The sequence below is a fragment of the Bifidobacterium sp. A11 genome (assembly GCF_000499185.1).
In the GTDB taxonomy this organism is placed as follows: domain Bacteria; phylum Actinomycetota; class Actinomycetes; order Actinomycetales; family Bifidobacteriaceae; genus Bombiscardovia; species Bombiscardovia mizhiensis.
In genome coordinates, this window is sequence record NZ_AWUO01000001.1 from 519,045 (window position 1) to 576,715 (window position 57,671).

Consider the following 57,671-nt stretch of genomic DNA (forward strand, 5'->3'; position numbering starts at 1 on the left):
GGCATCACGGCGGTCGGCCAGACCCACTCGGTCCAGCAGCTCCAGAGCCTCCTGACGCGCCTGGTCCCGCTTGCGCTTCTGCACCAGGATGGGGGCCAGGGTCACGTTGTCCAGCACGGTTCTGTTGGGGAAGAGGTCGTAGCTCTGGAAGACCATGCCGATCCTGGTGCGCAGGTCAGAGCTGCGGGTACCTGACATCAGGCCGCCAGAACCTCCGCTGTGCTTGCCCAGGGGATGACCGGTCTCCACCACCTGACCATCCAGAAGAATCCGGCCACCCTGTATGGGCTCCAGTCCGGCTATGGTCCGCAGCAGGGTGGATTTGCCTGAGCCCGAGGGGCCCAGGACCACAAAGACCTTGCCCTTGGGCACCTGGAAGGAGATGTCATTGAGCACAGGGCTCTGCGCCTGCGGATACTGCTTGACCAGGTGCTCGACGGTCAGCACCGCCCCTTCCTCCTGGTCATCCTGTGGCTGATTCGCCGTCGTTTGCCCCTCAGTCATGGGCCCACCTCTTTTCCAGATGCCGGGCCACCAGGGACAGGGGCCAGCAGATGAAGAAATACATGAAGAAGATCACCCCGTAGATCCACAGGGTCGCCTGGGGGTAGGCGAAGCGGTTGGCATCGATGATCTGCTGGCCTACCTTGATGACCTCGATGACGCCCAACAGGGCGGCCAGAGAGGTGGTCTTGACGATCCTGGTGGCCAGGTTGACGCTTGCCGGCAGCAGTCGGCGCAGGGCCTGGGGAAGGATGATCCTGGAGAAGGTCTGCCATGAACTCAGTCCCAGCACGTAGGCCGACTCCACCTGGGTACGGGGAATGGACTCCAGGGCCCCGCGAACCAGGTCGCCCAGCTCGGCCCCACCCCAGAGCACGAAGACCAGCAGGCAGGCGCCGGTGGCATCCAGATTCAGGTTCCATGCCCTGGACAGCCCATAGAAGGCGATGAAGAGCAGGGCCAGCTGGGGCATGATGCGGATGAAGTCCAAATAGATCCTCATCAGGAAGCGGATCAGGCGGTTGCGCCGGGTCATCAGCCATCCGACTACCAACCCCAGGGGCAGGGAGAGCAGGACCGAGACGCCGGCTATCCAGACGGTCACCCAGAGCCCCTGGAAGAGCCTGGGCATGACCCCTGGCTGGAAGAGCACCTCAACGCCGTGCATAGTCGAACCTCCGCTCAAGAACGGTTCCGATGACGGAGATGGGCAGCAAGATGACCAGGTAGGTGACGATGAGCAGGGTCAGCGACTCGTAGGTGTCGTAGGAGGTGCCCATCAGGTCCTTGGTGACATACATGACATCGGCCAGAGCGATGGCCGAGACCACCGAGGACTCCTTGATCAGGAAGATGATGTTGGCTACCACTCCCGGTATGGCGCTGCTCAGGGCCTGGGGCAGCACGATCCTCGACAGCGTTTGCCCACGCGTGAATCCCAGGACGCGGGCTGACTCGATCTGCACCTGGGGCACGGCCTCGAACCCACCGCGCATGGCCTCGGCCATGTAGGAACCGCCCAGGAAGGCCAGCCCGACGATGGCGCAAGTCTGGGCGCTCCAGTTGACCCCGAGCTTGGGCAACCCAAAATAGAGAAAGTAGAGCTGAACCAGGAGCGGGGTGTTTCTTGACAGCTCGATATATACCCTTGCCAACTGCGAGAGCAGGGGGATCCTGAAGACCTCCAACCCGGCGCAGATCAGCCCGATCAGCATGGAGAACACCACGCCGAAGAAGGAGATGAAGACCGTTACATAGGCCGCATTGACGAAGAAGTGCAGATTCTGCGCCATGAAAGTCCAATTCATGCCCTCACCTCCCTACTTGCCCTCGTCCTGTTCATCGTCTCCTCTTCACTGCTTCTCGCCCGCTTCCCGCCACTGCGACATACAGTCGACAATCCTAGAGAACGCGAGACGTCTTTCTTTGCTTTTCGATATACGAATACCGGATACCGCGTTATCATCCGCTCTCACAGCGACCCGGACGGCGATTCATCATGAGACTGAAACCATCCAGCAACTGGACAGTGCGGGCGGGGTGGCCCTAGCCGGCAAAGACTGGCCGACACCTGCAGATCTTGCCTACCTGGCATCTACCAACCAAGTAGGCGCACACTGTATTTTCGATCAACCCTACTGCTCACCAAGCTAACAAAAAAGCCCGGTCCACATATCCGTGAACCGGGCTCCGAGTGCCTTGATCAGGCAAAAACCTTGGCGCTCTGTGCTGCCTTCCTGATCAGATCGGGGCGATACCCGCTCCACGTCTCCTGGTCAGTGACTACGATGGGGGTCTGCTTGAATCCCTGGGCGATGAACTGGTCGATCAAGGTCTGATCCTCGGTCAAATCCACCTGCTCGAATTCCAGCCCCTGCTTGGTCAACTGACGCTTGGTGGCATCACACTGGGGACAGTGCGCCTTGGTGTAGACCGTGATGGACATAATCGCCTCTCCCTTACATGTAGCCGTGATGTTCCAAGCTCTATAGCCCTCTTCTTGGAACCTGATGATTGCACTCTACACACTCCCAGGCGCGAGCACAATACCACCTGTAGTGGCGTGTCAGGCCGTCAACCCCAATATCTAGTAGCCTTTCAGGTCTTGTGGATCTAAGAGAGCATATATGTGAGCTATCTTACATACATGTTATTTAAGACCGAAAACTGCCTCAGAAGAGGGTCAGTTCATCGCTGTCAGCGCCCTTCATGGCCTCGTAGTCCAGAATCAGACACTCGAATCCCCTGTCCTCGGCAAGGACCCTGGCCTGGGGGGTGATGGTCTGGGCCGCAAAGATTCCACGGACAGGGGCCAGCAGGGGGTCTCGGTTGAGCAGGCGGCAGTAGCGGGTCAGCTGTTCCACACCGTCAATGCCGCCATGCCGCTTGATCTCGATGGCCACATGCCGCCCCTGGCCGTCCACGGCCATGATGTCCACCGGGCCGATGGGCGTGGGATACTCCCGGCGCACCAGGGTGGCTCCCGGGCCGATGCGGTCGATCTGTTCAGCCAGATAACGCTGCAGATGCGCTTCCACGCCGTCCTTGACCAAGCCCGGATCCGTCCCCAGGTCGTAGCTGTCGTCGGCATAGACCTGGTAGAGCCTGATGGTGAGCACATCGCTCGATTTTACGGCCGAAACACGCAGAACCTTATGGACAGGCCGAGTCTGGTCCTGATCCTGCTCCTGGGCGATCAGCGCATCGGGCGCAGCAGCTTCGGTTACCTCATCCGGTCCAATCCCGGCGACGGAATCAGCCTTGGTGCCCGCGCCCTCTTTGCCTGCCTCCTCGGGTTCGATCTCCCTGATGGTGCAGGGGGCGCACATCCAGTTCAGGGGCTTGTAGGAGCCCAGCTCCGAGAAGATCAGACAGCTCATGTCGGCCTTGATCAGCAGGACGCGCCTGGCCGGCGGCAGGCTGGCGTTGAGACGCCCGGAGTATTCGGCGGAGCAGTCGGCAACAATGATTCGCACAGATGCCAATATATCAGCCGCTGTTCCGGGCCAAGAAGAAAAAGCCCGGCCAATGCAAGAGCACCAGCCGGGCGGAAGAGGAAGGAAGTCAGGACTGCTGTCCCTGATCAGCGTCCTCCAGGTAGTGGTCCACGGCCACAGTCAGCTTGTTGCTGTCGAAGGAGGCGAATCCATTGTCCACATGGAAGGACTGACGACCGCCATCGGTGGCCTGAACCCGGATGTTGCCCTCCTGCAGCAGGGCCAGCACCGGTTCGTGGTCGGGCATGATGCCCATGGACCCCTGGGTGCCGGGCACGGTGACCGACCGCGCCTGACCTGACCAGATGGGCCTGTCCGCCGAGACGATGTTGACCTGCATGGAGGCCTTGCCCGTGTCCGCCATGATTACCGGTATTCCTTCTGCATATCGTGCCACTTGTGCTCAAGGTCGTCGATGCCGCCGATGCCGGAGAAGGCCTGCTCGGGCACGTCGTCGTATGCGCCGTCGCAGATGCGGGTGAAGGCCTCGATGGTCTCGTCCGCAGGCACGTAGGAACCCTTGCGGCCGGTGAACTTCTCGGCCACGTAGAAGTTCTGGCCCAGGAACTGCTCGATCTTGCGGGCGCGGTTGACGGTGGTCTTGTCCTCCTCGCCCAGCTCGTCGATGCCGATCAGGGCGATGATGTCCTGGAGCTCCTTGTTCCTCTGCAGGATGGCCTTGACCCGGTTGGCGCAGTCGTAATGTGCCTGCCCCACGTAGCGCGGATCCAGAATCCTGGAGGTGGATGCCAGCGGGTCCACAGCCGGATAGATGCCCTGGGAGGCGATGTCACGGCTGAGCTCGGTGGTGGCGTCCAAGTGGGCGAAAGTGGTCGCAGGTGCCGGGTCGGTGTAATCATCGGCCGGCACGTAGATGGCCTGCAGGGAGGTGATGGAGTGGCCCCTGGTGGAGGTGATCCGCTCCTGCAGGGCGCCCATTTCGTCGGCCAGGTTGGGCTGGTAGCCCACGGCCGAGGGCATGCGGCCCAGCAGGGTGGAGACCTCGGAACCGGCCTGGGTGAACCGGAAGATGTTGTCGATGAAGAGCAACACATCCTGATTCTCCACGTCGCGGAAGTACTCCGACATGGTCAGAGCAGTCAGGGGCACGCGCAGACGGGTCCCCGGAGGCTCGTCCATCTGGCCGAAGACCAGTGCGGTCTTCTCCAAGACGCCAGCCTCGTCCATCTCGCCGATCAGGTCGTTGCCCTCACGGGTACGCTCGCCCACGCCCGCGAAGACTGAGACGCCGCCGTGGTTCTGTGCCACGCGCTGGATCATCTCCTGGATGAGCACGGTCTTGCCCACGCCCGCGCCGCCGAACAGACCGATCTTGCCGCCCTCCACATAGGGGGTCAGCAGGTCGATGACCTTGATGCCGGTTTCGAACATCTGGGTCTTGGATTCCAGCTGATCGAAGGCAGGCGGGTTACGATGGATGGGCCACCGCTCGGTGACCTTGATCTGCTCACCCTCCTTCTTGTTGAGGATGTTGCCGGCCACATCGAAGACGTGCCCCTTGGTCACGTCGCCCACGGGCACCATGATGGGCCCGCCTGTATCGGTGACGGTGGCACCACGAACCAGGCCGTCGGTGGGCTTCAGGGCCACGGTGCGGACCGTGGAATCACCCAGGTGCTGCTCCACCTCCAGCATGATGGTGGTCAGCGACTCGCCCTCCGTGTTCGAGGACTTGCTCAGGTCCACGGTCAGGGCATTGTAGATGTCCGGCAGATGACCTGCCGGGAACTCCACATCGATGACCGAACCCTGGACTCGGGTGACGCGCCCCTTGGAGGCCGAATCCGGCTTGCGGCTCGCTGTGGTCGGCTGTTCTTGCTGTGCAACCATTGGCGTTCCTACTCTTCCTCTTTGTTGAGCGCATCGGCGCTGCCGACGATCTCGGTAAGTTCCTGCGTGATGGCCGCCTGACGGGTGGCATTGAGCTTGCGGGTCAGGTCGTCGATCAATCCCCTGGCATTGTCGGTGGCGGTGTGCATGGCGTTCTGCCTGCTGGCGGTCTCCGAGGCGGCCGAGGTCAACAAGCATTCATGGATGCGCGACTGAATGTACTTGGGCAGAACGGCATCCAGCACCTCCTGGGGGCTGGGCTCGAAGTCATACAGGGCCGCGTAGCGGTCGCCCTGACGTCCATGCTCGTCGTCCGGCACGGGGGCATCAATGGCCTCCTCGGGCTGCTCCTGGTCAGGCCTGATCAGCTCCAGGGGCAGCATGCGCAGCACCCGAACCTTCTGCACCACCATGTTGATGAATTCAGTGAAGACGATGTAGAGCTCGGAGACGCCTCCCTTGGCCGCTGGAGTCATATAGGTGTCCAGCAGTGCCTGGGAGATTTCCCTGGCTACATCCACACCGGGCCGATCGCTGTGGCCCTCCCAGGTCTTGACGATGCTGCGGTTGCGGTATCGGTAGTAGGAGACGCCGCGGCGACCGTAGACGAAGAGCTGAGGCTGTCGGCCCTGTTGGTCCAGGCGGGCCAGCAACGACTCCGTCTCGCGGATGACCGAGGAGGTATAGGCCCCGGCCATGCCACGGTCGGCTGTCAGCGCCAGCACGGCCACACGCGGATTCTTCTCGTCCTTCCTGACAATGGGATGGCGGATGTCGTCCGTGTGGGCCACCAGAGCCTGGACTGCATCGAAGATCGCATCGGAGTAAGGCTTCGCGTCCATGGCCACGGTCCTGGCCTTGGCGATGTGCGAGGAGGCTATCATCTCCTGGGCATTGAAAATCTTCTCCAATGCCGAAGTGGAGGCGATCCTTGACTTGAATGCGAGTTGTGAGGCCATGGTCTACCGCTTCCCGGCCTTGCCGCCGCTCTTGCCGTCGGCCACCAGCTTCTCCTGCTGGACGGCCACCGGTTGTTCCTGCTCCTGATCGGCCTGGTGGCCATCCAGAGTCTGGCCCTTGTGGGTCACGAAGGTCTTGGCGAACTCGTCCACGGCCTTGTCCAGGGCCTTTTCGGTATCGTCAGTGAAGTCCTCCGTGTCGCGGATGGTCTTGAGGATGTCCGTGTTGTGATCCAGATAGTCCAGAAGTCCGGACTCGAAGGGCAGCACGTCCTCCAGATCCAGATCATCCAGCTTGCCGTGGGTGCCGATCCAGACGGAAACAACCTGCTTCTCCATGGAGTAGGGCGTGAACTGGGGCTGCTTGAGCAGCTCGGTCAGCCTGGCGCCACGGGTCAGCTGGGCCTTGGAGGCCGCATCCAGATCCGAGGCGAACATGGCGAAGGACTGCAGAGAGCGGTACTGGGCCAGGGAGATCTTCAGGGTGGAGGAGACCTTCTTCAGAGCCTTGGTCTGTGCAGCGCCGCCCACGCGGGAGACGGAGATACCCACGTCCACGGCGGGACGCTGGTTGGCGTTGAAGAGGTCGGACTGCAGGAAGATCTGACCGTCGGTGATGGAGATCACGTTGGTCGGAATGTAGGCCGAGACGTCGTTGGCCTTGGTCTCGATGATGGGCAGACCGGTCATGGACCCGCCACCCAGATCATCAGAGAGCTTCGCGCAGCGCTCCAGCAGACGCGAATGCAGGTAGAAGACGTCGCCAGGATAGGCCTCACGCCCCGGCGGACGACGCAGCAGCAGGGAGATGGACCGGTAGGCCTCGGCCTGCTTGCTCAGGTCGTCAAAGACGATCAGGACGTGCTTGCCGCCGTACATCCAGTGCTGGCCGATGGCCGAACCGGTGTAGGGGGCTATGTACTTGAAACCTGCGGAATCGGAAGCCGGGGAGGCCACGATGGTGGTGTACTCCATGGCGCCGGCCTCTTCCAGGGAGGAACGGACCGAAGCGATGGTGGTGCCCTTCTGGCCGATGGCCACGTAGATGCACCGCACCTGCTTCTTGGGGTCTCCGGACTCCCAGTTGCGCTTCTGGTTGATGATGGTGTCGATGGCGATAGCCGTCTTGCCGGTCTGCCGGTCACCGATGATCAGCTGACGCTGACCGCGGCCGATAGGAGTCATGGCATCGATGGCCTTGATACCAGTGGCCAGGGGCTCGTCGACGGGATGTCTGTGCATGACATCGGGAGCCTGCGCCTCCAGGATTCTGCGGCCCTCGCTCTTGATTTCACCCAAGCCGTCGATGGGTTCGCCCAGGGGGTTGACTGTACGCCCCAGATAACCGTCGCCGACGGGCACCGAAAGCACCTCGCCGGTCCTGTGGACTTCCTGGCCCTCTTCGACACCTGCGAAGTCGCCCAGGATGACCACGCCGATCTCTCGGGCGTCCAGGTTGAAGGCCAGTCCCAGCGTGCCGTCCTCGAAGGTCAGCAGCTCGTTGGCCATGCAACCAGGCAGTCCCTCCACATGCGCAATGCCGTCACCGGCCGTACGGACATAGCCCACCTCCTGGGTGGGGGTGTCCGTCGGCTTGTAGGACTCGACGAACTGGTCGAGCGCCTTGCGCACCACGGCGGGATCAATGGTCATTTCTGCCATGATCACTCCTTATTTCTGTTCTTGTTCAAGTCTGTCGGTTCTCCGCTCATCCTGCCACGGCCATGCGCCGCTTCAGGTGCTTCAATTGCGTAGCCACCGTGCCGTCTGTAGAGACCGATCCATACTGGACCTTCATACCGCCCAGGACCGAGGGATCGACCACCGAGTTGATGTGGACCGGTTTACCAAGCTTGCGCCCGTAGACCTCCTGCAGGCGGCTGATCTGCTGGTCATTCATGGAGACCGCCGTGGTGACGGTGACCATGATCTGATCCATATGCTCAGAGAAGCGATCCACCAACCAAACGATGGTGTCAGGGAAGCGCCGCCCGCGCAGATCAATGGTGGCGTTCAGGGCCATCTGCTCGGTAACCGGATGCATATGCTGCCCATCCAGGAGCGCCCTGAGCAGGTCGGCTCGCGCCTTGGAATCACTGTACTCGTCGGAGAGCCGGAAGAGCACCAGAGGCATCCCGAGCAGGGCCGAATGGATCTCAGCCAGCTCGCCGGCCACCTGGTTGGTGATGCCCAGAGCATCGGCGTAATAAGCAGTGGCATCCACCGACATGTCCTCGGCCGCGTTGGCAATGTGCACCACACGGCTCCACTGATGATCAGTCAAATCATGGAGGATATCCACGGTCAGAGGATCAGCCTTGTCAGCCAGGATGGTGTCGATCACACGCCACTTGTCCTCAGCCGGACGGGAGGGGTCGGTCAGCGCACGCTCCAGGGGTCTGTTGGCATCGAGCAAGGTCACGAAGGTATAGAGCTCCATGGCCACGCGGAGGGCATCCTTTCCCTTGCTCTTGAGCAAGGGGGCATACTTGGCCCTGGTCTCCTTGTCGGAGCTCAGCGAAGTCTCTCCTCGCATGTCACCTCCCCTTTCGCGGAATCAACGTTCCCATCGTCCGCCAATCAGTCATCATGCCTGCCGCTTGTCCGAGGACTGTCCACCCTGGTCCGCGATGATCGAGTCGATCATGGAGGACTGCACGGCATCATCCTGAAGCTGCGAACCCAGGATTTTGCCGGCAAGAGCCGTAGCCAGCGTGCCCACCTCGCCCTTGAGCGAGACCAGCGCCTGCTGCTGTTGGGACTTGAGGGATCGTTGAGCGTTCTCGGTGATCTGGTTGGCCTCGGTTTCTGCCCGGGTCCTGGCATCCGCCACGATCCTGGAGGCCTCAGCGCGGGCGTCATCCCGGATCTGGGATGCCTCCACACGAGCCTTGCCCAGTTGGTCCTGATACTGCTTGCGGGCCTGATCCGCCTCTTCACGAGCCTTGGCGGCCTTCTGTATATTGCCCTCGATCTTGGCCGAGCGCTCATCAAAGATGGCCTGGAACTTGGGCATGAAGAACTTATAGAAGAAGACGGCCAGGATGACCAGGATGACCAGCGACCACACAATGTCATAGAGCTGGGGGATGAATAGCTGGATCCCCTTGCCTGCCGCTAGAGCGTACATTGGCTCCTCCTTTCCCTTATCGAAGCCGGATCATGCAGGAATCGCACGGCTCAGGCGATGAAGAGCGCCACGAAGCCCAGCAGGGCCAGCACCTCGATCAGAGCCAGACCGATGAACATGGTGGTCCGCAGCTGCCCGCTGATCTCAGGCTGGCGAGCCATGCTCTCGACGGTCTTGCCGACGGCGATGCCCAGACCCAATGCGGGGCCGAGAGCTGCGATGCCGTATCCCAGGATGCTCAGATTGCCGGAGACCTCAGCAAGTGTGATGATGTCCATTTATTTTCCTTTCCTCCACCGTTGCCGGTTCTTGGATTGTGGTTCGGCCCCGACCCCCGTCTACCGGACGGAACCGACGAATATGTGGGCTGCGACCGCCTGAAACGTCGACCGCGGCTTGTTCTTTTCGCTCAACCTTCTTCAGGGTAACTCATGGAGATGTAGACCGTGGTCAGGATGGCGAAGATGTATGCCTGAAGGGCCGCAACGAAGATTTCAAAGGCCGTCAGGGCGAAGCCCAGAACGAACCAACCTACGCCAGCGAAGGCCAAGAGCTTGTTGCTGGCCTCGATGATGTAAAACTGGGTGAAGGCCAGGCTGACCGCCACCAGCAGATGGCCGGCGATCATGTTGGCAAAGAGTCGAATGGTCAGAGAGGCCGGCTTGACGATGACCATCTCCAGCAGCTGGATGGGCGTCAGAATGATATAGAGAGGCCAAGGCACTCCAGCCGGGAAGAGCTCAGACTTGAAGTAGCCCCAGACGCCCTGCTCACGGAAGCCCGTCACCATGTACTGGCAGAAAGTCCAGATGGCGAAGACCAAGGGCATAGTGATGGTCGCTGTTGCCGCGATGTTCATGCCCGGTATGATGCCGCAGAGGTTGAAGACCAAGATGGTCAGGAAGATGGTCGTGATCATGGGCACGTAGCGCTTGCCCCGAATCTCGCCCAGGGTGTCGTAGACGACCGAGTCGCGGATGAACTCGATGACCCACTCAATGGCCCCCTGCCAGCGGGAGGGGATCAGTTTGGCCCTTGCGGCTGTGATTCCCAGCACCAGAAGGATGATGACCATGGCCACAAACCTGATCAGGATGATCCGGTTCATAGCGAAGGGCGTTCCCTGGAAAAGAATCTCAGGAGGCAGGAAATCTTCAATGGTGGGTAGCTCGCTCGGCTTGGCCATGGCCAGACTGAAAGCTTCACTTCCCATTGCCTCTAGCATCTATCGCCTCCTGAACGACACAGTGAACACTATAGCGCGTATGCGACTCATGGCTGCACCGTATGGGTAGTGTAGCCCACACCAAGAGCCACGGTAACCACAGATTCATCTAGTGTGTCACAGATAGTGGCCGCAGGTCGAATCCGAACCGCGGCGTGGGCAGGTTGATGACGAGTGTAATGCAATCGTCATCAACTCTTAACAGCGCCCGGAATGAGCCCATACCCGTCACCCGCTAGGGGACGATATCCGTCCGCGCGTGGGCATCCGGGAGCGTGTCTGATGGATCGGTCGGTACCCAGTCGGCCCGCCGTCCGCAGGGTCGGCACCTGATTCAGATCGTAGGGGGTGGTCTCGTAGACCCAGTTCAGCCAGTTTCGCCAGAGCAGGTTGGCATGGGCACGCCAGGAGAAGACCGGCTCCAATGTCGGATCGTCGTGAGGATAGTAGTTGACCGGGAAAGGCACCTGATCCAGGCCCTTGGCCATATCGCGTTGGTACTCGTGGGCCAGAGTGTCACGGTCGTATTCCCAGTGGCCCAGCACGAAGATCTCCGAGAAATCCTGGGTGCTGATAAGCCCTGAACCCGACTGGGGACCCCAAGTCAGCACCTGCAGATCAGGACAGGCCCGAACTTGGTCCTCGTCCATCCCGGCCCAGCGGGAGTGGGGCTGTAGGGCAATTTCGTCGAAACCATTGGTGATGAAGCAGTACTCATCCTGCAGATATTGGGGAAAGACCCCGAAGACCTTGCGATCCAGGTTGCGCTTGGCGATGCCGTGGCGGTAGTAGAGCCCAGCCATGGCCCCCCAGCACAGATACATAGTAGAGAAGACGTGGGTAGACGCCCAGTCCAAAATACGGGTCAGTTCCTCCCAGTAGTCGACCTGCTCAAAGTCCATCTGCTCCACCGGGGCGCCCGTTACGACCAGACCGTCATAACAGTTGTCCTTGAAGGAATCAAGATTCTCATAGAACTTGACCAGGTGATCCATGCTGGTGTGTGCGGCCTGATGGGTGGAAGTCTTCATAAAGTCAATCTCCACCTGAAGCGGCGACTTGGAGATCAACCGCAGCAGCTGGGTCTCGGTCTCCACCTTGGTAGGCATCAGGTTGAGGATGACCAGTCTGAGCGGACGCATCTCCTGGCGCTCCGCCTCGTGGCTTTCCAGGGCGAAGATGCGCTCCGAATCCAGGATGGATCTGGCCGGCAATCCGGTGGGGATGGTGATAGGCATGACTCCATTATGGCCCAGCGCAGGCCTGCCCACACACGGACTTGACAAGTGCGCTGGAATCCGTAACATAGATAACTGCTGCGTTGAACAGCCGACGCGGGGTGGAGCAGTTCGGTAGCTCGCTGGGCTCATAACCCAGAGGTCTCAGGTTCAAATCCTGACCCCGCTACCAAGCGAAACCTGGAATCAAAATAATTCCAGGTTTCGCTTTCTTGATTAGTACCTCAACAGGTGAAGAATCGACAATAGCAATGAATCATAACTCTATACACAAATTATAATTGTACAACATGCGGCGAACACAGACACCGGAGACCAAGGCATCACCATCACGGCCAAGGAGAATTACTTTTCCGGATGTTCGAGATAGAAAGATGGTACTTCCCATACGGCCTGTAATCGTGTGCATCACCATCAAAACCTATGACGTTACCGTCAAACGATATATTCTTCATATATCTTAAGTCAAATTTAGAGAACCAATATGGATCATCACCTTTTATATTCGACACGTTCATCGAAGCAGAAGAACTGTCCATTGTTAGAGTCACTTTTTGATTCTCACGTATCGTATCCTTCCCATTCGCAGTAAGCGTTAAATCACAAAGAATGAAGTAAGGGCTTCCGTTATAGGTGACTCCAGAGCCCGACTTTGTATTTAAATGAAATTTTTTGGCTACTTCTTTGATTAAGGTAAATCCATCCATAAATATTGGCCTCCGTACTATTGCTATAAATACAACTACTGATAGACTATTGAACCCTACAAAACCAACAATAGGTTACCTGTTATCTGCTCTCCAGTATCTCTCCCGCGCAGACGTCAGTCAAAATACAGCAAAAGCCAAGAGGTTTGCGCAACAGACGAATATCTATAGAGAAATTACATATAGAGAAATTACAAGAGTCTATTCATTGCATCGCGTGCATGATGCCTACGCCCAAAATAGGTGAGCTAAACATCCTCCTACAAGCAAACCTTCTGCAATAGACTTAGTACATGAATAATTCTAAATACGAACACAGAGTGGTGCTGTTCTTAGACATTCTTGGTTTCAAAAACATAGTTAATGAATCCGTTACGAATGATGAGGTAGCAGCACGGATACACACAGCATTACACCGAATACACTTAGAATATTCTGACCAAACAGGCTCGTTCGACGACGACACTAAGCTGACTTTTTTCTCTGATTCTTTATTTTTTACACAGAAATTCCATACAAACGATTCGAGCGATGTTTTTTTCTTCCTTAATACTGCTGCGTTCATAATGAACTCCTTTCTGGCATATGGCCTATTCCCACGCGGTGCCATCACACATGGAAAATGCCTTCATGAAAAAGTCCAAAACACCGATTCAAATGCAAGAATCGATACCAGCATTTGCTACGGCCCCGCAATTAACACCGCATACATTGCCGAAGAGACCAAAGCTATATGGCCCCGCATAATTGTTGATTCGGACGTATTGCTCAAAGGCATTCAAGACGATAAGGTCAATACATTTGAAGATTCAGCTAAAGATTTTGACGAACTCGTAAAAAATGACGGAAGAGTTTTTTACCTTGACACGCTTAAGCCCAATTATTTTGACACGGGCATGTTTATTCCGTTTATTGAGCAGGTACAGAAACACGTTATCCAGAATCTCAAAAAACAGACTGACAGCCATATCCGCGAAAAATACGAATTATTCGCCGACTACTTCAACTCAAAGGTGAAATTAAATTATAGAATAGGACGAGATTATTCTATTTCAGATTCACTAATTCACCCTGATAAAGAAAACTTCAACAGGGTAAAACGACTGTTTGAAGAAGTAAACAAAGATAAGTTTGTCTTCAACCCGTCAAGATCTAAATAAGCAGGCTAAGTTTCCTGGCTCCTGTATTTAAGACCTAATTCCGGCAATACGCTCCACATTGTGAATCTCTACCGGATGAATGAAACTTGAAATGGTCAGGTGCAACTCCTCAGCACCCGAGCTTCAACAGTTCTGGAGTAGGAAAGCTATAGAGCCCCCGTACTCCAGAACGCTTCAGCTCCTTGAGTGAGGTGGCCTTCCCGGAAACGACATGGTTCTATAAAACCTCTCCAGAAAGACCATACCTCTCTGCAGCCAAGCCTCCGACCTACACCCGGCTTATAACTCCCTAATAACCCACGTCAGTCAAGAGTTGGTTCGCAGGTAACCCGACTATCTGGAATCTCATCCAACAGGCACTTCAGCTCCTCTGGATTCTGAACCTTTGTTTTCCTTTATAAGCAGACCGCAGCAGATTAGAACTCCGGCAACCGCATCGCAAAAATCGGACAATGCTGAAGGTATTGCTTCAAAATCTGCCTCTGATCACGCATCCTCAGGCTCCTATCGCCTTCGACTTCTTTACTTCGTCGAACTTGGCCTTCATGGTCTCATTATTTCTGGTCAGCCTTCGTATAGTCACGTCCTGTGCCTTGTTGTTGGCCAGACGAAGCTGGTTCTCGGAACCTAGCAGAGCGTCCTTGATCTTGTTCAGGTGGTTGATGGATTTGTCAATCTCCTCTACCGCGTTTTTGAACTTTTTTGAGGCGATTTCGTAATTGCGACCAAAAGCATTCTTGAAAGAGTCCAACTCTTCCTCGAAATGAGTTATATCGATGTTCTGTTCCTTCACCTCTTCAAGTTCATTCTTGTATTGCAGAGAGTTCTTGGCAGCATCCCGGAGCAGGGTGATTATCGGAATGAAGAACTGTGGACGGATGACATACATTTTCGGGTAGCGATAAGAGACATCTACGATACCCGTGTTGTACAGGTCGCTGTCAGGCTCCAGCAGGGAGACCATGATGGCGTATTCACAGTCCTTTTCCCGCCTGTCCTTGTCGAGCTCCTTGAAAAAGTCCTCGTTCTTGTGCTTGGTGGAGGTGGTGTCCATCTCATTCTTCATCTCGAACATGATGGACACGATCTCCGTGCCGGAATCATCCTTGTCACGGAAGATGAAGTCGCCCTTGCTGCCCGTCCTGGCATCGTTGTCCTTCTCGAAGTAGGCATTGGGGAAGGCCGTGGACCGCAGCTTGTTGAACTCGACCTGGCAATGCTGCTCAAGCGTCTCCCCCACCATCTTGGTGGACAGCTTCGCCTTCAGGTCACGCAGCCGCTCAATCTGCTCGTCACGATCCTGGATCTGGACCTCATAGCGCTCCTTGAGCGATTTGGCCTCGATCTTGCTCTGCAGCTCCGCCTTGTCAAGGTTGCTCTTCAGCTCCGCTATCTCGGAATCCTTGTCCGCGACGACCTCCTGCAGCTGCGACTTCAGCTGCTCCTTGGAAAGCTTCTCCTCCGACTCCTTCTCCAGCTGCAGCCTCTCAAGCCTGCCCTTAAAATCGTCCCGTTCCTTCTCTACCGGACCCAGAGCCTGAGCAAGCTCCTGCTTCTTCTGCAACTCAAAGGCATCCAACTGATTCTGCAATTTGACGATCTCGGCATCTTTGTCCGCAGCTGCCTTCTGTAGCTCGCTCTTCGAATTAGCCTCTGCCAGATCAAGCGCCTGCTGCTTCTCCGACTCGGCCTTGTCCAGCTTGGCAGTCAGATCGTCTTTCTCCTTTTCGACCTTCCTCAAGGCTTCCGAAACGTCCAGTTCCTTGGCAGCCTGTTCGGATTCCAGCTTTGCCTGCAGCTCCTGTATCTGGGCATCCTTTGCGCTTTTGGTCTTCTGTAGCGTCTGCTCGGCCTGTGCCTGGTCCAGTTCACGGATCTTGCTATTCTCGCGTTCAGCCTGCTCAAGCCGTTCCTGAAGCTGCCTGTCAAAATCCTTGTCACGAACCTGCTTCAGAATATCGGCATATCCAGCTTCATCAATGGTGAATGCGGTTCCACATTTGGGGCAAATAATCTCGGGCATATACAAACCCTTTCTTTACGAACCTGTGTTTAAAACTACCTTTGCTCAAAGCAGTCTGCGCTGAAAACTGAGCACCTACTATACGTAATGAAAACTATATTTGATCTACTTCGATGCCGTCATAATGATTCAATAATCATGGGCCAGGTAATAATCTTGCGGATCGCACCACAGGGCCGGCGATAGTCTCCCGCTTGCCTTGCAGCCTCGAAAGCTGCTGCTACGATCGCCTCTTCAACGCCAACCGCCTCGGCAATCCACAACAGCGACGCAGCGTTCTCTAATTTGTTATAACAATTCTTTGCACTGTTATTCGGCTTCTGCCGGGAATAGGCACCCGATCCATGGGTCGTATTGTCTGCAAACCACTGCACCATATGCTGTTTTTCTGTTCTTGCATGCGTATCCGGCGAATTGTTTACCTCGCTAAGGTACCTATCGGAATACGGATAATGCGAGCGCTTGAAACGCAACAAAAGTGAAAAAGCAACGCAGCTCATATCATTTCTGCTTGTCACGCGAACCCTCTTCATTAAAGGTTAACTTCAACTTTTATGTCAATTGTATCAGCGGAAAATAATGACATATTCAGTTGGTACTTAGCCTGACCGCATTGCTCGCAACGCACCCATTTACTAAAGAACAAAACACGGAGATGACGTACATCAATAAACATCAGGCGTACCCTGTCATGGCGGTTATATCAGGTACCGATTTACCAATGACAAGACTCGGGACTTCTAGATTAAGAACTGACTGACTCCAAATCACTCACGGGAAATAACGCCACCGGTATCGACACATTCTGCGGAACTGAACACAAAAGCTGGGCATGCCATAAAAGTCTCATGTCTTTGACAAAGAGCGATAAGAAGACAATGCACCCCTACAAATATTACTGTTAGATCCATAAGCCAAAGAAGTAGACTTCCACCGACTTGAACTTGCTAGCATGATTGCATCTGCACCAAGGAAGGCCAAGGGGGCTTAAATGCAGTACACACAACTGGGCGAAACTGATATCAACATATCGAAGATCTGCGTGGGATGCATGAGCTTCGGCAAACCAGGAACCATGCACGACTGGACACTGGATGAGGAAGGAACTGACGCAGTCGTTGCTCACGCACTGGATCTGGGCATCACCTTTTTCGATACGGCCAACGGCTACTCGGACGGGACCAGTGAGGAATATCTGGGAAAGGCGCTTAGAAAGCATACAAGCCGCGACCGGGTGGTCATCGCCTCAAAGGTCTACTTCAACGAGGGACGGCTTTCATCCAAGGCCATCCATCGCGAGATCGATGGGACGCTCAAGCGACTGGGTACCGACTACTTGGACCTCTACATCATCCACAGGTTCGACTATGAAACGCCAATCGAGGAGACCATGGAAGCACTTAACGATCTGGTTCAGGCCGGCAAGGTGCGAGCGCTGGGCGCCTCGGCCATGTACGCTAGCCAGTTTCAGGACATGCAGAAAGTCGCCCATGACAACGGCTGGACCCCCTTCAGCGCCATGGAGAACCATTACAACCTGCTATACCGGGAGGATGAGAAGGACCTGATACCCTTCTGCAGAAAGACAAACGTCTCGCTCATGCCCTACAGCCCTCTGGCCGCTGGCCATCTGACACGGCCCACCTGGACCGCTGACACCCTGCGTAGCGCCACCGATAAGGTCTCGCGTGGCAAGTACGACCGGGCCGAAGACAACGACTTGGCCATCATTGACCGCGTGCAGAAAGTGGCAGAGCGGCACAACGTACCTATGGCCCGGGTAGCCATTGCCTGGCAGTGGGCCAAAGGCGTCGCCTCACCAATCATCGGCGCCACAAAGGCCAGGCACCTTGACGATGCCGCAGCTGCGTTAGATTTGGAACTCACACCGGAGGAGATCGCCTTCATGGAGGAACCCTACCTTCCGCATGAGACGGTGGGAGCCATCGACAGCAACCCGCCCCAGGGTGTGGTGCTACTGGACGCTAAGGAGAATTAACGCAACCCCCCTAGTCTGGATCATAGTTGCGTTGGATCTAATGACTTATGGTTTACTGCCAAATCATGTTTTTACTTCTGTGTCAGACTAGGGGAACAGCTTAAGGACAAGTCCTCCTGGACTCAGATCGGTCTATAGTCCGTCAGAACCCCCCGCATCCTCTAGATCCGCTGAATCATTTGAATTTTCGCTAATTTCTAGAACAGTCAGAGCATCAGAGGTCTCAACATCTTCAGAATCTACCGGCGTATTCAACGTTTCTGACGTCTGCGGATTCCCGGATGTCTGCGAATTGACCATGTCTAAATCCAGTACCTTTTTATAGTCACGATCCGCATCAGACTGTGAATAGCCAAAGTGAGCCTCATCCATAACGGAAATAAGGTGCATGCCCATAGGGCGCATAGTCGTCCAGGTAATCCCTCCCGACACCACTCCACCAATTATCGGCACAGCCTTGGAAACCCCTTTGGCAAAGACGTTTTTAGTCATTTTTACGGACATAGTCTTGGCTACCGATTTGACGATCGGATAGATCACTCCCTTTGTCAAGGCCTTCTGTGGCAGACGCTTCAAAGCGGATTTCCCCAGTTGCGTGGAGATCAAACGCACCGCCGAACTGGCACCAGCAGCGCCAAGCATGACACCGAGGTATAAAAGCAATTGATTCCCTATCAACTCATCATCTGGTAGGGCACCTTCCCAGAAATCCTCCTCTCCATACAGATAGGCGATCTCTTGGGCTGTTATAAAAGCAAAAGCGTAGAACTGGGCCGCATCTGTTGGAATTGTGGCAACCATGGTAATCCCTCCCGGCACTCCAGCCAAGAAAGATGCGCCAGTGGATTGTCCTGTTCTTTTCAGCACGATTTGCCGTGCCATCTTATAAAGAACCTTCCGATCGCAGCCGGCGGCCACCGGCCCCTTCTTTACTATGTCATCAATGACCTGCCGTGGAGCGTTGGCGAACTGCTCGCGCAGAAACCGCTCACGATTCACTTTCATCCCCGGAATTCGCACGGCCTGATTCAGCACCGCCATCAAGGCTTTCCCTCCATTTTTAGAGCCTTCGGTGTTTTCCTTCGCCATTGCTAATCCTCTCCGCCGCCATCCTTGGCTGATATTTCATGCAACCAATGGTATCCAAGAAACCAGACGATCACATTCATAACCGCTCTGATAACGTGCGTGATCAGGAAGGACATCAACGCTGAAGATTAGCTGCAAGATACAGAAAACTATCGTTTGCACGCAGCCGCAGCACTCAAACATGAAGCTGACAATCCATCAAGCAGCCGCCTGACTCAGTCATTGGTCATTGGATGCTTTAATACCAACAGCATGATCATTTGTTCAGTCAAACTTTCACTTGGCCCATTACTAACTTCTCAGGACGGGAATAACCTAAACTTCGCAGATATCTGGAAATGGTCAAAATAACTAAAATTCGCCTGGCGGACTGATGGCAAATCCACCTTGCATCCGGAACTGGTCGATATTTGCGCCGACTAGACCTGCTGCCCTGCGTCCGGTCGCGGCCGCCCCTGGTCTGCCGATCGGCCTAATGCGACCAATCGATAGACCAGGATACGTATGCCGAGTCTCCATACTCGTTCCAGGGTCACTGTCTCTTATGATTTTTGGCGGACACCTGCCTAACTAACTGGAAGATGAGAAGCCCAGTCATGACCGTTGCAACAGCGAGGGACAGGGGAAGCACCACCGCAGATCCAGTCTTAGGCAGCGCGACTTTCAGAGCGTTCCAATCATCACTGTTGGATTCGACAGATCGATCGGCACAGAGCCGGCGACCATCGACTACCACTCCGTGTGAATCCGCTCGCCCAGATGCCTTTTGGCCATTCTCCAGTTGAGGCAGGGAGGCCTGATCCTGCACTGGACAGGGCACCAGCGGACTGCCTACCACCCGAGCCCTGTCGGTGTGCCTACCTGATATGCCCGTCACTGTGGCATGCACGTCTACAGATTGGCCAGGTCGGAGCATCAGGGTCGACCAGTTGTCGGGATAGCGGATCCCGGTCACCCGTCCCTGACCGACGACCGTCTGATCCTCCAAATGGAGTTGCCGGGCGGGGAAGATGGCTCCGGTCCCATCGCTGGGATCGCGAGGAGAATCATTGGTGATCCGGAAGATAATGGCGACATCTTCATGAGTCCGGAGAGCCTGCTCTGGCTGATCCCGATCACCCTTGGGCATGCCGCCTGCCCGATCAAATTTCTCGATATGCAGGGCCGGGGTCATATCGGGCGTTCTAGTCCAGACTGTGTTGGAGACCAGGGTCTTGTCCTGATAGAACTCAGTGAATCGGTTCTCATGACGTTCCACGTTCTTCAGCCGCCTGCATTGCAGGTAGGTCCTCCAACCGACCGGGCGGTCACCTGAAGCGCTGACTAGGGCCAGATATCGCGATGTGGCCTCTACCTTGACCAAGCCTGCAGGGTCCGCGGTCATAGTAAACAAGGGATCGCCATGAATGTCTGCAGACATATCCGAACCAGCCATGATCTGTCCATGATGAATCAGGATGCTTCCATTCTCGTAAAGGTCCTGGGTTGCGTAGACGGCCCAATGGCCAGTGAACTGATCCACCTTGGGATCCAGCCGATCCTCAATCCGCCAGGTTTTCACTTGCGGGTAAGCCCTTCCGGCCGGCAGCAGACTGGAGTCCAGGCGATAGAGGAAGAGCCGATCGCGGTAGATGCTGCCGCCATGTGCGCTTTTCCCGCCTACGGCGACCACCACATCCTTGGTGGGATTGAGCAACTTGACCGGATTGGCAACCACGTTGGTCGCTTTATGCAGGTCGTTGACGATCTGGGTCGCTTGGTTACGTACTACGTGACCTGATTCTGCGCGGATGACCGTGTAAGGCAGGACCACATCGTAGGTGCGCCCCAGCAGTCCTTGGTCAATAGCCGGCTCTCTGAGGGAATTATGACCGCGATCAGCAGCATAGGCAGCCAGATCGGTAGGCTGGGGATCCCCTTTGAGGGTGACGCCAGTGGCAGGGACATAGGTATCCACGGTTTTGGCGAAGACCAGGACTACACCGTTTTCCACCTGGATATTGAAAGCCTTGGTGTAATCGCGGCCGTCGGAACCCAAAACCTCGATATGTTTGGAATTGATATCCAGGTGCCGAGCGTCGTAGGCATCCGTCATACCCAGCCGCCAGACAGGATAGGCGGTGTCTTTGCGACGGGCGTCCAGACTGATCCGGTAGACCCCTCGGTCGCCCACAAAAAGCACCTTGCCGTCGATGTTGACGCCCGAATCATGCGCACTGACATCGCTCTTTGAGGGATGGAAGTCGGCCGGTGGATTGCTCACCTGGTTGGAGGGGGTCAACGAGTTGTTCAGCGTCAGTACCCACTGATTGTCTACACGATGATCCGTTGGAGCCTTCGGATCAACCCTGCCTTCAAAACGCAGGCGGATCCTGGGGTGGCCCCCGGCACGCCACTGGCTGATCCGGGCGGGGTCGGTGATGGTCACCCGAAGGCTGTGCTCCTTGTCCTTCCACTTTGTAGCGTATCCGGTCTTGGCGATGACGTCGCCGCTCTGCAGATCAGTCACTTCAAGAGTCTGCTTGTCGGGCAAAAACCAGCGATCGTAGACATCCGTTAGGATGATTGATTTGACAGGATAGGCCAGGTTGTCGGACAGGCTGGGCTGGGTATCCAACTGATACTCCAGCCTCTGACCAGGAAAGACCACCTTGCCGTCAACACTGGCCTGCTCCCCGCCTTGGCCGGCCTCCGAAATGACATCCTTGCGCACCGGAGGCAGGTATCCACAGATGCCCGGCTTGTTGGTCTGTACGCTCTGCGTGTTGACAGTCTGGGAACCCGAGTTGGTCAGCGCCGCGCCCTGGCTGCCATGGCCGTTCGGGGCCTTGCAGAAAGTCAGTTCCTGGTCAGGTGTTCCGCCCAGATCCTTGCGAACCTTGGCTGCACCGCCACCGTTGGCAAAGCGAACCGTAAAGGGAACCAGCATGGTGACCTGCCTAGGATCCTCCATCCCCTTGAGACCCTTCAGCCATCCGCTTTTGGCCTGTACCCGCGCCCGAGTGCCGGTCGCGCTGATCTCGAAACGGTCGGTCACATCCCTGCCCTTGTCCACAATGTCCTGGATGCTGCTTCGACGGTAGTGCCCATCTGCATCGGCCTTGGCCTTGACCTCGAAGACGCGAATAGCCCGAGCGCCATCCTGATCAACCAGATAGTCGGCAGCGCTCCAGTCGTCAGTCAGGGCAAAAACCTTAGGAGCCTCAATCAGATGGGCTTCAACAGTGGCGTTGACCACCGACCCCACTCTGTCGCCGTCCAGAAAGGCATGTCCATCTGCACCGGTTTTGTTGATCCACTGAGGGTCGACGACTGCTTTCCAGAGCCCGGTGGCAGGATCGCGCAGAATCCAGGATTTGTCGGGTTTGGGCTTCCAGGTGGGAGTGCGGCGTTCAGGGGTCGACTGATCAACCTGACGGACGGTGCCCTTCCAACGGACTTTTCCACAGTCCAGGATGACCCCGATATCCGGCTGCTTGACAGTCACGTCCAGCTGCCATACCCATTGATGCTCCTCAGGCAGAGTCCCGCCCTTCCAGGTGGCTGTAGCCCTATTGCCGGGCGGTCTGCTTCCATCGGCCGTGTTGAAAGCGAATTTGCTGGTCAGATCCTCACCGCTGGTCAGGTCTTTGACCTTCTGCCCGGTGACACGGTACTGCTTGCCTTGAGGATCAAAGACATCGCTGAAGGTCAACTCGCGGCCGCCCCGACCGGTTCCTGTCTCGATGCGGGTGCGGTTGGTCATCCCATCCGCGCTGGTGCCAGGATCCACTTTCTTGTCGGGTGGATTCGGCGGCAGATCGGCCGGTTTGGGTTCATAGTCATTGAGCATGAAGACCACCAGGGAGATGCCGTGCTCGTTGCCGGCATACATATCAGCGAACTTGTCCAGGCTGTCTCCGGGCTGGTCCCAAAAAGGTTCGCCGGTCCGATAGGTCACCCCTCGATTGCTGAAGGTACGGTTGGCCACCTGGTTTCGCCAGTTGTCCATCCATATGCTGTGGATGGCCATGCTGACCCCATCGAAGACCCGCTGAGAGCCGCGGTAGCCCGTGACCACACCCACGCCGGTCACCCGGCAGTGGCTTTGTCCGGATTCGTCGGCATGGGCCTCGTTAAAGCGTGCCTGGCAGTTGCCGTTGGCCTCATCCAGAGCCTGGCGTTTGACCCGAGCAGTGGTGGCATTGCCGCCATCTACAATCCCCATTTTGGAGAAGGCCCTGTCGATGCTGCCTATCTCATAGCCACCGAAGGAGCCATGGTCGTCATCCTTGTAGGTCCAGCCCTGCCAAAACCGGCCATTGCCTTCAGCACCACCGCCGGAATGTCCTGATCCGCCGCCAGCCATGGCGGGGGCCGCCGGGCCTACAAGGATCGCCAGTGCAGCCAAGGCCGCCAGCAGACCCGTCCATCTGCGCTTGTTCATACTTGTCCTCACTCTTCGCCCACCCCATGAATCGAGTATGAGCGGCCGCCGAGCAGGCGTGAGCGTCAGCGAAGCACTGTGGTCGAATGTGCCCCGGGACGGTTATGCTGTGTATGAGACATTCCTATGCCGTCCAGACCGAAAAGGAGACAGGACAATGGCAGAGACATTCGACGTGTTGGTCGAGATTCCTCGGGGCTCCCGCAACAAGTATGAGATGGATCACGACAGCGGCCACATCAGGCTGGACCGCACCCTCTTCACCTCCATGGGCTACCCCGACGACTACGGCTACATCGACGGCACCCTTGGCGAGGACGGCGATCCCCTGGATGCCCTGGTCATGATTCCCGATTCGGTCTTCCCGGGCTGCATCGTCGAATGCCGCGCCGTGGGCCTCTACCACATGGTCGACGAGGCTGGCGGGGACGACAAGGTCCTCTGCGTGCCCGCTGACGTCCGCTACGATGCCATCAAGGACATCGACGACGTCTCCGACTTCCACAAGCAGGAGATCAAGCACTTCTTCGAGCAGTACAAGGCCCTGGAGCCAGGCAAGGAGGTCATGCCCGGCGACTACTGGACCAACGCGGAGGCCGCCGAGACCCAGATCAAGGCTGCACGCCAGCGCCTGGCCGAACAGCACTGACTTCTCAAGGCCAACTAGCGGTCACAACCACCCCGGCAAGGGCCCAATCGAGCGCCTGAACCGGGGTTTTGCATGCCCAAATCCTCCCAAAACGCGTCTGGCCGTCTACGATTGCCAATTGCGGGTGCGCGCAAGGGCAGGAGCGGCTATGACTTTCTATACGTACCAATATCTCAAGGGTGGGCAGACCAACTGGACCATGATCAGGATCATCGTGGTCGTCGTTCTGGCCTTGGCCTTTCTCTTCTTCCTATTCATGTACTCCCGCCACCGTTGGAACCATAAGTACAAGGATCTGTCCATCATCCTGGCCACCTTGCTTCTGCTGGCGGCGGCCATCCAGTACAGCGACTACACCAATCTGCGCACAGCCAGCCTGCAGAGCGGTCAGCTGACCACCGTCATCGACAAGTCCGCCGCCAAACTCAAGGTCAAGCCTGAGCGAATCAGTATCAACGACACCTCGCGCAACAACGACATGATCATCAAGACCCCCAAGGGCTACTACACCCTGGTATTCAACAGCTCCGGCTCCGAGTTCCTGCTGCAGCGCGCCGACCTGTACCACCCAGACATCACCGTGATCGGAGAGTGACCCATGGATATCAATTTCTACGTCAACGTGGCCCTGAAGCTGATCGTCGGGCTGCTCTTCATCACCCTGCTCATCAATGTGACCGGCAAGGGAAACCTAGCGCCCACCTCGCCCATGGACCAGCTGCAGAACTACGTCCTGGGCGGTATCATCGGCGGAGTCATCTACAGCGACAGCATCTCCATGGCCCAGTACATCGTCATCCTGCTGATATGGGCGGCGCTGATTCTCATCACCCGATACGCCAAGACCCATATCCACGCGGTAGGCAAGTACATCGACGGCGAACCGGTCACCATCATCAAAAACGGCAAGCTACTGGTCCAGAACTGCCTCAAGGTCAACCTGACGGCCAAGGAGGTGGACTTCAAGCTGCGCACCAAGGGCATCAACGACATCCGCGACGTCAAGCGGGGCATCGTCGAGCAGAACGGCAGCCTGACCATCATCTCCGAGGGTGACAAGGACGTGCGCTATCCGGTGGTCATGGACGGACGGGTCAATCCCGACGTGCTGGATACCATGGGACGGGACGAGGACTGGCTCAACGAGCAGCTGGCCAAGCAGGGCATAGACAAGGTCAGCGATGTATACATGGCCCGCTTCCAGAACGGCGAGTTCTACGCCGTCACCTACCAGGATCAGTAGTACTCGAAAACTGACTACATAATTCGCGAATCACTCGACATTCAGGTGTCATAAGCAATTGTTGCAATGTACACTGTAGTGTACACTTTCTTGCGGGGAATGGGACGCATCTTCTCGAAATAAGAGGGGAAAGCGACACCATGCCCTTATCCATCATTGAGGTACTGGAGATTGAGGAATTCAGCCGGTGGATTGATGAGTTGAAAGACACTCAGTCGGCGGCCCGCATCCTACACCGATGGGAACAAATAAAACGATCCGGACACCTTTTAGGCAACTGGAAGACTGTGGGAGAAGGCATATTTGAAATGCGTTTTCACAATGGTCCGGGTTACCGCACCTACTTCGGACTGAAGAACAAACAGGTCGTGTTGCTGCTTTGCGGCGGCAGCAAGACTCACCAGAAGAGGGACATAGACCGGGCAAAACATCTGTGGAAGTCATATCTGGAGAGCTGACGGCATCCAGATGGGCAACAAACGGACCACATTAAGGACAGAGTTGTGATGACGTTGAAGATCAGGGAATTCCATGCAGGCGACCATATACATACCGAGCAAACGGCCGTCCGTTACCTGCAGGTTGCCATGGAGGAGGCCGACAAGGCCGAAACCTCTCGGCAGGGGGCTGCCATCATCGCAGATGCACTCGGTGAGGTGGCACGAGCACAGAGGCATATGAGCGCCATCGCCTCTGATGCCGACCGATCCCGGTCGGGCATCTACAAGGCCCTGAGCAATCAGGGGGATCCGGCGCTGAGCACGGTCATCAGCGCCGTCCATGCGGCAGGGGGCAGTCTGACTGTGACCATGGCTCACTAAGGGGCCGATCGGATAGCCTGTCATGCTTGATTATCACAGCGCTGACAAGTAAAATCTATGTCCATATTGTTATGGCGTAGCATGTGAACGGCATTCAACGAATTCAAAGCCGACTCCAATCGGCAGTTCCGCGCTCGACGCTCCCGAGGCGTAGGCGGGTTTGAGGAGACCTGGTCGAGGCCCATCCCACCAGGGATGAACCCTTTCGAGGAATGCCGTGTTCTTGAGATTGTTGTTTATCGCTTTAGGTGTGTCTTCTGATGCCTTCGCTGTCTCCATCAGCAAGGGGCTGTCTGTGGACCGACTGCGGGCGCGCCACCATTGGCTGGTCGGACTTTGGTTCGGTGGATTCCAGACTCTGCTGCCCCTGCTAGGTTACTTCGCTGCTTCCATGCTGCAGGACTCCCTGGCCGCCGTGGATCACTGGATTGTCTTCGGCATCCTTTCAGCCATCGGGGTCAACATGATCCGAGAGGGCGTCTACGGCAAGGAGGAGGGAGCGGACGGCGAGGAGAATTTCTCCTGGCGGCAGATGCTTCCTGCGGCCATCGCCACCAGCATCGACTCATTCGGAGTGGGCGCGGGCCTGGCTCTACTGGGCATCAACATCTGGCTGTCCGCACTGGTCATCGGGCTGGTGACGGCCGCCGCCTCCATTCTGGGGCTGCGCATCGGATACGCGGTCGGGTCCCGCTGGCGCAAGCCTGCCAGAATCGCTGGCGGCATTATTCTGATTGTCATGGGCATCCAGATCCTTCTGGATCACCTGATGAATGCCTGACTCAGAACGTCGTCTGCAAGACCATGACGGACAGAGCCACGATGGATCCGGCCAAAAGAACCGACATCAGCGCCAGACCTACGGCCCCAAGCCGATCAGCTGCCTCCTGGGCCCAGCGATAGCCCGAGGTCATGAGCCCGACCAGCAGCAGCAAGGCCACCAGCACCACCAGGATCAGCATCAGGTCAGGTCGCAGGCCTCTGATCAGCTCTGGCAGGAAGACCCACCCCGAGGCAGCGACGGCGGTCACCCCGCCCATGGCGGTTGCGGAAATGCCCCGAATGACCATCCGCCTGTCCCGACGCAGCATCTGCCGAACAAACATGAACACGGCCAGGAGGGCCAGCAGGAATGCCGCAGTCGACAGCCAGGCCCAGAGGGCACCAGGCCCCTTTACGACCAGTGCCGGCACCAGAGCGACCAAGGTCAGCAGGCCGGACATGGCTCGGTCAGGACCGGGTCTGATGCCTTTGCCCACCAGGGGCCAAGAGGCCAACAGGACCAATGCCAGCACTAGGACCAAAACGGCCTGCACCCATCGAGCGACCCGAGGAGCGGCCAGCAAGCCCGTCGCCACGCCCGGCAGAATCAGGGCCGCCAGGGCCATCAGCTGCGTCAGGGCGGGCGCGCGCCCATCCCGGGTTTCTTTTACGGTCTGCGCCATGGGTCCTCCTGCCTGTCCCCGTCGGGGAGCCATACGTCACATCCTAGGGCAAGGCCATCCTGTGAACTCGGAGCCCCTGTGACGGGCCGATTGTACAATGATGACGACTGTTCAACGAATCCACCGCTATGGACGAACGGACAGGGAAGAAGGTACCCCCGTGACGGATCTGACCCTGATGACCTGCGCCGAGGACCCGGCATCGGTTCTGCCCGCCTTGGCCCTGCTCTCCCATCGAGTGCGCGTCCTGCCCCTGGATGCCGCATCCCTGGTAAGAATGCCCGAGGATACCGTGCTGCTGATCGATGCCAGCGACGACCTGGCCGAGGCCAAGACCCTCTGCAACCTGACCCGAGCCTCTGGTCTGTCCACACCCATCATCCTGATTCTGAGCGAGGGTGGCTTCACCGTGGTCAATGCCAGCTGGGGTGTAGCTGATGTGATCATTCAGTCCGCATCACCCGCCGAGGTCGAGGCCCGGTTGCGCTTGGTCTGTCAGCGCGTGACACCGACGCGCAAGCCGGATGCTCAGCCGGAAGAGGCGGAGGATCAGGTGCCCACTGGCCAGGTCCGCTCGGGTGACCTGGTTGTGGACACCGAAAGCTACACGGCCCGGATCCACGGCCGTCCCATCAACCTGGCCTACAAGGAGTTCGAGTTGCTCAAATACCTGGTTCAGCATCCAGGCAGGGTCTTCACCAGGGCACAGCTCCTCCAGGAGGTCTGGGGCTATGACTACTACGGCGGCACCAGAACGGTGGATGTACACGTGCGGCGGCTCAGGGCCAAGCTGGGCAGCGAGTACGAGCACCTGATCGGCACGGTCCGCAATGTGGGATACCGGTTCGACCCGCCCTCATCGGCGAGAACGGCCCAGGCTCCCAAGGCCACGACAGATGCAGGAAGCGAACCGGATACCGCCGAGCAAAATGACAGCCAGTCAGAACAATCCAAAGATGCCAAGAAGAAGAAAACCGATCATAGTGACTGATGCATCATCCAATCGAAAGCACCACCAAGGCAGGGAGAGCAAAGCCCAGCGCCTGACCCGCATGCACGAGGAATACCGCATCCTCTGCCAAGTCTTTCCTGAGGCGGTCTGCGCCCTGCACTTCCGCAACCCCTTTGAACTGCTGGTGGCCACGGTCCTGAGCGCCCAGACCACCGACAAGCGGGTCAACTCGGTGACCCCCGAACTCTTCGAGCGCTACCCCGACCCTGCAGCCATGGCCCAGGCCCAGCCGGCCGAGCTGGAGGCCATCATCCATCCGGTAGGCTTCTACCACGCCAAGGCCCGCCACCTGCTGGGGCTCTCCCTGATGCTGACCGAGGATTACGGGGGAAAGGTCCCTGAGACCATGGAGGAGCTGACCAGCCTACCTGGCGTGGGGCGCAAGACCGCCAACGTGGTCCTGGGCAACGCCTTCAACATTCCTGGATTCCCTGTGGACACCCACGTCACCCGGGTCACCGGCCGCCTGCGCTGGCGGACCGACTGGCGCAGCACCCATCCCGATCCGGTGAAGATCGAGCATGAGATCTGCGACTGCTTCCCGCCCGAGGACTGGACCAATCTATCGCACAGGCTGATCCTCCACGGCCGGGCCACCTGCCACGCCCGCAAGCCTGACTGCCTGCACTGCCCACTGGCCGAGACATGTCCCAGCGCCGAGCTCCTGGCCGGACCAGCCTCTCGATAGAATCAAAACCATGGCAAGCGGCAGACACAGACGAATCAGCTCCGGAATCATCTTCATCCTGGTACTGGCGGTCCTGACCGCGGGCACCTACATGGCCTGGCCGTTGTTGACTGGCCAGGGAGGCTGGCGGCTGCCCTGGAACCTTGGAGGCTCGGGCCAGGTAGTGCGCATCCGGGCCCGGCAGGCTCCGGTCTCCTTGGACATCCGCACCGAGCCCGGTCAGGCTACTGACCAGGCCCTGATGGGCAACGTCTACCAGACCCTGACCAGGCCCGACGCCCAAGGTCGACCGACTCCTGGACTAGCCCAGAACTGGGAGATCTCCGCCGATGGGCTGCTCTACACCTTTCATCTGCGCAATGATGCCCGCTTCGCCGACGGACGCCAGCTGACCTCAGAGGATGCCCTCTGGTCCCTGCGGCAGATCCTCGACCACCAGTATCAGGGCCACCAGGACCTGGATGGCCTGGCCAAGGTCACCAACCCGGATGATGACACCCTGGTGATCAGGCTGAAGAGCCCGGATGCCCATCTGCTGACCGCTCTGAGCGGTCAGGCCGGTATTGTCTACGATCGCCAGGCCCACGTCAACTACTCCACCCAATCGGCCGGATCAGGCCCATATCAAGTGGATGACTGGCAGCCGGGAACCAGCCTGACCCTGACCACCAACAAGTCCTACCGGGGCCCGGACAAGGCCGCCATCCACAAGGTCATCTTCAGCTATGCCGGCAGCCCCGAGCAGACCGTCAAAGATCTGAACCAGGGACGTCTGGACGCTGTAGTGGACATGGATCCGGCTACCGCCAAGCAGGCTGGCAAGGCTCCGACAGCAACACCCAGCACAAACAATGTGGTCCTGGCTTTCAACAACGGAGCATCCAGCCTGCTGTCCGACCAACATGTGCGCGAGGCCGTTCGCTACGCCCTGGACCGTCAGGCGCTGGCCGATCTGGAAGGCGGCGCAGCCAAGGCGCTAGGTGGACCACTCAACCCGCTCAGCCCAGGCTATGATCCCGGTCTGCAGGCCTTCCCATTCGATCGTGTCCAAGCGGCTCGCCGAGCCTCCTACTATGCCCAGTCCTACTATCACGGCGGCCTGCGCCTGGTCTATCCCCAGGAATTCGGCAGCCAGGTGGGCGATCTGATCAGCACGCAGCTGAAGGCGGTGGGCATCCCCACCCAGGTCTCCATGGTGGATCAGGCTGCATTCCGCGACCAGGTGCTCACCCGTCACGACTACGACATGGCCCTGCTGGTCATGGACAATGACGACATCGGCCGTTTCGCCGACCCCAACGCCACCATGCTCTTCGACAACACCGAGGTCCAGGAATCCTGGAAGCAGGTCAAGGCCAGCACCGACCAGAACACCTATGCCGAGCGGCTGCGGGCTTTCGCCCGACAGGTCAGCGACCTCTCCCCCAGCGACTGGCTTTATGAGCGCACACCCTTGGTCCTGAGCGCTCCCCGACTCCAGGGTATGCCCAGCTCGCTGTTGGACCGCTACCTGCCCCTGTGGAACCTGCATATCAAGGGTTAAGGAGACCGGGACTCCTTGTCACCATTCGTCCATAAAATGCTGGTATGTCTGCTGAACACCAAGGAATCGTCAATGCCCATCTGACCCCCCTGCCTGACAGGGTGGGCGTGGATGGCCTGGAGGAAAAGTGGTGCCACGACTGGGATGAGTCCGGCATCTACCGCTTCCGCAACACCCGCGAGCGCTCCGGCGTCTACTCCATCGACACCCCGCCGCCCACGGTTTCGGGGCATTTGCATGTGGGGCACGTCTTCTCATACACCCATACCGACGTAATCGCCCGGTTCAAGCGGATGCAGGGATACGACGTCTTCTACCCCATGGGCTGGGACGACAACGGCCTGCCCACCGAGCGGCGGGTCCAGAACTACTACGGGGTTCGCGTGGACACCTCGCTCAAGTACGATCCGAACTTCAAGCCTCCCTTCCACGGGACCAAGGGCAAGAAGATCAGTGCCAAGGATCAGGTGCCCGTCTCCCGGCAGAACTTCATCGAACTGTGTGAGGAACTGACCGCCGAGGACGAGAAGCTTTTCGAGCAGCTCTGGCGGTCGCTGGGCCTGTCGGTGGACTGGTCGCAGACTTACCACACCATCGGCGAACATCCCCGCCGGGTGGCGCAGAAGGCCTTCCTTCGGAATCTAGCCCGGGGCGAGGCCTACCAGAAGGAGGCCCCGGGACTCTGGGACGTGACCTTCCAGACCGCCGTGGCCCAGGCCGAACTGGAGTCGCGCGAGTATGACGGCTTCTACCACCGGGTGGCCTTCCGGTTTGCGGACGGCACGCCGATATATATCGAGACCACCAGGCCTGAGCTGCTGGCAGCCTGCGGCGCCCTGATCGCCCACCCGGACGACAAACGCTACCAGAAGTACTTCGGGCAGAAGGTCTACTCCCCCCTGTTCAAGGTCGAGGTACCCATTCTGGCCCACCCCGCCGCTGAGATGGACAAGGGCGCCGGCATCGCCATGTGCTGCACCTTCGGCGACGTGACCGACGTGCAGTGGTGGCGGGATCTGAACCTGCCCACCAGGTCCATCATCCAGCGCAACGGACGAATCGTCATGGACGTGCCGGATTGGATCACCGATGAAAGCGGACGGCGCATCTTCGAACAGACCGAAGGCAAGACCACCTTCTCAGCCCGCAAGATCATCGTGGACGCTCTGCGCGAGTCCGGCGATCTGGACGGCGAGCCCAAGCCCACCAAGCGCATGACCAACTTCTACGAGAAGGGCGACAAGCCCCTGGAGATCGTCACCTCCCGTCAGTGGTACCTGCGCAACGGCGGCACCGATCAGAAACTGAATCAGGAGCTGCTGGAGCGCGGCAAGGAGCTCAACTTCCATCCGGACTTCATGCGGGTGCGCTACAACAACTGGGTCGAAGGACTAAACGGCGACTGGCTGATCTCCCGGCAGCGCTTCTTCGGCGTCCCCTTCCCCCTCTGGTACCCGGTCAAGGAGAACGGCGAGACCGACTACGCCCATCCCATCACCCCGGCCGAGGACAGGCTCCCCATCGACCCCAGCAGCGATGTGCCCGAGGGCTTCGAGGAATCCCAGCGCGACCAGCCCGGCGGCTTCACGGCCGAGAAGGACATTATGGACACCTGGGCCACCAGCTCCCTGACCCCCCAGATCGTAACCCACTGGGCCGAACCAGGCGAGCAGGATCAGGCCCTCTTCAAGGCCACCTTCCCCATGGACCTGCGTCCCCAGGGACAGGACATCATTCGTACCTGGCTCTTCAGCTCCATGGACCGCGCTCATCTGGAGAACGGTTGCCTGCCCTGGAGCGACACCACCCTGTCGGGCTGGATCCTGGATCCGGACCACAAGAAGATGAGCAAGTCCAAGGGCAATGTGGTGGTGCCGGACGAACCCATCAAGAAGTATGGCGCCGATGCTGTGCGCTACTGGGCATCCTGCGCCCGGTTGGGCCTGGATGCCACCTACGATGAGGGGCAGATGAAAATCGGCCGCCGCCTGGCTGTCAAACTCCTCAACGCCGTCAAATTCGCCCTGGCCATCGGGCGTGAAGATGAGAATCATAAGGTCACCCAGGCAGCGGAGGCCACCTGGAACCCTGCCGACGTCACGGTTCCTCTGGATCGCGCAGTTCTGGCCGGCCTTGCCCAGGTGATCGACCAGGCCACCAAGGCTCTGGAATCATACGAGCACTCCAAGGCCCTGGAGGTGACTGAGTCCTTCTTCTGGGACTTCTGTGACAACTACATCGAGCTGGCCAAGAACCGGGCCTACGGAACTGCGGATGCCACCGGCAGGACCCCTGATGAGGCCCAGGTGCTCAGTGCCCGCACGACCCTGGGACTGGTCCTGGACGCTCTCGACCGTCTCCTGGCCCCCTTCCTGCCCTTCGCCACCGAGGAAGCATGGCAATGGATGCACCAGGGAGACGGATCGGTTCACAGGGCCTCCTGGCCTCGTTCGGAAGACTATAGAGCGGCTGCCCAGGACCAGGATCCGGCTCTATTGGCCTGGGCAGGCACGGCTTTGGCTTCACTGCGGCGGATCAAGTCCGAGGCCAAGGTCTCCATGAAAACACCCATCCTCTCCGCCTCCTTGAGCGTTGCGCCGGAGGGACTGGAAGCCGTCAAGACTGCCCTGGACGACATAGCCGAAGCGGGCAGAGTCATAGGAGATCTGGATCTAGTCGAGGAGACCACCCAGCCCGAGGCGGCAGGAGTCGACGAGGATGAGTCGGGCATCCGGGTGACAGCCAGCCAGCTGGGCGAGCCCCCGGCCAAGAAGCCTCGCAAGTAGGCTCCACAATTCCCCAATGCAACCGAGGCGGTTCAGCCATAGGCACCGCCTCGGTTTTCTTATCCGTGTCACTGGCGACAAGGGCAATCTGCAATGCCAGTCAAGCCATCGTCGTTCATGCAAAAAGTACAGCTTCCATAATCAACAGCATGCTTTTCGCAATGAATTTGCCCTGCAACACCCTGATTACGACATCAAGAACCGCCCAAAGATTGTAATGCTACAGTAAAAGTTATAGAGGGACTTTATTTTAGTGTGCGTCGACGCAGATTTTGGGGCCACAACCTGGGGAATCGGCACGCTTGGGGAGGAAGAGTCGAATGGGGAATGCTCATGGCATCCGCAGACTGGTGACGTTGACAGCCATGATTGGGCTGGCGCTGATCGGAGCATCAACAGGCGCATACGCAACCACCGGCGACATGACACCGGCATCTGCCACAGAATCGCCCTCGCCCAATCCTGACAGCAGCGCAAGTCCATTGCTCCGGGCAGGCAGCGAGGCACAGGCTGGAGCCGCTGCCCCGACCGTCTCACCGTCACCGTTGGCCAGTAACAATCCTTCACCATTCAAGGCCGTCCAACCATTCAACAGCAAAAGGGCGGACAGACCGTTCAGGGACAGCTCACCGAGAGACAAGTCACCCCAGACCAGGGATTCATCCTCATATACCCTCACTTTCGAGCCTGACGGGGGCTCGCTGGTATCCGGCTCGCCAGCCCTGAGCCAAACAGTAACCTCAGGTCATCTGGCATCCCCTCCTACCGTCACCAAATCAGGCTACCTGTTTGACGGATGGTTCCTCAAAGGCTCCGATGTGGCCTATGACTTCGGCAAGCCGGTCACCAGCACGCAGTCGCTGACGGCCCGTTGGTCGTCGGTCAACGACGCCCAGTGGGCAACAGCCGACGTCAGCGGTGGCGACACCGGGGGCTCTGCAATCACCCTGACTCCCCCCAAGCCCAGAGGAGTGAGATTTGCACAGGTCAGCGCCGGCCACGACCACACCCTGGCCGTAGGTTCGGACGGCCACGTCTACGCCTGGGGCGACAACAGCAAGGGCGAGCTTGGCGACAGCACCACAATCAACAAAAACACGCCGGTGCGGATCACTGAAAACGAGGCCATCAAGGGAAAGACCTTCATATCCGTCAGCGCGGGAACCACATTCTCCATGGCCCTAGCCTCGGACGGCACCGTCTACACCTGGGGCGACAACAGTCGCGGCGAACTCGGCAACGGGTCCACCACGAATTCTTCAGTACCGGTAAAGGCGAATCTTAATGCCACCATCACCGCCATCAGCGCCGGATACTGGCATGCCATGGCCCTGTCCTCAAGCGGGACGATCTACACATGGGGAGACAATCAATACGGCCAGCTCGGCAACGGGCGCACGGGCGTCAACGTCAACTCTTCACCAGCAGCGGTCTCTTCATCCGGCGTCACCTTCACCACCATCAGTGCCGGATACGATTTTCAAACGGCGCTGGACAGCCAAGGACATGCCTACGCCTGGGGACGCAACCAGGGCGGCCAGCTCAGCATCGGCACCATGGACGGCACCAGCAGTGGTTCCAATGTCTACACTCCATCGCGCATTTACGGCGACTCGACCGGCAACCCAGACAGCACTGTCTACACCGACATCGATGCAGGGTACCTGCACGTCCTGGCACTGAGCAATACAGGCAAGGTGTACTACTGGGGTTATCCCCTGACCAAGGGCAATGACGCCAATGCCGACAGCGTCCACTCCTTCTATCCCAGCCTAGTAAGTTTGCCCACGGAAGCGGCGACGCCTGTTTCAGCCAGCGCCGGGGACTACTCCTCTGCGGTGGTCGACTCTGCGGGCAGCCTGTATATGTTCGGCAGCAATTCCAGCGGCCAGCTGGGCGACGGCACCACAAAGCCCAAATCAACTATGACCAAGGTGAGCTTGACAGGCGTCACGGTCACTGCATTCGATGTCTGTCGGCACAGCCTGGCCATTGGTTCGGACGGGCTCCCCTACAGCTGGGGGGAAGCGAAAAACGGCAAGCTGGGACAAGGCAGCAAGGGACCTCAAAGCGGTTCGCAGACCACGCCTGCAGCGGTCGGCCCGCCCCAGATAGATCTGGCCAAGGTGACCTTCGGCAGGACGGATGTAGCCAAGACCGACACCAACAGCCCGATTAACCGAACCTCAGCAGGCGACGACACCTGGAGTTCAAATACCCCATGGACGGTCACTACCCCGCACCACACTTACGGAACCACCAAGATCAGGATCAACGATGGTCAATGGTCCATTGGCGGTGCTGCACAGCAGGGGCAAAGCATCGGCAACTATACATTCACACCCACTGCCCAGAAGGTCACTTTTGATTCGGACGGAGGCTCATCAGCCTCGGACCAGTTCGTCACCGCAGGCAAGCAGGCTTCGCGTCCCACCGTCACCAAGGAAGGTTTCCTCTTCGACGGCTGGTTCATCAAGGAGGCAGACGGCAGCTCCAATGTGGCCTACGACTTCAGCAGTCCTGTCACCGAGCCGGTGAATCTGAAAGCGCATTGGTCTTCGTCAGACATGAAATGGAAGACCTCGGATGCCCTCCATGGCGACGACACCGGGGGTTCCAAAATCACCCTGACTCCCCCCAAGCCCAGAGCAGTGAGGTTTGCCCAGGCCAGCGCCGGGCGCTACCACACCCTGGCTGTGGGTTCTGACGGACACGTCTACGCCTGGGGAAATCAGGCCAGCGGTGCACTTGGGAACAGCAAAAGCTCAGGCACGGCGGCGACACCTGTGCGGATTACCGAAAATGATGCCATAAAAGGAAAAATCTTCATAGCCGTCAGCGCCGGCGATGCTTATTCCATGGCCCTGGCATCGGACGGCACGGTCTACACCTGGGGCAACAACGGTAAGGGACAACTCGGCAACGGCACTACCGATAATTCCAACGAACCAGTAAAGGCACAGACAGGCGATGCCAAAATCACCGCAATCAGCGCGGGACGGGCATACGCCATGGCCCTGGCCTCGGACGGTACAGTCTACACTTGGGGCAACAACGCTAAAGGCCAGCTCGGCAACGGCAGCTCAGACGGTGGCAGCCATCCCTCCCCCACCAAGGTCGCGGCGCTGTCCAACATAACCGCCATCAGCGCAGGGTTCGCCACAGGCACAGCCCTGGACAGTCAAGGCCACGCCTGGACTTGGGGCCAGAACGACAAGGGGCAGCTTGGCAACGGCGCCCCTAATGACAGTCCGACTCCGACACGTGTCCAAGACCTGGGCACCGGACAGCCTGATACCCGGTTCTATATCGCCATTAGCGCGGGCTATCAACACGTGTTGGCACTGGATACGGATCATGACCTCTATGGATGGGGTTCCGGCACCGCCATCGGCTCCACTACAGATACCAACGTCAGCACGAGAGGATCCACCGCGATCAGTTTCGGAGACGAGCCCGTCAACATCACCGCCATCAGCGCAGGCGACGATGGATCGGAAGCCATAGACGACAGCGGAAGGATCTATACCTGGGGCAAGGAGGGCTACGGCCAGCTGGGCAACGGCGTGAACGACAATACGGCATGGCAGACCAATCCGAAAGCCATCACCCTGGCCCAGTCGGTAAAGGCTTCCGCAGTGTCCACCTCCAGCCATCACCAGACAGCCGTCGGGTCTGACGGATTGCTCTACACCTGGGGATACAGCTACTACAACCAGCTCGGACGAACCGGGGCAACCTCAGTGCCTGGCACCACACAGTCGCCGCAGATCACCCTGATTAAGGTCATCTTCGGCACCATGGCCAGCAGCACCAAGCCAGCCACGAACCTGACCCAGACAGGCAAAGACACCTGGGATGCAAACCAGGATTGGACCTTTGTTACGCCCGCGTACCCGTACGGCCCCTCCAGTTTCACCATCACATGGACTATTGCCGACGATACCGGAGACTCAAGGCAGACACAGCAATTCGACTACACCTTCGATCGGACCAAGAAGCGCATAACGCTTGACCCTGAGGGAGGTACTGGAGCTGCATGGACAAGCAAAGACATCGAGGAAGGCGAATTGGTACCCCGACAGACCGTGGCCAAGACGGGCTTCCTCTTTGACGGGTGGTTCGTCAAAGCGGATGACGGCAGTTCCAATGTGGCCTACGATTTCGGCAAGCCGGTCACGGACCCGTTGACCCTGGTCGCGCACTGGACGCCTTCGGCTCCAACTACTGTCGACCCAACCGTCAGTCCATCCACTGGCGGATACCAGGTCACCATCACTCCGCCCTCGCAGCGCGGCATCCGCTTCGCCCAGGTCAGCACAGGCAAAAACCATACCCTGGCTGTCGGCAGTGACGGCAACGCCTACGCCTGGGGAAACAACAGCACGGGACAGCTCGGCAACGGTAGCAAGGACAGCAGCAAGACGCCCGTCCAAGTGAAGAAGCCATCCGGTGCAGGTACCGATTTCGCCTACACCCAGGTAAGCGCAGGATATGGATTCTCGTTGGCCCTCGGCAGTGACGGCAATGCATACGCCTGGGGAGACAACAGCAGGGGGCAGCTTGGCAAGGGCGCTGCAGGCGGCCCCAATACGACGCCCGTCCAAGTGAAGAAGCCATCCGGTGCAGGTACTGACTTCGCCTACACCCAGGTAAGCGCAGGAGGCTATCATTCCCTGGCCGTCGGCAAGGATCATCAGGCCTATGCCTGGGGGGACAGGAGCAACGGCGGACAGGTAGGCGACGGCAACACGACCGGGAACGCCCCTGCTCCTGTAGCCGTCAACGCAAGCGCCACCAGCCCTGGGTTCCAAGTCAGACAGGTCAGTGCGGGTTATCAGCACTCTCTGATCATCGGCATAAGCGGGCAAACCTACGCCTGGGGATACGGCGACAGCGGCAGACTGGGCAACAATGCCAAAGTCTCACAGGCCACTCCTGTGTCGGTGTCGTCACCCATGCAATATGAGGACGGATCGATAGGATTCTTCGCCACCCAGGTCAGCGCGGGAGGCTCGCACTCCCTGGCCATTGGCAGAGACGGCAAAGCCTACGCCTGGGGTGCGAATACCGACGGGCGACTGGGCACCGGAGACACCAATGATGCCGCAATACCAACCCTGGTGGCCGATCCCGACGGAGGCAGCGATGGATTCAAACCCACCGAGATCAGCGCCGGAGGATGGTTCTGCGCAGGAATCGACGACAAAGGACGAATCTACACCTGGGGAAACAACGGTCAAAACGCCCTGGGCAATGTCTCCGTCACGGGATCCATCAGCGCATCCCCCGTTCTGGTGAACAAGGACGGCAGCACCATACAGATCAGTGCAGGCGAGCGCCAAGTCCTGGCCATCGACTCCAACGACATGGCCTATGGTTGGGGCGACAACAGCAGCAGACAGCTAGGAACCAATTTGGACAGCACTTCCGTCAAGGCAGCCACCTTGGTCTGCCCGCCGCAATTGACCATCAGCTCGGTCACAGTCGGCACGGATCCGGATACTGCCGCAGTTCTTGAACTGACCCGGAGCGGCACAGCCGACGCATGGGGATCATGGAATACCTGGACCTTCTATACCCCAGCGTTCAAGGCGGGCCGGACAACAGTCAACATCACCTGGAATGTGGGCCAAGGCAACCCTCAAACCGAGAATCTGCCCTTTACATACAAGGATATTCTGCCTCTGACCGGTAGCCAGGGTCTGCTCATCGTGCTGCTTGTCGGACTTTTCATAACGGTGACTGTCCTGGCAGCAAGACAGCATTACTTGGAAATGGCTCGTCAGACTCTAACCAGCACTCGCTGATACCTTGTGGCCGACGGCATAGGAATTGATCCGAGCCGTCGGCCATGACCATACGATGGATTTCCTCAGTGTAAGTTGGCCTGATCGGCCAGCCGTTCGTGGTCGCGCTTGGCGGCATCGGCCACCAGATGCAGATAGGCCTCGGCCAGATCCGGGTCCAGCCCGTAATCATCAGCCTTGTCTCGCAAGGCAGTTATCTGTGTGCTCTCCCGGCGCATATCCGCCGAGGCGAATCCTGCCTGAGCCTTGAGCAGCCCAATGCGGTGGGTCACCCTGAACCGTTCGGCCAGCATGGCGACAACGGCGGCATCGATGGTGTCCACATCGGCACGCAGTTCCTCCACCTGGCGGGCAGCCTGGGCCTGTGGACCCCCGCTCTGCACCTGGTCATCGATCACTGTTTCCATCTTCGCATCGCTCATAAATTACCAGTCTAATCAAACGCCATAGGTGACTACGACAAGCCCTGCCACCACTGTGACACTGGTGTTATTGTAGTGGATGGGATTATTGACTCTTGGGGAGAGAGTCTCGTTCGCCTACACCTGCCTATACAAGTGCCGGACGCATGGGGGAGGATGCCTTCACATGAAGATGGTACGTAGTCGTCGCGTCACACTGCTCGTCAGCCTATGCTGCGTCTTGGTCGCCTGCAGCATGCTCGGCCTGCAATTCGGTCAAGCAGCGCCGGAATCCAATGAGACCGCAGTCGCAACTCAGGGAACTGGAGCAATTGGTACTGGAACCAACACTCCCGGACAGATTCCTTCGGTTGCTCCCGGTCCTTCATCGTCGCCGTCTGGCATGCCCACCCTGTCCAATGGCTCTGGTGCGGCGGCAACAGGACAATCAGCGCCTGCCGCCAGCACATCACCCACCTCGCCGTCCTCGCCTTCGCCCGGCACAGCAGGTTCCTCGGAGCCGACCTCAACTGCCTCTGCCCCATCGAATACCACCAGCCACACAGTCACTTTCGACTACAACATGCAGTCCGCAACTCCGACAACTTCGACTGTAGCTGATGGCGCCCAGGTTGCGCGCCCCAGTCCTGAACCCACCCGCCGAGGATTCATTCTCGAAGGATGGTTCGCAGGCAAGGTAGCCTATGACTTCTCCGCTCCTGTGCATGCGGACCTGACCCTGAAAGCCAAGTGGGCCCGCGCCGACCAGACCTGGACCATGCAACCGCAAGAGGGACCAGAATCAGGAGGCACCGGGGTGACCCTGACCCCACCCCCGCCCTCCGGTGTCCGTTTCAGCCAGGTTAGTGCAGGCACCCGGTTCTCCCTGGCTTTGGGATCGGATGGCAACGTCTACGCCTGGGGCTTTAACCGTGCTGGTCAGCTAGGCGATGGCACCATTGTCAACCGGTCGACGCCCATAAGGGTGCCCCGGCCCGAAGAAGCCCGCAATGACAAGGATTTTCGGTTTGTCAGTGTCAACGCTAGTCGGTTCTTCAGCATGGCCCTGGACAACCATGGCACCCTCTGGTCCTGGGGATACAACTATCTGAAGACCTTGGGCAACCCGAATGTGGCTGACAGCGGCATGCATAACTATTCGGAATACCTGGTCAAGGTGATGCTGCCTGAAGGAGCGCCGGCCGGATTCACCTACAAGGCCGTCACCGGCAGTCACAATCACACCCTGGCCATAGGATCGGATGGCAACGTTTATGGCTGGGGAACCTGCAGTGAAGGAGAAACCGGCCGCCATAAGTGCGACGGCATATGCGACTCCACGCCCAGCCTCATCCAGGGATTCGATAAGAACCACAAAATCATAGCTGTGCAGGCAGGAATGAACTACTCAACAGCTCTCGACGACGCTGGCACGGTATGGTCATGGGGAAGCAACCTTTACCACCAGTTGGATCCATCCGCCGGCGCGGTCGTAGGAAACTATACGCCGATCAAGATCAACGGCCTTGATAAGGTCCATGTGGTGGCCATCGCAGACGGCTCCGAAAACACTCTGGCCCTGGATGACCAGGGAAGGGTCTGGACCTGGGGAATGAACGAAAACGGCCAGATCGGCAACGGGTCAAGCGCCAGCAAGACCGAGGTGTTCAAAGACCCCGTCCAGGTCAGCTTCCCCCAGGGGACCAGAATTACCGCCATCGCTAGTGGCCACCATTACGGTTCCAATCACGCCATAGCTCTGGATTCAGATGGCAATATCTGGACCTGGGGCGACAACACCTACGGACAAATGGGCGACGGCAAGACCTCTGCAGCAGACAGCCCCCAGACCACTCCGGAACGCTTGGAAGATCCAAAGCTTGCCGGTCGGCACTGGATCAGCATCAGCGCTGGCGAGGATTTTAATCTGGCTATCGGCGACGACGGCCAGACCTACAGCTGGGGACGTGACGACGACGGCCAGCTGGGTCAAGGCACCAGCGGCGATAACTTTCATAACCGGCCCTCCGCGGTCGCCTTCCCCTGGCCGGCAAAACTGACCGGACTCCAATTCGACACAACGGATATCACCACCGGAATGAAGGCGCAAAAGGACGGGACCTGGACGGCTACCACCCCACCGCACGCACCAGGGCTGGTGGATGTGGCCCTGACATGGACCTTGAACGACCAAGAACAGACCGAGATCCACCTGCCCTTCCGTTACCTATCGGGCGGGGTGACCGTAACCTTCCAGTCGGAGAGCGATTCACCAGCGCCACCCAGCCAGAGTCTGGAAGCGGGAGAGCGGGCAGTCCGCCCCAGCGCTGACCCGACCAAGGCCGGCTATCGCTTCGATGGCTGGTTCCTAGGCAAGACCGCTTACGACTTCTCCAAGCCAGTCACCAGCTCCATGACGCTCAAGGCCCACTGGAGCCCTGAGAGTCAGAACTGGACCATGACACCAGACCATGGAACCGAGGTGGGCGGAACGAAGGTCACCCTGACACCGCCAGCCCTGCGAGGAATTCGCTTCAGCCAGGTCAGTGCCGGTTCCCACTGGTCCCTGGCCCTGGGATCCGACGGGAAGGCCTACGCCTGGGGCAAGAACGACAGCGGCCAGCTGGGCAACGCGAACATCTCCAAGGGCAGCACCAGCACCATGCCGGTCCGAGTGGACATGCCCGAGAAGGCGGAAGCCAACTTCGTCTTCACCCAGGTCAGCGCGGGCCGGGATTATGGCCTTGCTCTGGGTTCCGATGGAAAGGTCTACGCCTGGGGCAACAACGACATTGGCCAGCTGGGCGACTCCACCCTGAATGCCCAGGGCCGGCCCCATCCGGTACCTGGTCTGCCGGATAAGATCCGGTCCATCAGTGCCGGCGGTGGACATGCCTTGGCTCTGGATTCCCAGGGACGAGTCTGGTCCTGGGGCGCCAACCAATACGGCCAGCTAGGCTTGGATAATGCCGGCGGCGATACCGTCTCGCCAGACGGGCGAACCAGCCCTGCTATGGTGACCGGAATCCCGGCTACCACAACGGCAATAAGTGCCGGAAGCCGGTATTCGCTAGCCATGACCGTGGATGGACAAGTCTACGCCTGGGGCACCAATGATTCCGGCCAGCTGGGCGATCCCTCCCTACCAGTGATCGCTGACGGCGCCAACCCCACGCCGTCTGTCGTTCAAGGATTGACGGGCGAGATGAGCGCCATCAGCGCCGGAGACCACCAAGCGCTGGCCCTGGACTCCCAAGGACGCATCTGGACCTGGGGACAGGTCAAGGGCGAGAACAAGAAAACCCCTGCCCTATTGACCCTTCCCGACGGACTGCCGACGGGGTTTGCCATCACGCAGATCAGCGCCGGCACCGGAGCATCCTCCGCACTGGGCTCCGATGGACAGATCCTGACCTGGAGCAATGCCGCAGAAGGCTCAGACCCAACATCCTTGGCCAAACCCAAAGATGCGCCTACAGATTTCACCTTTACTGCCGTCAGCACGGGCGACCCGAGCTCACTAGCCCTAGGCTCCGACGGCCTGGCCTACGGATGGGGTGCCGACGATGCCGGCCAGCTGGGCGACGACCAATCCGGACCGGACCTGAACAGCAAGACGCCACAGGCTGTTGTGATCAGAAGCCAAGTTAAGACGGTCACCTTCGCCGGACTGACTACAGAGGGAACCCCGCAATACCAGAACGGCACCTGGTCTGCAGTCACTCCGCGCTACAGGCCCGGGCAGGTGGATACCGTTATCCAATGGAGCCTGGTAGGCGTGAATCAAAAGGATCAGACCCTGCCCTACACTTACGACCAGTTGGCCATTCTGCCCCTGACCGGCAGCACGGGTGTGATCCTGCTGATCATAGCTGGCCTGTTGGGCATGGGAGCCGCCATGGCTGCCAGATTCCATCGTCGGGAGAACAGGCTGGCAGCATGACTACTGCTGGAAGGCGAAAACCAGGTTCGATCATTCCTGAAATGAGCAGGTCATAGATAGTTCCGCTGCAAATCACGGATCCTCTCGTACTCCTGATGAGCCTTTATCGAGGATTCGATATGCGCCACTTCAGGAGTGGCCACCTCCCAGTATGCGTCGGCTGCATCGTCACGTTCTACCGGCGCCACCTTCGCATAGATGGCGGTGATTTGATCGCTGGCGAGCGCCTTTTGCAAAGCCTGTCGCAGTTGATCTGCATCCTCGACGGTATAGGTCTTGACTCCGTACCCTTCCAGAATCTTAGGGAAATCAACCTGCAGCGGCTCCTTAAGATTCTGTCGACCGTCATCTCCCCGGTAGTAATACTTGGTCTCAAACCCCTGAGAGCCCACCTGCATGGACAATGAATGAATCGATCCATAACCGCCGTTGTCCAAGAGCAACAGAATAATTTTCTCCCGCTCCTGAATCGCCGTCAGCACATCCTGGTGGTACATGATGAAGGAGGCATCACCGATGAAAGAGAAGATCTCCCTGCTCGGATCAGCCATTCGCATGCCCAGAGCCGCAGGAATCTCATAACCCATGCAGGAATAACCGTATTCGACCGAGTAGCCAAGCGGGCTACCCGCCTTCCAGAGCTTCTGAAGATCGCTGGGCATGGATCCAGCAGCGTTCACGACCACATCCTGGGGACGGGCGAATTCGTTGACGATGCCGATGACCTCCTTCTGCCCCAGCCCCTCGGTGCCCGGAATATGCTGAACCATGCGGTCCACTGCCTGCCGTTGCTCGTCCGCCTTGGCCATGGCCTCACGTCGATAATCCTCGTCCACCTGCCAATCGCCCAGAACCTCCTGCAGTTCGCTGAGCGTCTCCCGTGCATCGCCAATGACCGGAATGGCCGCCTCCTTATGTGCGTCGAAAGATAGCACATTGATATTGACGAAGTGCACCTGCGGGTTCTGGAACATCGTGTTGGATGCCGAAGTGAAATCCGTATAGCGTGTGCCGATGCCGATGATCAGGTCTGCAGTGTGGGCCAGACGGTTGGCAAAACGCAGTCCGAGAGCACCCATAGGGCCCGAGTTCATCGGATGGTCATAGGGTAGGGCTCCTTTGCCTGCCTGGGTGCTTCCGACAGGAATTCCAGTCTTCTCTGCGAATTCAGCCAAGACCTTACTGGCCGACGAATACACGACGCCCCCGCCAGCGATGATCAGCGGGCGCTTCGAAACCTTGATGGCCTCGGCAGCCTGGGCCAGAGAGTCCTTGTCCGGTCTGGTTCTAGGAATTCGCCAAACCCTTTCCCGGAAGAGATCGAGGTCGAAATCATAAGCTTCGGCCTGCACATCCTGGGGCAGACAAAGCGTCACAGCGCCAGTAGTGGCCGGGTTGGTCAGAGTCTCCATGGCTCTCATCAGGGAGGCGGACAGCTGCTCTGGCCGATCGATTCGATCCCAGTACCGACTGACGGCTTTAAAAGAGTCGTTGGCAGAAATATCGTTGGACTGTTCATTCTCGATCTGCTGCAGAACCGAACCTGTACGTCGGGTCGAGAAATAGTCGCTGGGAAGCAAGAGGACCGGCAGGCGATTGACCGTCGCAGTGCCAGCCGCAGTAATCATATTCGCCGCACCAGGGCCTATCGAGGTAGTGACGGCCATGGCTCCCATTCTGTTCATCTGACGGGCATAGCCGACGGCTATATGTGCCATGCCCTGCTCGTTCTTCCCCTGGATAAAACGGAACCGGTCGATCTCCTCCAAGAGCGCTTGTCCAACCCCGGCTACATTGCCATGGCCCAGAATGCCCAGAGCACCGCCGAAGAAGGTGGACACCTGCCCATCCCTTTCCACTTTCTGAACCTCCAGAAAGCGAACGACGGCCTGTCCAACAGTCAGCCTGACTGTATTATCAGTCTTGCTCGTCCCTATCATTTCCTCGCACCTTTCCTATTAGCCGCCGTGACCCTCTCAAACTTGGGGTAATGCAAACCCCGCACTGTCCGCCATGGACTAGGCCTGCGGGGAACCGTCACCGCTTGCCCTAGTTCGCTAGGGTTAACGGTCCATAGGTCAATCATGGTCGTCGACGGCCACGCCCTTGGCAGCCACGGCATAAGAGCAAGTGATTTCATAACTATCCTGCATTTTTTGTATATCGTCCCAACACTCCGTAATGCCATGCAATTCTTTCAGCATCAGACAGCCACTGACGCGGAAATGATCGCCAGCCTAGAGAGGAGGTTGAACCAGAATGGGGCGTTCTTAGAAAATGACTTGGAATCTTATAAATACTTGCAGACCTGTCAGGATCACTCCAGGAAACTGCATAGCGGTGACTTACAACTGAGAACAACCAATGTCTGGAGACAGAGTCGTGCCAGACAATATCAGCTGAAAGGAATGGCCATGTCGTCATTTGAAACGCTGGCTAAAGCCGAGAGCCCCGCTGAGCTATCCAGACGCCGCACCCATTACACCCGGCTGATGGTATGCCTGGGACTGTGCGCAGGGGGGCTGTATGGATACACGCTGACAGCCTTATCCGGCGCACTGATAACCATGAACATAGGATCAGGCCAGCTGGGTCGTCCCACCGACTTCGAACAAGGGCTCATCACCTCGGCAATGCTGCTGAGCGCAGCAGTGGGCGCCTTTGCCGGCGGAAACCTAAACAACCGCCTAGGGCCGAAAAAGATGATCCTGACCGGTGCAGTACTGGCAATTCCCGGTGCCGCAATCTGCGCTCTAACGCCCAGTATTCTCATCCTCTGCCTGGGCAGGGTCATTCTCGGCCTGGCGATCGGCTTCACATCGACCATCGTCCCCATTTATCTGGGGGAGATGACCAGAGCTGCCAACAGGGGGCGCATAGTCTCGGTCAATTCAGTCATGATCGTGGTCGGACAGCTCCTGGCCGTATCAGTCAATGCCATCTTGACACAGATGGGCATCGGCTGGAGGGCCATGCTATGGGCGGCCGTCGTTCCAGGCATCCTGCTCCTGCTGATAGCCTTCGTCATCAAGGACAGCCCGGATTACCTGATTCGGCACGGTCTGCAGGATCAGGCCATCCAGCTCCTGGCGGAGACCCGCGACCTTCCTGAAGCCGAACAGACCTTCAAATCACTTTCCCAGGCCCACGAAAACAGCAGTCAAACCGCCGCCCAGAAGAATTCCGACAGCAGTTTTTCGACACCATGGCTGCGGAGGGTGCTGATTATAGGCATCGGTCTGGCCCTGATCAACCAGCTCAGCGGGCAGAATATGGTCAATTACTACGCGCCCACTATTTTCACCAAGACCCTGGGCTTCGCACCATCCATGTCCATACTGGCCACGGTACCTGTCATTTTGGTCTCCGCCATCGCTGCCACAATAGGCGGCCTGGGATTCATCGACAGCATCAACCGGCGAACCATTCTGACTGTTGGCCTGACCGGCACGATTATTTTCCTGGTCGCCATTGGCATCAGCTATCGCTTTATCGATCCCTCAAGCAGTTCCCGCACTGCCTCCTGGGTCATGATCGCCATGATGATGATCTATCTGGTGTTTGTGCAAGGCATGGTAGCGCCGGTCACATGGCTCTTGATGGCGGAGGTCTTTCCCATCAGCGTCCGCGGCAAGGGCATGGGATACGCCAACATAGCGCTCAATTTGGCCAACTTCCTCTTGTCGCTGATCTTCCCGCTCTTGCTCAACGGCCTGGGAGGCTCGGGAACCTACCTGCTGTTCGCCCTTATCAACATCGGATGCCTGGTGTTTGCGGTCACCATGATTCCTGAGACCAGAGGGAAGAGTCTGGAGGAGATTGAGGCCGAAGAGCGCGCCCTGGGGCAGCGGAAGTCAAAGAATTGAATAAAGGAGACAAGATGACTCAATGGGTATATCCAAACGGCAGCGCGGCCAAAGGCGATTGGGAGGTGAGTCTGGGAGCCTCAGACTCGCAACCCGTCCCAGGTTGGCAATACACCGGCATCAGGGTCGCCAACCCCCGGAAAAACCAGGTTCTTACCCTGCCTGCAGCAGATGAGGAACGCCTGGTTGTCCCCCTCTGCCAAGGATTCGATGTCAGGACACCGGATGGTCTTTATCATCTGCGCGGACGCCAAAACGTCTTCACGGCACCGACAGATGTCGTTTACGTAGGCACCGGAACGCCCTTGGAGATATATGCCCCATCGGGTGGACGGGTCGCCGTCGCATCAGCGCCTGCCGGCAGACACTACCCTGACCAGCTGGTCCGGGCGGAAGACAACGAAACCGTCCTCCGGGGCAATGGGCCCACCTCCAGGCAGGCCCGAAACTTCGGCATGATGAACAACATCGAAGCCGAGCGGCTGCTGGTATGCGAGGTCATCACTCCCAGCGGGAGCTGGTCCTCCTACCCCGTCCACAAACATGACCAGAACAATGACCATGAGACCGCTCTTGAGGAAATCTACTACTTCCAGATGAGGGCGCTGCCGGGTGCCCCCGACCAGGCCCAGCCCTTGGCCTACCAGGGAGCCAGCACAGCCGACGAACGGCCTCTGAATATTATGACCGAAGTGCATCCCGGCGATACAGTGCTCATCCCCTACGGCTGGCATGGCCCCTCCATCGCCGCCCCCGGATATGACCTTTACTATCTGAATGTGATGGGCGGCGGCGGACAGCGCGACTGGAAGGTTACCATCCGCGAAGATCAGACTTGGATCAATCAAGCACTGCAGAGTCAGCCCCGCAATGAGCGGCTGCCCATGACCGACTAAAGCGGCCCGGATCGCGGCTTTTTCTTGCAAGAGAACAACTCCAACCACCAATAAGGAGAACACCATATGGACATCACCGGCGCTGTGCTGAGGACGATGGGTACGCCAGCCCCTTATGCGCGGACCAGACCGCTGTCTATCGAACACCTTGAGCTGGATCCTCCCCAACAGGACGAGATATTGGTCAAGGTCACCGCTTCCGGCATCTGCCACTCGGACCTATCGGTCGTCAATGGCAGCAGACCAAGACCCATGCCGATGCTGCTGGGCCATGAGACTACAGGCATCGTGCAAGCCTTAGGACCTGGGGTTGAGGACTTGAAGGTCGGACAGCACGTCACCCTGGCCTTTCTGCCTCGCTGCGGCAAGTGTGCCAACTGCCTGACCGGAGGCCGGCTGCCCTGTACTCCTGGCTCGCAGGCCAACCAGGCCGGCACCCTGATGAACGGCGGCATTCGCATCCACAAGGGCCCGGAACGGATATACCACCACGTAGGCGTCTCCGGCTTCGCCACCTATGCCGTCGTCGACCGACGCTCAGCAGTGCCCGTCCCAGAGGAACTTCCCCCTGCCATAGCAGCGGTCCTGGGTTGCGCCGTCCTCACTGGCGGGGGCGCCGTACTCAACGCCGCCGACCCCCAGGATGGTCAGGATGTCATGGTGGTCGGACTGGGCGGAGTCGGCATGAGTGCCCTGCTGACGGCTGCAGCACTGGGCCGAGGCCGTGTCATAGGGGTGGACCGCAACAAGGATAAGTTCGACGATGCCTTGGGCATGGGAGCCACCGATGTCTACACGGTTGACGAAGCCCTAAGCAAGGGCATCAAAGCGCCGATCGTCATCGAGGCAGCCGGTGCGCCAGGGGTTCTGGATCAGGCCTTCGAACTGACAGACATTGGTGGCAAAACCATCACGGTAGGGTTCCCTGATCCCTCCGTCAGAGCGTCGCTGTCATCCAGCGTCATCACCGGTGAGGCACGAACCGTCATCGGCAGCTACCTTGGATCGGCTGTTCCCGCTCAAGACATACCCAGATATGCCCGGCTATGGCTGGACGGCAAGCTGCCAGTAGAAAAACTCATCAGCAATCACATCAGGCTTGACGACATCAACGAAGCCATGGACGACCTTGACAGGGGCCAGGCCCTGCGGCAAATCATTGAATTCGACTCATGAGCCAAGACACAAACCGTACTAGCACCGCCTACGCCTTGATGAGAAAGGACACACAGTGAAGTGGACAAAGGAAATCGACACAGTGCTGCCAGAGGCACCCAACAGCCTGTTTATCAATGGGCAATGGAGGAAATCCCGGACGGGAAGAACATTCGCCGTTGACAACCCATCAACCGGCGAACGCCTGTTCGAACTAGCTGATGCAGGGGCTGAGGATGCCATAGATGCCCTGGATGCTGCAAGCTCCAGCGCCGAAAGCTGGGCAGCCTCCACACCCGTCGAGCGCCGGAACCTGCTCGACAGCAGCTATGAGGCGGTCATGGACAACAAGAAGCTCTTTGCCGAGCTCATGACCAAGGAAATGGGCAAGACATACAAGGAAGCCTTAGGCGAGGTCGATTATGGGGCCGGCTTCCTCAAGTGGTTTGCTGAAGAGGCCATGCGCTCATATGGACGGACCTTCCACCTGCCCGACGGCCGCAAGGGCCTGGTGACCCACGATCCCGTGGGCCCCTGCTATCTGGTGACGCCCTGGAACTTCCCCCTGGCTATGGCCACACGGAAAATCGGCCCGGCGCTGGCAGCCGGTGACACCATGATCGTCAAGCCCGCCGGTTTGACGCCACTGACGACACTGGCCATGGTCGAGGTCCTCCGCCAAGCCGGCGTACCCGATGGAGTAGTCAACGTCATTACTTCAGAGCACTCCCCCGAAATATCCGATGCGCTCTTCGCCGACCGCCGACTGCGGAAGATCAGTTTCACAGGCTCCACCACGGTTGGCAAGACCCTGATGAAGCAGGCCGCCGACCAGGTTCTGCGCACATCCATGGAGCTGGGCGGCAACGCCCCCTTCCTGGTCTTCGACGATGCAGACATCGATCAGGCAGTCCAAGGGGTCATGATGGCCAAGTTCCGCAACAACGGCCAGGCCTGCACCTCCGCCAACAGAATTCTCGTCCAAGACGGCATAGCCGATGAATTCGTCGACAAGCTTCAGCGTGCGGTCAGCGCTCTGAAAGTCGGGGACGGCATGGACCCCTCCACGGATATCGGGCCGCTTATCAACAAGAAGGCAGTAAACCGCATGGAGCGCATCGTCAAAGATGCCGTAGATGCCGGGGCCGACCTGCTGGCTGGCGGCCATCGCTCCGATCTCGGCGAGTGCTTCTTCCAGCCCACCCTTCTGAACCACGTGCCGCGGGAGTGTGAAGTCTTCCGCGAGGAGATTTTCGGCCCTGTGCTGCCTATCTCCCGCTTCAGCAGCGACGAAGAAGGGATGAATGCAGCCAATGACACCATCTATGGTCTGGCCGCCTATGCCTACACCAGCTCGATCAAGCGCAGCGAGTGGGTCCAGGGCCATGCTCAAGCCGGCGTGCTGGCCATCAACTCCGGTGTCCTCTCCGACGCCTCAGTGCCTTTCGGAGGTGTCAAGCAGTCCGGTATGGGCCGTGAGGGCGGCAGCGAAGGCATCTACGAGTATCTGACCACCAAGTACACGCTCCTTATCCCCTGATCGTCTGCAAGACTGACCATCTTCCTTCCACAGAAGCGAGCGCCAACCATCAATGTTTTGGCTGGTGCTCGTTTCTTGTTGTTTCGCAAACGCGCACATCTGATATCAGTATTTATAGAAAACACCTCTCCCCCTCATTCGGATGCCCAAGCTTCCTTAGGCTTAAAGCAGTCAGATCCGCCGCCGATAACGATGTCGGAGCATTGGATACGGCATCATGCCAACTTGGAGGAACACTCATGTCCACCACCTATAGGGAGATCAGCCGAAACCTCGACATAGAGAAGCTGGCCGCCAATCGGCCGCGATACTCCAGACTCATGATCGCTCTGGGCATTTTCGGAGGCGGCCTGTATGGCTACACGACCGTGGTCCTATCGGGGGCCCTGGTCACCATGAACTTTCACGGACTGGGACTCAGCGCCTTCCAACAGGGAGTTCTGACAGCAGGGCTCCTCCTGGGCGCCGCCGTGGGATCCTTCCTGGGAGGCTCGTTGGCCGACCGTTACGGCCGGAAGAAAATGATCATTACCGGTTCCTGCATCTCGCTGCTGGCCTGCGCGGCTTGCGCACTGGCGAGCGACTTCTCCTTCTTCCTCATTGCCAGAATCTCAGTCGGACTGGGTGTTGGATTCACCTCCTGCGTGGTTCCCATGGCCATCGGCGAGCTGGCTTCGGCAGACAAACGTGGCCGACTGGTGTCTGTCAACTCGGTGATGATCAATATCGCTCAGCTCCTGGCTACCTGTGTCAACGCCGTTTTGGCCAAGGTCGCCGACTGGCATGCCATGCTCTGGGCCAGTGTGGTGCCCGCGCTTTGCCTGGTCGTCATCGCCTTTCTTATTCATGACACACCCAACTACTTCATTCGCCATGGCATGGACGATCAGGCCGTGCGCGTCCTGCTTTCTACACGCGACGAACAGGAAGCCCAGCAGACCTATGAATCCATGCAGGCCAGTCTCACCTCCTCCAGCCAAGACGACTCCCGGCATGCCAAGAAGGAGAGCTTCTCCACGCCTTGGCTCCGCCGGGTGCTCATTGTCGGCATCGGCCTGGCCGTCATGCAGCAGTTCTCCGGAGTCAACGCCATCAACTTCTTTGCCCCCACCATCTTCTCGACCACGCTGGGATTCGGCTCCACCGATTCAGTCATCGCCATGGTGCCGGTCATGCTGGTCTCGGCCATAGCTGCCGTAGTATTCGGCCTGATTCTGATCGACAAGATCGATCGCAGAACCGACTTGCTGATAGGCACGGCCGGCGTGACCGTATTCTTGACCGCTATCGGCATCTGCTACCTCTTCATTCATGGGGGCAACACCAGCAAGGCTATGTCCTGGACCTTGATCGCCATCATGATGATTTACCTGCTCTTCGCCCAAGGAAGCATGGCACCCGTCACCTGGCTGATGATCGCCGAAATCTTCCCTACTGCAGTCAGGGGCCAAGGGATGGCATATGCCAATATCGCCGTCAACACCTCCAGCTTCATACTGACCTTGATTTTCCCGGTCATGCTCGAAAAACTCGGCGGCGCGGGCTCCTTCTTCGTCTTCGCATTGATCAACGCGGGCGCCTTCCTTTTCACCAAGGCCCTGGTTCCGGAGACACGCGGCAAAACCTTGGCGCAGATAGAAACGGAAGCCCGACAACGCGTCAAGTGATGCCAAAGACAACGACAGGAACTGCAAAACAACTATCAGGAGGGGTGACATGGCTCTCATCAGCATGAATCAGACCGTGACCATGTACGGCAACGTACGAACCGATATACGTCTGGCCAAGGAGGCAGGCTACGACGGCATTGATCTGCAGACGCCCAAACTCTATCGTTACCTGGACAAAGGGTTCACTACAAAGAGCCTGCTGCCTCTGCTTGACGGACTCGCAGTCAGCGACATCGGATCGATACAGGACATCGAGCGGGAGGGATCCGCTGCCAGGGATCTAATGGACGAGGTGCGACGCATGTGCCAGATAGCCTCTGAACTGGGAGCCCAGTACATTCAACTGTGCACAGGACCCGGACGGTGGGAGGTGGTCGAGGACTATGCTGCGGGCAGGCTGGCCGATGATGACCCCCGATACCGAGGCTTCCTAGGCCGTGATGAGGCAGAGATGATCCGCGTTACCGCCCAAAACGTCCAAGAGGCTGCAGACATCGCAGCCGACTTCAATCTGGGCATCTACCTGGAGCCCTTGGCCTGGGCTCCGTTGAACCGCTGCAGGCAGATATTGGAGGTCATCGATCAGGCTTCCAGACCCAACATCGGTTTGGCTGTGGACACCTGGCAGTTCTATTCGGCTGGGGACACGCCTGACGACGTCCGTGCTTTGCCGGCAGATCTGATCAAGGCCGTTCACGTCTCTGACGGACTGGCTCTGACTGCCGGCAAGGATGTAGCCAACATGGGCATCTACCGCAACACCATGATCGGAGGCGGCGTCATCCCCCTGCAGGAATGGCTGGATGCGGTGAAATCCACTGGTTTCGACGGCTGGTACTGCCCTGAGATCTTCTCCGACAGGGCCAGCGAAGAGGATATGGCGACCATGGCCACCCTCACCCGGCAGACCATAGCCAGCTTGCTCTACTGAAACTGCAACTAAACAGCCCGGCCCCGGTAAGATCTTCAGCATTCCAGATCTTACCGGACCGGGCTGTTCTCTATGAGATCATCCGTCTATGGGATATCATCAGCGTGCGGCAATCAGACCAACTGCCTACTGATGATGTCCTGAACACCTTCCTCGGTCAGATTGCACATCTTGGGGAAAAGCGTTTTGAAATGTTGGCTCTGGCAGTGGGCTTCGTGGCTGTCAGGAGTGGGCCAGAACTCGATGAAGGCAAATTCGTTGTGATTATCCACTCGCTGAACAAAGTGGTAGCCGCCGCATTGTGGCTCAGCGGCTGACTTACGAGCGAGCTCAGTCATCACATTCAGAAATTCGTCCATGTTCTCGTCCTTGACATGAACTGTTGCGTAAATGACTTCCATGACTTTTTCTCCCTTTCAGGCAAACACATCCGCACGCCAGATATTGCGGTTTGCGGCATACGACGACCGTTAGAAAATTGGCCAGTGGAGGGGGCTATCGGTTCGACGGAACCCTTGGCTGCGAACGCCCAGATCGCCGCACCGCTTCACCCCTGGCCCCATGAAGACGAAAAGCCGGTGTCCGACAACATTTACTACGCATCGCCAGACACCGACCCCGTTCACACTTTCAGGATCAGAGAGTACCCAGGCCGCAGGAAGCGAGGTACTCGCGGGTCTTGATCGCATTCGGCAGAGGGAAGGAGGGATCGGCAGGATAGAGGTCCTGCTCACAGATCACATACATCTCCTTGTCCAAGTCAGCCAAGGCGTCGACCAGCTCCTGCATATCAGGTTCGCCGGCTGGGGGCGTCACTGATGCGCCACGGGCGACCGCCTCGCCGAAGGGCCAATCCTTCTCATGGGCTTCCTTGACCAAAGCCGGGTCGAAAGCCTTGATATGAACGTAAGTAATCCTGTCAGGGTACTTCCTGACCATCTCGACAGGATCACCGCCACCGTATACGATATGGCCGGTATCCAGGCACAGATTTACATATTCAGGATCCGTGTTCTCGAAGATCCTGGCGATCTCCTCGGGGGTTTCGATATGAGAATCACCATGAGGATGCAGGACCATCTTCAACCCATAGTCCTCCTTCATGATCTTGCCCAGCTTGTTGGCATTGGTAATGTAGGTGTTCCAAGCCTCCGGGGACAGGACGCGGTCATCAGTCCACTCCCAGGTCTTGTCATCGCGGTAGAGCGGCGGCAGATGCACGATGTACTCTGCGCCGACAGCGGCATGAGTCTCGGCGATCTCGCGGAAGTGCCGCTCGGTCTCTGGCCACTGTTCCGGCTTATGCAGGACTCCCCAGCTGGTTCCCGCCACCACCTTCATGCCGTATTCGTCAGTCCAGGCCTTCAGCTCCTTGGGATCCTTAGGGAAGTAGCCCCAGGGGCCTGTTTCAAGAATCTCAAATCCAGCCTCAGCCATTTCCTTCATTGCCTGACGGGGAGGGATCTGTTTTTCATCATTGTCAAACCAGACACCCCACTGGTCCGGGCATACGCCGATGGACAGCTTGGAGTATTTGGGATCCTTCAGATTGCGCGCCTTGCCCTTATTGTTCATCATGATCGCGCCTTACTGCTCTTGGAAGAAGGACGGAGTCTCGGGCAGCTCGATCTTCTTGCGGACGCCACCCTCGTCACGAGAAGCGAAGAGCGCATCGCAGGTCACACAGGCGATGAGACCATCCCAGGAGGTGGGGCCGGTCAGCTGGTCGGCATTGATGCCGTCTACGAAGGCCTGCATCTCGCGGTCATAGGCTTCCTTGAAACGCACGGTGAAGTCATCGGGAATGGACTCGCGCTCAGACTCAGCCACCTTGACGATGGTGTTCTGCGGAGCGTGCAGAGCGATCTCGCCCTCCTCGCAGACAACGCGGCAGTTGATGTCGTAACCCATGTGGTTGCAGACAAAGACCTCCAGATCAATGTGGACGCCGGACTTGGTGTCCATCTCGATGATCTGCGGATCGTGCAGTCCCTTGTGGGTGTGGCGGGTCTGCTTCTTGGGCAGGAAGCAGAAGACCGAGTCGTAGTCCTCGCCCAGCAGCCAGTGCAGCACGTCCACCTCATGGATGGCGGTCTCCACAATGGCCATATCGGAGTTGTAGTTCAGCGGGGTGTCCTCGTTGCGGTGGGCGCAATGAATCAGCAGGGGCTCACCGTAGGTCTTGTTCTGAATGGCCTGCTTGATCTCCTGGTAGCCCTGATCGAAGCGGCGCATGAAGCCCACCTGAACCAGACGCTTGCCTCCGGCGATCTCGGCATCGACCACACGACGACAGCCGGCAGCGGAGGTGGTCAGCGGCTTCTCGCTGAGCACATACTTCTTCTGCTTGATAGCCTCGAGAACAAACTGCTCGTGGGTCTCATGGGGCAGGGTTGCCACCACGACTGCGTCAATGTCCGGAGAGTCGATCAGGTCCTGGCCGGTCTCGTAAACCTTGGCCCCATACAGATCGGCCATCTTCTGAGCCCGTTCCGGAATCAGATCGCAGACGCCGGCGAGAGTGGCACCGTTGATTCTGGTCGAAAGACGCTTGGCATGGTCAGAACCCATGGTTCCAACACCGATGATTCCAATACGTAGTGTCATCTTCGTTCACTTTCCCTTGTCGATGTAATTGCTATCGCTGTAATTACTGTGTTATTGAGGGAGCTGCACTGCGTCCCTCTCATTGCATCGTAGGGTGGCATGCACTCCCCGACTGCTGCCAATCCACCGGGAAAACATCTTTTCTTATCTTCCCTGCAGAAATCTGAATATTGGGCACGGCCATTTCAGAAAACCTGCAAACTATGAAAAATTCCGCCGAAACTCAGAAGGCGAGACTCCAACAAGCTTCTTGAAGGAGGATGAGAAGTGCGAGCTTACCGTGAATCCGCACTCCTTGGTGATCTGGGCGATGGGGATCTTGCTGGTCGTCAGCAGGTATTTGGCATGCGAGATCCGGCATTCCAGGACGAATTGATGCACGCCCATGTCCAAATGCCGTTTAAAAGCATGGGAGAGCTGTGACTCGCTCGTATTCAGAATCTTGCTCAGCGCGTGTATGGATACATCCGAGTCGAAGTGCCTATTGATGTAGCGTATGGCCGCCGACAGATCCGGGGGTACATTGTCGTCATAATGCACCTCCAGGCTCTCATCGACTCGGCGAGTGAGCAGCACCAACACATGTTCCAAACGGCGGTGGAGCAACTCGTCCAGCTGTCTTCGCGACAGCGACACATCCCCGGAGCGCATCTGCTCAAGTATCGAGATGAGTTCATCCCCGGCATCCTGAGAATCCGTGAACAAAGGACCGTTGACATCCTGCAGATAGTCAGCGTATGCCTGTACGCCGTTGCCTTGAAAATGCAGGTATGAGAATCGCGTCAGCCCGCTCGCCCGGTAATCATTATGGTTTTTGCAGTCCAGCAAAACAACGTCTCCCGCGTGAGCAGTAAAGGCATCACCCTCATAGACATATTCAAGACTGCCCGACTCAATGAAGAACAGCAGAAACGAGTTCATATACTCACGTTTGCAGGCATAGTCCGAATTGACCCGGTATGTCCCGCCCCACAGCGGGTGGAGGAAGACGGCGCGCGCCAGCCTTCCTGCGTCATTTATCTGTATGGCTTTCTTCCCCAGAATGCCGGATTCATCCACCGGTATCCACTTTTTATAATCCTTAGGTGTCATATCCCACGATCCCCTTTACTCGCATCCTTGCCAGTTCAGGTCCATGAATTGTGCTTTTGTTGTTTTAGTCCATTCAATCGCATTGTTGAGATCTTGTCTGCCCCGTGTCACCTTACCCGGGCGTCACCCAAGGACTGATACACATGGGGTAGCAGAAGGTACGGGCATTCAGCCTACTGCCGGTTGAATGATCCGATATATCGTCATGTTATGCAGCTATTGGACAGACCTCTACCTACTTTGATAAGAAAATCAAGGTAATGGCG

At 58.1% G+C, this 57,671-nt stretch carries 45 protein-coding genes and 1 tRNA gene (1 of these 46 only partly in view); 21 read left to right on the top strand and 25 right to left on the bottom strand.

The annotated features are described in order from the left end of the window. The 14 genes from P273_RS0102275 to metA all read right to left on the bottom strand — a co-directional run. Positions 1-504, bottom strand: partial view of an amino acid ABC transporter ATP-binding protein gene (locus P273_RS0102275; RefSeq protein WP_024626871.1) — the 5' portion only. The gene continues 369 nt to the left of window position 1, outside the view; 504 of the gene's 873 nt are visible here — the first part of the coding sequence; its start codon is at positions 502-504; its stop codon lies off the left edge, out of view. Continuing rightward, positions 497-1,171 (bottom strand): amino acid ABC transporter permease, encoded by a 675-nt coding sequence (locus P273_RS0102280; RefSeq protein ID WP_024626872.1) that lies wholly within the window; start codon positions 1,169-1,171, stop codon positions 497-499. Before P273_RS0102280 ends, P273_RS0102275 begins: the two co-directional genes overlap by 8 nt. Beyond that, on the bottom strand, positions 1,158-1,811 hold the full coding sequence (locus P273_RS0102285; RefSeq protein ID WP_024626873.1) for an amino acid ABC transporter permease: 654 nt from the start codon (positions 1,809-1,811) through the stop codon (positions 1,158-1,160). Before P273_RS0102285 ends, P273_RS0102280 begins: the two co-directional genes overlap by 14 nt. A 395-nt stretch (positions 1,812-2,206) precedes the next feature. Next, positions 2,207-2,449 carry a glutaredoxin-like protein NrdH gene (nrdH, locus tag P273_RS0102290; protein WP_024626874.1) on the bottom strand — a complete coding sequence of 81 codons (243 nt, stop codon included), beginning with the start codon at positions 2,447-2,449 and terminating at the stop codon, positions 2,207-2,209. A 226-nt stretch (positions 2,450-2,675) separates the two neighbouring features. Beyond that, a complete protein-coding gene (nucS, locus tag P273_RS0102295; protein ID WP_024626875.1) occupies positions 2,676-3,479 on the bottom strand; it encodes an endonuclease NucS in 804 nt (267 codons plus the stop codon). An 88-nt stretch (positions 3,480-3,567) separates the two neighbouring features. Next, complete coding sequence (locus P273_RS0102300; protein WP_024626876.1) at positions 3,568-3,864, bottom strand: F0F1 ATP synthase subunit epsilon; 297 nt, start codon at positions 3,862-3,864, stop codon at positions 3,568-3,570. Positions 3,865-3,866: 2 nt separating this feature from the next. Then, a complete protein-coding gene (gene atpD / locus P273_RS0102305) occupies positions 3,867-5,351 on the bottom strand; it encodes a F0F1 ATP synthase subunit beta (protein WP_024626877.1) in 1,485 nt (494 codons plus the stop codon). Between the two features lie 8 nt (positions 5,352-5,359). Further along, the gene (locus P273_RS0102310; RefSeq protein WP_024626878.1) at positions 5,360-6,310 is read right to left on the bottom strand and encodes a F0F1 ATP synthase subunit gamma; all 951 of its coding nucleotides are present in this window, start codon (positions 6,308-6,310) and stop codon (positions 5,360-5,362) included. A 3-nt stretch (positions 6,311-6,313) separates the two neighbouring features. After that, positions 6,314-7,972, bottom strand: coding sequence for a F0F1 ATP synthase subunit alpha (atpA, locus tag P273_RS0102315; protein ID WP_024626879.1), 1,659 nt, complete (start codon positions 7,970-7,972; stop codon positions 6,314-6,316). Positions 7,973-8,018: 46 nt separating this feature from the next. After that, the gene (locus P273_RS0102320; protein ID WP_024626880.1) at positions 8,019-8,846 is read right to left on the bottom strand and encodes a F0F1 ATP synthase subunit delta; all 828 of its coding nucleotides are present in this window, start codon (positions 8,844-8,846) and stop codon (positions 8,019-8,021) included. 51 nt (positions 8,847-8,897) lie between these two features. After that, positions 8,898-9,440, bottom strand: coding sequence for a F0F1 ATP synthase subunit B (locus P273_RS0102325; protein ID WP_024626881.1), 543 nt, complete (start codon positions 9,438-9,440; stop codon positions 8,898-8,900). Between the two features lie 50 nt (positions 9,441-9,490). Continuing rightward, positions 9,491-9,718 (bottom strand): ATP synthase F0 subunit C, encoded by a 228-nt coding sequence (atpE, locus tag P273_RS0102330; protein WP_015022486.1) that lies wholly within the window; start codon positions 9,716-9,718, stop codon positions 9,491-9,493. Positions 9,719-9,849: 131 nt separating this feature from the next. Next, complete coding sequence (gene atpB / locus P273_RS0102335; protein WP_024626882.1) at positions 9,850-10,665, bottom strand: F0F1 ATP synthase subunit A; 816 nt, start codon at positions 10,663-10,665, stop codon at positions 9,850-9,852. A 191-nt stretch (positions 10,666-10,856) separates the two neighbouring features. After that, entirely contained in the window at positions 10,857-11,903 is a 1,047-nt protein-coding gene (gene metA, locus P273_RS0102340) for a homoserine O-succinyltransferase (protein WP_024626883.1), read from the bottom strand. A gap of 95 nt (positions 11,904-11,998) precedes the next feature. Here metA and P273_RS0102345 point away from each other — a divergent pair. Both P273_RS0102345 and P273_RS0102350 read left to right on the top strand, forming a co-directional pair. Beyond that, positions 11,999-12,075: transfer RNA gene (locus P273_RS0102345), tRNA-Met, on the top strand. An 828-nt stretch (positions 12,076-12,903) separates the two neighbouring features. Further along, the gene (locus P273_RS0102350) at positions 12,904-13,770 is read left to right on the top strand and encodes a hypothetical protein (protein ID WP_155804670.1); all 867 of its coding nucleotides are present in this window, start codon (positions 12,904-12,906) and stop codon (positions 13,768-13,770) included. 496 nt (positions 13,771-14,266) lie between these two features. Here the strand turns inward: P273_RS0102350 and P273_RS0102355 are convergent, their stop codons facing one another. Both P273_RS0102355 and P273_RS09195 read right to left on the bottom strand, forming a co-directional pair. After that, positions 14,267-15,793: a DUF2130 domain-containing protein gene (locus tag P273_RS0102355; RefSeq protein ID WP_024626885.1), complete on the bottom strand. Its 1,527-nt coding sequence runs from the start codon at positions 15,791-15,793 to the stop codon at positions 14,267-14,269. Positions 15,794-15,912: 119 nt separating this feature from the next. Continuing rightward, positions 15,913-16,293 (bottom strand): hypothetical protein, encoded by a 381-nt coding sequence (locus tag P273_RS09195; RefSeq protein WP_024626886.1) that lies wholly within the window; start codon positions 16,291-16,293, stop codon positions 15,913-15,915. Positions 16,294-16,784: 491 nt separating this feature from the next. Here P273_RS09195 and P273_RS0102365 point away from each other — a divergent pair, with 491 nt between their 5' ends. Next, positions 16,785-17,792, top strand: a complete 1,008-nt coding sequence (locus tag P273_RS0102365) for an aldo/keto reductase (protein ID WP_024626887.1) — start codon at positions 16,785-16,787, stop codon at positions 17,790-17,792. A 132-nt stretch (positions 17,793-17,924) separates the two neighbouring features. On the opposite strand, the gene P273_RS0102370 is transcribed toward P273_RS0102365, so the two are convergent. Beyond that, entirely contained in the window at positions 17,925-18,881 is a 957-nt protein-coding gene (locus tag P273_RS0102370; RefSeq protein ID WP_024626888.1) for a hypothetical protein, read from the bottom strand. Positions 18,882-19,413: 532 nt separating this feature from the next. Then, positions 19,414-23,307, bottom strand: a complete 3,894-nt coding sequence (locus P273_RS0102375) for an adhesin isopeptide-forming adherence domain-containing protein (RefSeq protein WP_024626889.1) — start codon at positions 23,305-23,307, stop codon at positions 19,414-19,416. Between the two features lie 157 nt (positions 23,308-23,464). Here P273_RS0102375 and P273_RS0102380 point away from each other — a divergent pair, with 157 nt between their 5' ends. From P273_RS0102380 to P273_RS0102405, 6 genes are all read left to right on the top strand, one after another. After that, positions 23,465-23,956, top strand: a complete 492-nt coding sequence (locus P273_RS0102380; RefSeq protein WP_024626890.1) for an inorganic diphosphatase — start codon at positions 23,465-23,467, stop codon at positions 23,954-23,956. Between the two features lie 148 nt (positions 23,957-24,104). Continuing rightward, on the top strand, positions 24,105-24,551 hold the full coding sequence (locus tag P273_RS0102385; protein ID WP_024626891.1) for a DUF3290 family protein: 447 nt from the start codon (positions 24,105-24,107) through the stop codon (positions 24,549-24,551). Positions 24,552-24,554: 3 nt separating this feature from the next. Then, positions 24,555-25,199 carry a DUF421 domain-containing protein gene (locus P273_RS0102390; RefSeq protein WP_024626892.1) on the top strand — a complete coding sequence of 215 codons (645 nt, stop codon included), beginning with the start codon at positions 24,555-24,557 and terminating at the stop codon, positions 25,197-25,199. A gap of 140 nt (positions 25,200-25,339) precedes the next feature. Further along, on the top strand, positions 25,340-25,657 hold the full coding sequence (locus P273_RS0102395; RefSeq protein WP_051354085.1) for a type II toxin-antitoxin system RelE/ParE family toxin: 318 nt from the start codon (positions 25,340-25,342) through the stop codon (positions 25,655-25,657). A 48-nt stretch (positions 25,658-25,705) separates the two neighbouring features. Beyond that, entirely contained in the window at positions 25,706-26,020 is a 315-nt protein-coding gene (locus P273_RS0102400) for an addiction module antidote protein (protein WP_024626894.1), read from the top strand. Positions 26,021-26,237: 217 nt separating this feature from the next. Beyond that, entirely contained in the window at positions 26,238-26,801 is a 564-nt protein-coding gene (locus tag P273_RS0102405) for a manganese efflux pump MntP family protein (protein WP_024626895.1), read from the top strand. A 1-nt stretch (position 26,802) separates the two neighbouring features. Here the strand turns inward: P273_RS0102405 and P273_RS0102410 are convergent, their stop codons facing one another. Beyond that, a complete protein-coding gene (locus tag P273_RS0102410; RefSeq protein ID WP_024626896.1) occupies positions 26,803-27,465 on the bottom strand; it encodes a hypothetical protein in 663 nt (220 codons plus the stop codon). 160 nt (positions 27,466-27,625) lie between these two features. Between P273_RS0102410 and P273_RS0102415 the strand changes: the two genes are divergently transcribed. The 5 genes from P273_RS0102415 (at position 27,626) to P273_RS0102440 (ending at position 39,304) form a co-directional block, all read left to right on the top strand. Continuing rightward, the gene (locus tag P273_RS0102415) at positions 27,626-28,456 is read left to right on the top strand and encodes a response regulator transcription factor (RefSeq protein WP_024626897.1); all 831 of its coding nucleotides are present in this window, start codon (positions 27,626-27,628) and stop codon (positions 28,454-28,456) included. A 61-nt stretch (positions 28,457-28,517) separates the two neighbouring features. Further along, positions 28,518-29,165 carry an endonuclease III gene (gene nth / locus P273_RS0102420; RefSeq protein ID WP_024626898.1) on the top strand — a complete coding sequence of 216 codons (648 nt, stop codon included), beginning with the start codon at positions 28,518-28,520 and terminating at the stop codon, positions 29,163-29,165. A gap of 10 nt (positions 29,166-29,175) precedes the next feature. Continuing rightward, positions 29,176-30,708: an ABC transporter substrate-binding protein gene (locus P273_RS0102425; RefSeq protein WP_024626899.1), complete on the top strand. Its 1,533-nt coding sequence runs from the start codon at positions 29,176-29,178 to the stop codon at positions 30,706-30,708. A 44-nt stretch (positions 30,709-30,752) separates the two neighbouring features. Continuing rightward, entirely contained in the window at positions 30,753-33,494 is a 2,742-nt protein-coding gene (gene valS, locus P273_RS0102430; protein WP_024626900.1) for a valine--tRNA ligase, read from the top strand. A gap of 320 nt (positions 33,495-33,814) precedes the next feature. Further along, positions 33,815-39,304, top strand: a complete 5,490-nt coding sequence (locus P273_RS0102440) for an InlB B-repeat-containing protein (protein WP_081709212.1) — start codon at positions 33,815-33,817, stop codon at positions 39,302-39,304. A gap of 65 nt (positions 39,305-39,369) precedes the next feature. Here the strand turns inward: P273_RS0102440 and P273_RS0102445 are convergent, their stop codons facing one another. After that, complete coding sequence (locus P273_RS0102445) at positions 39,370-39,726, bottom strand: chorismate mutase (protein WP_024626903.1); 357 nt, start codon at positions 39,724-39,726, stop codon at positions 39,370-39,372. Positions 39,727-39,892: 166 nt separating this feature from the next. Here P273_RS0102445 and P273_RS0102450 point away from each other — a divergent pair, with 166 nt between their 5' ends. After that, positions 39,893-43,648 (top strand): InlB B-repeat-containing protein, encoded by a 3,756-nt coding sequence (locus P273_RS0102450; RefSeq protein WP_172637228.1) that lies wholly within the window; start codon positions 39,893-39,895, stop codon positions 43,646-43,648. A gap of 50 nt (positions 43,649-43,698) precedes the next feature. Here P273_RS0102450 and iolD read toward each other — a convergent pair whose 3' ends face one another. Next, a complete protein-coding gene (gene iolD / locus P273_RS0102455) occupies positions 43,699-45,588 on the bottom strand; it encodes a 3D-(3,5/4)-trihydroxycyclohexane-1,2-dione acylhydrolase (decyclizing) (protein WP_024626905.1) in 1,890 nt (629 codons plus the stop codon). 474 nt (positions 45,589-46,062) lie between these two features. Here iolD and P273_RS0102460 point away from each other — a divergent pair, with 474 nt between their 5' ends. The 6 genes from P273_RS0102460 to P273_RS0102485 all read left to right on the top strand — a co-directional run bounded on the left by P273_RS0102460 (position 46,063) and on the right by P273_RS0102485 (position 53,706). Beyond that, positions 46,063-47,514 carry a sugar porter family MFS transporter gene (locus P273_RS0102460; RefSeq protein ID WP_024626906.1) on the top strand — a complete coding sequence of 484 codons (1,452 nt, stop codon included), beginning with the start codon at positions 46,063-46,065 and terminating at the stop codon, positions 47,512-47,514. 14 nt (positions 47,515-47,528) lie between these two features. After that, the gene (gene iolB, locus P273_RS0102465; protein ID WP_024626907.1) at positions 47,529-48,410 is read left to right on the top strand and encodes a 5-deoxy-glucuronate isomerase; all 882 of its coding nucleotides are present in this window, start codon (positions 47,529-47,531) and stop codon (positions 48,408-48,410) included. A gap of 66 nt (positions 48,411-48,476) precedes the next feature. Next, a complete protein-coding gene (locus P273_RS0102470) occupies positions 48,477-49,586 on the top strand; it encodes an alcohol dehydrogenase catalytic domain-containing protein (RefSeq protein WP_024626908.1) in 1,110 nt (369 codons plus the stop codon). A 55-nt stretch (positions 49,587-49,641) separates the two neighbouring features. After that, entirely contained in the window at positions 49,642-51,105 is a 1,464-nt protein-coding gene (locus tag P273_RS0102475; protein ID WP_029676041.1) for an NAD-dependent succinate-semialdehyde dehydrogenase, read from the top strand. A 239-nt stretch (positions 51,106-51,344) separates the two neighbouring features. Continuing rightward, positions 51,345-52,772 (top strand): sugar porter family MFS transporter, encoded by a 1,428-nt coding sequence (locus P273_RS0102480; RefSeq protein ID WP_024626910.1) that lies wholly within the window; start codon positions 51,345-51,347, stop codon positions 52,770-52,772. 49 nt (positions 52,773-52,821) lie between these two features. Next, positions 52,822-53,706 carry a sugar phosphate isomerase/epimerase gene (locus P273_RS0102485; protein WP_024626911.1) on the top strand — a complete coding sequence of 295 codons (885 nt, stop codon included), beginning with the start codon at positions 52,822-52,824 and terminating at the stop codon, positions 53,704-53,706. A 113-nt stretch (positions 53,707-53,819) separates the two neighbouring features. On the opposite strand, the gene P273_RS0102490 is transcribed toward P273_RS0102485, so the two are convergent. From P273_RS0102490 to P273_RS0102505, 4 genes are all read right to left on the bottom strand, one after another. After that, complete coding sequence (locus P273_RS0102490; protein ID WP_024626912.1) at positions 53,820-54,107, bottom strand: putative quinol monooxygenase; 288 nt, start codon at positions 54,105-54,107, stop codon at positions 53,820-53,822. Positions 54,108-54,342: 235 nt separating this feature from the next. Continuing rightward, positions 54,343-55,284: a TIM barrel protein gene (locus P273_RS0102495; RefSeq protein ID WP_029676043.1), complete on the bottom strand. Its 942-nt coding sequence runs from the start codon at positions 55,282-55,284 to the stop codon at positions 54,343-54,345. Between the two features lie 9 nt (positions 55,285-55,293). Then, on the bottom strand, positions 55,294-56,313 hold the full coding sequence (locus P273_RS0102500) for a Gfo/Idh/MocA family protein (protein WP_024626914.1): 1,020 nt from the start codon (positions 56,311-56,313) through the stop codon (positions 55,294-55,296). 201 nt (positions 56,314-56,514) lie between these two features. Beyond that, on the bottom strand, positions 56,515-57,405 hold the full coding sequence (locus tag P273_RS0102505; RefSeq protein WP_024626915.1) for an AraC family transcriptional regulator: 891 nt from the start codon (positions 57,403-57,405) through the stop codon (positions 56,515-56,517). Positions 57,406-57,671: the final 266 nt, after the last annotated feature.

Excerpts from the sequence above, each read along its gene's own strand:
- P273_RS0102495 (WP_029676043.1), bottom strand. The coding sequence starts at position 55,284 with ATGATGAACAATAAGGGCAAGGCGCGCAATCTGAAGGATCCCAAATAC.
- P273_RS0102385 (WP_024626891.1), top strand. The coding sequence starts at position 24,105 with ATGACTTTCTATACGTACCAATATCTCAAGGGTGGGCAGACCAACTGG.
- P273_RS0102440 (WP_081709212.1), top strand. The coding sequence starts at position 33,815 with ATGGGGAATGCTCATGGCATCCGCAGACTGGTGACGTTGACAGCCATG.
- P273_RS0102395 (WP_051354085.1), top strand. The coding sequence starts at position 25,340 with ATGCCCTTATCCATCATTGAGGTACTGGAGATTGAGGAATTCAGCCGG.
- P273_RS0102470 (WP_024626908.1), top strand. The coding sequence starts at position 48,477 with ATGGACATCACCGGCGCTGTGCTGAGGACGATGGGTACGCCAGCCCCT.
- iolD (WP_024626905.1), bottom strand. The coding sequence starts at position 45,588 with ATGATAGGGACGAGCAAGACTGATAATACAGTCAGGCTGACTGTTGGA.
- atpA (WP_024626879.1), bottom strand. The coding sequence starts at position 7,972 with ATGGCAGAAATGACCATTGATCCCGCCGTGGTGCGCAAGGCGCTCGAC.
- P273_RS0102460 (WP_024626906.1), top strand. The coding sequence starts at position 46,063 with ATGTCGTCATTTGAAACGCTGGCTAAAGCCGAGAGCCCCGCTGAGCTA.
- P273_RS0102350 (WP_155804670.1), top strand. The coding sequence starts at position 12,904 with ATGAATAATTCTAAATACGAACACAGAGTGGTGCTGTTCTTAGACATT.
- P273_RS0102370 (WP_024626888.1), bottom strand. The coding sequence starts at position 18,881 with ATGGCGAAGGAAAACACCGAAGGCTCTAAAAATGGAGGGAAAGCCTTG.
- valS (WP_024626900.1), top strand. The coding sequence starts at position 30,753 with ATGTCTGCTGAACACCAAGGAATCGTCAATGCCCATCTGACCCCCCTG.
- P273_RS0102480 (WP_024626910.1), top strand. The coding sequence starts at position 51,345 with ATGTCCACCACCTATAGGGAGATCAGCCGAAACCTCGACATAGAGAAG.
- nrdH (WP_024626874.1), bottom strand. The coding sequence starts at position 2,449 with ATGTCCATCACGGTCTACACCAAGGCGCACTGTCCCCAGTGTGATGCC.
- atpE (WP_015022486.1), bottom strand. The coding sequence starts at position 9,718 with ATGGACATCATCACACTTGCTGAGGTCTCCGGCAATCTGAGCATCCTG.
- iolB (WP_024626907.1), top strand. The coding sequence starts at position 47,529 with ATGACTCAATGGGTATATCCAAACGGCAGCGCGGCCAAAGGCGATTGG.
- P273_RS0102380 (WP_024626890.1), top strand. The coding sequence starts at position 23,465 with ATGGCAGAGACATTCGACGTGTTGGTCGAGATTCCTCGGGGCTCCCGC.
- P273_RS0102365 (WP_024626887.1), top strand. The coding sequence starts at position 16,785 with ATGCAGTACACACAACTGGGCGAAACTGATATCAACATATCGAAGATC.
- P273_RS0102500 (WP_024626914.1), bottom strand. The coding sequence starts at position 56,313 with ATGACACTACGTATTGGAATCATCGGTGTTGGAACCATGGGTTCTGAC.
- P273_RS0102310 (WP_024626878.1), bottom strand. The coding sequence starts at position 6,310 with ATGGCCTCACAACTCGCATTCAAGTCAAGGATCGCCTCCACTTCGGCA.
- P273_RS0102445 (WP_024626903.1), bottom strand. The coding sequence starts at position 39,726 with ATGAGCGATGCGAAGATGGAAACAGTGATCGATGACCAGGTGCAGAGC.
- P273_RS0102410 (WP_024626896.1), bottom strand. The coding sequence starts at position 27,465 with ATGGCGCAGACCGTAAAAGAAACCCGGGATGGGCGCGCGCCCGCCCTG.
- P273_RS09195 (WP_024626886.1), bottom strand. The coding sequence starts at position 16,293 with ATGAGCTGCGTTGCTTTTTCACTTTTGTTGCGTTTCAAGCGCTCGCAT.
- P273_RS0102450 (WP_172637228.1), top strand. The coding sequence starts at position 39,893 with ATGAAGATGGTACGTAGTCGTCGCGTCACACTGCTCGTCAGCCTATGC.
- P273_RS0102355 (WP_024626885.1), bottom strand. The coding sequence starts at position 15,793 with ATGCCCGAGATTATTTGCCCCAAATGTGGAACCGCATTCACCATTGAT.
- P273_RS0102320 (WP_024626880.1), bottom strand. The coding sequence starts at position 8,846 with ATGCGAGGAGAGACTTCGCTGAGCTCCGACAAGGAGACCAGGGCCAAG.
- metA (WP_024626883.1), bottom strand. The coding sequence starts at position 11,903 with ATGCCTATCACCATCCCCACCGGATTGCCGGCCAGATCCATCCTGGAT.
- P273_RS0102490 (WP_024626912.1), bottom strand. The coding sequence starts at position 54,107 with ATGGAAGTCATTTACGCAACAGTTCATGTCAAGGACGAGAACATGGAC.
- P273_RS0102375 (WP_024626889.1), bottom strand. The coding sequence starts at position 23,307 with ATGAACAAGCGCAGATGGACGGGTCTGCTGGCGGCCTTGGCTGCACTG.
- P273_RS0102485 (WP_024626911.1), top strand. The coding sequence starts at position 52,822 with ATGGCTCTCATCAGCATGAATCAGACCGTGACCATGTACGGCAACGTA.
- P273_RS0102390 (WP_024626892.1), top strand. The coding sequence starts at position 24,555 with ATGGATATCAATTTCTACGTCAACGTGGCCCTGAAGCTGATCGTCGGG.
- atpB (WP_024626882.1), bottom strand. The coding sequence starts at position 10,665 with ATGCTAGAGGCAATGGGAAGTGAAGCTTTCAGTCTGGCCATGGCCAAG.
- P273_RS0102300 (WP_024626876.1), bottom strand. The coding sequence starts at position 3,864 with ATGGCGGACACGGGCAAGGCCTCCATGCAGGTCAACATCGTCTCGGCG.
- P273_RS0102325 (WP_024626881.1), bottom strand. The coding sequence starts at position 9,440 with ATGTACGCTCTAGCGGCAGGCAAGGGGATCCAGCTATTCATCCCCCAG.
- P273_RS0102505 (WP_024626915.1), bottom strand. The coding sequence starts at position 57,405 with ATGACACCTAAGGATTATAAAAAGTGGATACCGGTGGATGAATCCGGC.
- P273_RS0102285 (WP_024626873.1), bottom strand. The coding sequence starts at position 1,811 with ATGAATTGGACTTTCATGGCGCAGAATCTGCACTTCTTCGTCAATGCG.
- P273_RS0102400 (WP_024626894.1), top strand. The coding sequence starts at position 25,706 with ATGACGTTGAAGATCAGGGAATTCCATGCAGGCGACCATATACATACC.
- atpD (WP_024626877.1), bottom strand. The coding sequence starts at position 5,351 with ATGGTTGCACAGCAAGAACAGCCGACCACAGCGAGCCGCAAGCCGGAT.
- P273_RS0102425 (WP_024626899.1), top strand. The coding sequence starts at position 29,176 with ATGGCAAGCGGCAGACACAGACGAATCAGCTCCGGAATCATCTTCATC.
- P273_RS0102280 (WP_024626872.1), bottom strand. The coding sequence starts at position 1,171 with ATGCACGGCGTTGAGGTGCTCTTCCAGCCAGGGGTCATGCCCAGGCTC.
- nth (WP_024626898.1), top strand. The coding sequence starts at position 28,518 with ATGCACGAGGAATACCGCATCCTCTGCCAAGTCTTTCCTGAGGCGGTC.